At 63.7% G+C, this 56,815-nt stretch carries 52 protein-coding genes and 1 pseudogene (2 of these 53 only partly in view); 16 read left to right on the forward strand and 37 right to left on the reverse strand.

Translation table 11 applies throughout. The features are described 5' to 3' along the window. From dhaK to AC0L2D_RS06555, 14 genes are all read right to left on the reverse strand, one after another. Positions 1–941 carry the 5' portion of a dihydroxyacetone kinase subunit DhaK gene (gene dhaK, locus AC0L2D_RS06490; protein WP_024501818.1) on the reverse strand. The gene continues 46 nt to the left of window position 1, outside the view, so only the first 941 of its 987 coding nucleotides appear in the window; it begins with the start codon at positions 939–941; its stop codon lies off the left edge, out of view. A 37-nt stretch (positions 942–978) separates the two neighbouring features. Then, on the reverse strand, positions 979–1,401 hold the full coding sequence (locus AC0L2D_RS06495) for a hypothetical protein (protein ID WP_013528088.1): 423 nt from the start codon (positions 1,399–1,401) through the stop codon (positions 979–981). An 11-nt stretch (positions 1,402–1,412) separates the two neighbouring features. Continuing rightward, positions 1,413–2,999, reverse strand: coding sequence for a phosphoenolpyruvate--protein phosphotransferase (gene ptsP, locus AC0L2D_RS06500; RefSeq protein WP_473540637.1), 1,587 nt, complete (start codon positions 2,997–2,999; stop codon positions 1,413–1,415). Then, complete coding sequence (locus AC0L2D_RS06505) at positions 2,983–3,285, reverse strand: HPr family phosphocarrier protein (protein ID WP_013528086.1); 303 nt, start codon at positions 3,283–3,285, stop codon at positions 2,983–2,985. The genes ptsP and AC0L2D_RS06505 overlap by 17 nt, the downstream gene beginning before the upstream one ends. 22 nt (positions 3,286–3,307) lie before the next feature. Further along, positions 3,308–3,697, reverse strand: coding sequence for a dihydroxyacetone kinase phosphoryl donor subunit DhaM (gene dhaM, locus AC0L2D_RS06510; protein ID WP_013528085.1), 390 nt, complete (start codon positions 3,695–3,697; stop codon positions 3,308–3,310). Next, positions 3,694–4,296 (reverse strand): dihydroxyacetone kinase subunit DhaL, encoded by a 603-nt coding sequence (dhaL, locus tag AC0L2D_RS06515; protein WP_064993041.1) that lies wholly within the window; start codon positions 4,294–4,296, stop codon positions 3,694–3,696. The genes dhaM and dhaL overlap by 4 nt, the downstream gene beginning before the upstream one ends. A 72-nt stretch (positions 4,297–4,368) precedes the next feature. Further along, entirely contained in the window at positions 4,369–6,012 is a 1,644-nt protein-coding gene (locus AC0L2D_RS06520) for a dihydroxyacetone kinase subunit DhaK (RefSeq protein WP_064992964.1), read from the reverse strand. Positions 6,013–6,066: 54 nt separating this feature from the next. Then, positions 6,067–7,080 carry an ABC transporter ATP-binding protein gene (locus AC0L2D_RS06525; RefSeq protein WP_064992965.1) on the reverse strand — a complete coding sequence of 338 codons (1,014 nt, stop codon included), beginning with the start codon at positions 7,078–7,080 and terminating at the stop codon, positions 6,067–6,069. After that, positions 7,073–8,185, reverse strand: coding sequence for an ABC transporter ATP-binding protein (locus tag AC0L2D_RS06530; protein ID WP_013528081.1), 1,113 nt, complete (start codon positions 8,183–8,185; stop codon positions 7,073–7,075). The genes AC0L2D_RS06525 and AC0L2D_RS06530 overlap by 8 nt, the downstream gene beginning before the upstream one ends. Before the next feature lie 2 nt (positions 8,186–8,187). After that, positions 8,188–8,394 (reverse strand): hypothetical protein, encoded by a 207-nt coding sequence (locus AC0L2D_RS06535; protein ID WP_013528080.1) that lies wholly within the window; start codon positions 8,392–8,394, stop codon positions 8,188–8,190. After that, positions 8,391–9,341 carry a carbohydrate ABC transporter permease gene (locus tag AC0L2D_RS06540; protein ID WP_013528079.1) on the reverse strand — a complete coding sequence of 317 codons (951 nt, stop codon included), beginning with the start codon at positions 9,339–9,341 and terminating at the stop codon, positions 8,391–8,393. Before AC0L2D_RS06540 ends, AC0L2D_RS06535 begins: the two co-directional genes overlap by 4 nt. Further along, positions 9,338–10,285, reverse strand: coding sequence for a carbohydrate ABC transporter permease (locus AC0L2D_RS06545; protein WP_013528078.1), 948 nt, complete (start codon positions 10,283–10,285; stop codon positions 9,338–9,340). Before AC0L2D_RS06545 ends, AC0L2D_RS06540 begins: the two co-directional genes overlap by 4 nt. Positions 10,286–10,394: 109 nt before the next feature. Beyond that, positions 10,395–11,726, reverse strand: a complete 1,332-nt coding sequence (locus tag AC0L2D_RS06550) for an ABC transporter substrate-binding protein (protein WP_027164284.1) — start codon at positions 11,724–11,726, stop codon at positions 10,395–10,397. A gap of 276 nt (positions 11,727–12,002) precedes the next feature. After that, on the reverse strand, positions 12,003–12,692 hold the full coding sequence (locus tag AC0L2D_RS06555) for a PIG-L deacetylase family protein (RefSeq protein WP_063169898.1): 690 nt from the start codon (positions 12,690–12,692) through the stop codon (positions 12,003–12,005). A 28-nt stretch (positions 12,693–12,720) separates the two neighbouring features. Between AC0L2D_RS06555 and AC0L2D_RS06560 the strand changes: the two genes are divergently transcribed. The 5 genes from AC0L2D_RS06560 to nhaA all read left to right on the forward strand — a co-directional run bounded on the left by AC0L2D_RS06560 (position 12,721) and on the right by nhaA (position 19,399). After that, complete coding sequence (locus tag AC0L2D_RS06560; protein WP_013528075.1) at positions 12,721–13,611, forward strand: DMT family transporter; 891 nt, start codon at positions 12,721–12,723, stop codon at positions 13,609–13,611. Positions 13,612–13,658: 47 nt separating this feature from the next. Then, positions 13,659–16,121: an ATP-dependent helicase HrpB gene (hrpB, locus tag AC0L2D_RS06565; RefSeq protein ID WP_473540638.1), complete on the forward strand. Its 2,463-nt coding sequence runs from the start codon at positions 13,659–13,661 to the stop codon at positions 16,119–16,121. A 26-nt stretch (positions 16,122–16,147) separates the two neighbouring features. After that, the gene (locus AC0L2D_RS06570) at positions 16,148–17,479 is read left to right on the forward strand and encodes an ActS/PrrB/RegB family redox-sensitive histidine kinase (RefSeq protein WP_013528073.1); all 1,332 of its coding nucleotides are present in this window, start codon (positions 16,148–16,150) and stop codon (positions 17,477–17,479) included. Between the two features lie 85 nt (positions 17,480–17,564). Then, complete coding sequence (locus tag AC0L2D_RS06575) at positions 17,565–18,128, forward strand: ActR/PrrA/RegA family redox response regulator transcription factor (protein WP_013528072.1); 564 nt, start codon at positions 17,565–17,567, stop codon at positions 18,126–18,128. 62 nt (positions 18,129–18,190) lie between these two features. After that, the gene (nhaA, locus tag AC0L2D_RS06580) at positions 18,191–19,399 is read left to right on the forward strand and encodes a Na+/H+ antiporter NhaA (RefSeq protein WP_473540639.1); all 1,209 of its coding nucleotides are present in this window, start codon (positions 18,191–18,193) and stop codon (positions 19,397–19,399) included. A 14-nt stretch (positions 19,400–19,413) separates the two neighbouring features. Here the strand turns inward: nhaA and AC0L2D_RS06585 are convergent, their stop codons facing one another. From AC0L2D_RS06585 to cueR, 4 genes are all read right to left on the reverse strand, one after another. Further along, a complete protein-coding gene (locus AC0L2D_RS06585; protein ID WP_050596417.1) occupies positions 19,414–19,914 on the reverse strand; it encodes an MmcB family DNA repair protein in 501 nt (166 codons plus the stop codon). A 91-nt stretch (positions 19,915–20,005) separates the two neighbouring features. Next, complete coding sequence (locus tag AC0L2D_RS06590) at positions 20,006–20,266, reverse strand: hypothetical protein (protein ID WP_127219059.1); 261 nt, start codon at positions 20,264–20,266, stop codon at positions 20,006–20,008. Positions 20,267–21,207: 941 nt separating this feature from the next. Beyond that, the gene (locus tag AC0L2D_RS06595; protein ID WP_013528068.1) at positions 21,208–21,639 is read right to left on the reverse strand and encodes an OsmC family protein; all 432 of its coding nucleotides are present in this window, start codon (positions 21,637–21,639) and stop codon (positions 21,208–21,210) included. 58 nt (positions 21,640–21,697) lie between these two features. Next, positions 21,698–22,120 carry a Cu(I)-responsive transcriptional regulator gene (cueR, locus tag AC0L2D_RS06600; protein ID WP_024501803.1) on the reverse strand — a complete coding sequence of 141 codons (423 nt, stop codon included), beginning with the start codon at positions 22,118–22,120 and terminating at the stop codon, positions 21,698–21,700. 226 nt (positions 22,121–22,346) lie between these two features. On the opposite strand from cueR, the gene AC0L2D_RS06605 reads away from it, so the two are divergent. Next, positions 22,347–22,964, forward strand: a complete 618-nt coding sequence (locus tag AC0L2D_RS06605; RefSeq protein ID WP_013528066.1) for a L,D-transpeptidase — start codon at positions 22,347–22,349, stop codon at positions 22,962–22,964. Positions 22,965–23,075: 111 nt separating this feature from the next. Here AC0L2D_RS06605 and AC0L2D_RS06610 read toward each other — a convergent pair. The 7 genes and pseudogenes from AC0L2D_RS06610 to AC0L2D_RS06640 all read right to left on the reverse strand — a co-directional run bounded on the left by AC0L2D_RS06610 (position 23,076) and on the right by AC0L2D_RS06640 (position 31,417). Continuing rightward, positions 23,076–23,401, reverse strand: a pseudogene (locus tag AC0L2D_RS06610) (NIPSNAP family protein). 77 nt (positions 23,402–23,478) lie between these two features. Beyond that, positions 23,479–24,048, reverse strand: coding sequence for a NifU family protein (locus AC0L2D_RS06615; RefSeq protein ID WP_013528064.1), 570 nt, complete (start codon positions 24,046–24,048; stop codon positions 23,479–23,481). A 189-nt stretch (positions 24,049–24,237) separates the two neighbouring features. Next, positions 24,238–24,729, reverse strand: coding sequence for a universal stress protein (locus tag AC0L2D_RS06620; protein ID WP_013528063.1), 492 nt, complete (start codon positions 24,727–24,729; stop codon positions 24,238–24,240). Positions 24,730–24,820: 91 nt separating this feature from the next. Beyond that, positions 24,821–25,888, reverse strand: a complete 1,068-nt coding sequence (gene trpS, locus AC0L2D_RS06625; RefSeq protein WP_473540640.1) for a tryptophan--tRNA ligase — start codon at positions 25,886–25,888, stop codon at positions 24,821–24,823. A gap of 170 nt (positions 25,889–26,058) precedes the next feature. Then, complete coding sequence (gene murJ, locus AC0L2D_RS06630; protein WP_024501802.1) at positions 26,059–27,666, reverse strand: murein biosynthesis integral membrane protein MurJ; 1,608 nt, start codon at positions 27,664–27,666, stop codon at positions 26,059–26,061. 46 nt (positions 27,667–27,712) lie between these two features. Continuing rightward, complete coding sequence (locus tag AC0L2D_RS06635; RefSeq protein ID WP_473540641.1) at positions 27,713–30,514, reverse strand: [protein-PII] uridylyltransferase; 2,802 nt, start codon at positions 30,512–30,514, stop codon at positions 27,713–27,715. 78 nt (positions 30,515–30,592) lie between these two features. Continuing rightward, positions 30,593–31,417 (reverse strand): glycosyltransferase family 25 protein, encoded by an 825-nt coding sequence (locus tag AC0L2D_RS06640; protein WP_473540642.1) that lies wholly within the window; start codon positions 31,415–31,417, stop codon positions 30,593–30,595. Positions 31,418–31,606: 189 nt separating this feature from the next. Here AC0L2D_RS06640 and AC0L2D_RS06645 point away from each other — a divergent pair, with 189 nt between their 5' ends. The 3 genes from AC0L2D_RS06645 to AC0L2D_RS06655 all read left to right on the forward strand — a co-directional run bounded on the left by AC0L2D_RS06645 (position 31,607) and on the right by AC0L2D_RS06655 (position 35,478). Further along, on the forward strand, positions 31,607–34,111 hold the full coding sequence (locus tag AC0L2D_RS06645) for a heavy metal translocating P-type ATPase (protein ID WP_473540643.1): 2,505 nt from the start codon (positions 31,607–31,609) through the stop codon (positions 34,109–34,111). Between the two features lie 42 nt (positions 34,112–34,153). Next, a complete protein-coding gene (copM, locus tag AC0L2D_RS06650; protein ID WP_013528057.1) occupies positions 34,154–34,546 on the forward strand; it encodes a CopM family metallochaperone in 393 nt (130 codons plus the stop codon). Positions 34,547–34,632: 86 nt separating this feature from the next. Continuing rightward, positions 34,633–35,478 carry an aldo/keto reductase gene (locus AC0L2D_RS06655; protein ID WP_473540644.1) on the forward strand — a complete coding sequence of 282 codons (846 nt, stop codon included), beginning with the start codon at positions 34,633–34,635 and terminating at the stop codon, positions 35,476–35,478. On the opposite strand, the gene mutS is transcribed toward AC0L2D_RS06655, so the two are convergent. Further along, entirely contained in the window at positions 35,479–38,208 is a 2,730-nt protein-coding gene (gene mutS, locus AC0L2D_RS06660) for a DNA mismatch repair protein MutS (RefSeq protein ID WP_473540645.1), read from the reverse strand. Between the two features lie 213 nt (positions 38,209–38,421). Here mutS and AC0L2D_RS06665 point away from each other — a divergent pair, with 213 nt between their 5' ends. After that, complete coding sequence (locus AC0L2D_RS06665) at positions 38,422–40,701, forward strand: NADP-dependent malic enzyme (protein WP_473540646.1); 2,280 nt, start codon at positions 38,422–38,424, stop codon at positions 40,699–40,701. A 33-nt stretch (positions 40,702–40,734) separates the two neighbouring features. On the opposite strand, the gene AC0L2D_RS06670 is transcribed toward AC0L2D_RS06665, so the two are convergent. Together AC0L2D_RS06670 and AC0L2D_RS06675 are read right to left on the reverse strand one after the other, a co-directional pair. Continuing rightward, positions 40,735–41,436, reverse strand: coding sequence for an antitoxin Xre/MbcA/ParS-like domain-containing protein (locus AC0L2D_RS06670; RefSeq protein WP_013528053.1), 702 nt, complete (start codon positions 41,434–41,436; stop codon positions 40,735–40,737). A 391-nt stretch (positions 41,437–41,827) separates the two neighbouring features. Next, positions 41,828–42,820: an adenosine kinase gene (locus tag AC0L2D_RS06675; protein WP_013528052.1), complete on the reverse strand. Its 993-nt coding sequence runs from the start codon at positions 42,818–42,820 to the stop codon at positions 41,828–41,830. 230 nt (positions 42,821–43,050) lie between these two features. On the opposite strand from AC0L2D_RS06675, the gene AC0L2D_RS06680 reads away from it, so the two are divergent. Together AC0L2D_RS06680 and AC0L2D_RS06685 are read left to right on the forward strand one after the other, a co-directional pair. Next, positions 43,051–43,983, forward strand: a complete 933-nt coding sequence (locus AC0L2D_RS06680; protein WP_473540647.1) for a DMT family transporter — start codon at positions 43,051–43,053, stop codon at positions 43,981–43,983. 90 nt (positions 43,984–44,073) lie between these two features. Next, positions 44,074–44,784: a sulfate transporter family protein gene (locus AC0L2D_RS06685; RefSeq protein WP_027163754.1), complete on the forward strand. Its 711-nt coding sequence runs from the start codon at positions 44,074–44,076 to the stop codon at positions 44,782–44,784. A gap of 9 nt (positions 44,785–44,793) precedes the next feature. Here the strand turns inward: AC0L2D_RS06685 and AC0L2D_RS06690 are convergent, their stop codons facing one another. The 6 genes from AC0L2D_RS06690 to AC0L2D_RS06715 all read right to left on the reverse strand — a co-directional run bounded on the left by AC0L2D_RS06690 (position 44,794) and on the right by AC0L2D_RS06715 (position 49,397). After that, positions 44,794–45,792: a proline racemase family protein gene (locus AC0L2D_RS06690; RefSeq protein ID WP_013528049.1), complete on the reverse strand. Its 999-nt coding sequence runs from the start codon at positions 45,790–45,792 to the stop codon at positions 44,794–44,796. A gap of 13 nt (positions 45,793–45,805) precedes the next feature. Continuing rightward, a complete protein-coding gene (locus AC0L2D_RS06695) occupies positions 45,806–46,609 on the reverse strand; it encodes an isocitrate lyase/PEP mutase family protein (RefSeq protein WP_473540648.1) in 804 nt (267 codons plus the stop codon). Positions 46,610–46,689: 80 nt separating this feature from the next. Continuing rightward, on the reverse strand, positions 46,690–47,544 hold the full coding sequence (locus AC0L2D_RS06700; RefSeq protein WP_024505789.1) for a hypothetical protein: 855 nt from the start codon (positions 47,542–47,544) through the stop codon (positions 46,690–46,692). A gap of 69 nt (positions 47,545–47,613) precedes the next feature. Then, positions 47,614–48,276, reverse strand: coding sequence for an HAD family hydrolase (locus AC0L2D_RS06705; RefSeq protein WP_127369195.1), 663 nt, complete (start codon positions 48,274–48,276; stop codon positions 47,614–47,616). After that, positions 48,276–48,761, reverse strand: a complete 486-nt coding sequence (gene dut, locus AC0L2D_RS06710; protein WP_473540649.1) for a dUTP diphosphatase — start codon at positions 48,759–48,761, stop codon at positions 48,276–48,278. The genes AC0L2D_RS06705 and dut overlap by 1 nt, the downstream gene beginning before the upstream one ends. Positions 48,762–48,926: 165 nt before the next feature. After that, entirely contained in the window at positions 48,927–49,397 is a 471-nt protein-coding gene (locus tag AC0L2D_RS06715; RefSeq protein WP_013528044.1) for an Lrp/AsnC family transcriptional regulator, read from the reverse strand. Positions 49,398–49,512: 115 nt separating this feature from the next. Here AC0L2D_RS06715 and AC0L2D_RS06720 point away from each other — a divergent pair, with 115 nt between their 5' ends. Beyond that, entirely contained in the window at positions 49,513–49,761 is a 249-nt protein-coding gene (locus AC0L2D_RS06720) for a DUF6356 family protein (RefSeq protein ID WP_013528043.1), read from the forward strand. Between the two features lie 15 nt (positions 49,762–49,776). Further along, positions 49,777–50,577 (forward strand): class II glutamine amidotransferase, encoded by an 801-nt coding sequence (locus AC0L2D_RS06725; RefSeq protein WP_027163760.1) that lies wholly within the window; start codon positions 49,777–49,779, stop codon positions 50,575–50,577. Positions 50,578–51,037: 460 nt separating this feature from the next. Here AC0L2D_RS06725 and AC0L2D_RS06730 read toward each other — a convergent pair whose 3' ends face one another. After that, on the reverse strand, positions 51,038–52,111 hold the full coding sequence (locus AC0L2D_RS06730; protein WP_024505785.1) for an NAD(P)/FAD-dependent oxidoreductase: 1,074 nt from the start codon (positions 52,109–52,111) through the stop codon (positions 51,038–51,040). Between the two features lie 236 nt (positions 52,112–52,347). Here AC0L2D_RS06730 and AC0L2D_RS06735 point away from each other — a divergent pair, with 236 nt between their 5' ends. Next, positions 52,348–53,940, forward strand: coding sequence for a peptide chain release factor 3 (locus AC0L2D_RS06735; RefSeq protein ID WP_013528039.1), 1,593 nt, complete (start codon positions 52,348–52,350; stop codon positions 53,938–53,940). 75 nt (positions 53,941–54,015) lie between these two features. On the opposite strand, the gene AC0L2D_RS06740 is transcribed toward AC0L2D_RS06735, so the two are convergent. Then, the gene (locus tag AC0L2D_RS06740) at positions 54,016–54,486 is read right to left on the reverse strand and encodes a VOC family protein (RefSeq protein ID WP_024505784.1); all 471 of its coding nucleotides are present in this window, start codon (positions 54,484–54,486) and stop codon (positions 54,016–54,018) included. Positions 54,487–54,754: 268 nt separating this feature from the next. On the opposite strand from AC0L2D_RS06740, the gene ilvD reads away from it, so the two are divergent. Beyond that, positions 54,755–56,599, forward strand: coding sequence for a dihydroxy-acid dehydratase (gene ilvD, locus AC0L2D_RS06745; protein ID WP_275954130.1), 1,845 nt, complete (start codon positions 54,755–54,757; stop codon positions 56,597–56,599). A gap of 164 nt (positions 56,600–56,763) precedes the next feature. Here ilvD and AC0L2D_RS06750 read toward each other — a convergent pair whose 3' ends face one another. Next, a protein-coding gene (locus AC0L2D_RS06750) for an ABC transporter ATP-binding protein (protein WP_064995774.1) crosses the window boundary here: on the reverse strand, positions 56,764–56,815 show its end. Its footprint extends 1,703 nt past the window's final position; 52 of the gene's 1,755 nt are visible here — the last part of the coding sequence; the start codon falls outside the window, past its right edge; it ends in the stop codon at positions 56,764–56,766.

The raw sequence follows: 56,815 nt of genomic DNA on the forward strand, positions 1-56,815 counted from the left end.
AATGCGGTCGTCTCGTCGTCGAGCATGGTCAGCGTGATCGAGCAGCCGGCCATATCGAGCGAGGTGACGTAGGAGCCGACCAGCGAACGGGTCACCGTCACGCCATGCTTCTCGAAGATTAGCCGTGCGCTGTTGTACATCAGATAGAGTTCCATCAGCGGCGTGCCGCCGAAGCCGTTGACGAACAGCAGCGCCGGGCCTTTCGCTTTGTCGCCGAGATCGCCGAGGATCGCGGCGCAAATCTCCTGCGCGATCGCATCGGCGCTTTTCAGCGCATCGCGCCGGCGGCCGGGCTCGCCATGGATGCCGACGCCGAACTCCATCTCGCCGTCGCCGATATCGAAAGTCGGCTTGCCCGCTGCCGGCACGGTGCAACTGGTCAGCGCCACGCCCATCGAGCGGGTAGCAGCGTTGACGCGGTCGCCAAGCGCCTTCAGCGACGCCAGAGCCAGGCCATGTTCGGCCGCCGCGCCGACGATCTTTTCCACCACCAGCGTGCCGGCGACGCCACGCCGGCCCGTCGTATAAGAAGAATTCTCGACCGCGACATCGTCATTGGTCACGATCTGCTGGACGCCTTCCGACATTTCGGCCGCCATCTCGAAATTCATGACGTCGCCCTCATAGTTCTTGACGATGAACAGGCAGCCGGCGCCGGTGTCGACGGCCTCTGCCGCCGCCAGCATCTGGTCCGGTGTCGGCGAGGTGAATACCTGGCCGGGGCAGGCGGCGTCCAGCATGCCGTGACCGACAAAGCCGCTATGCAGCGGCTCGTGACCGGAACCGCCGCCGGAGATCAGCGCCACCTTGCCCGGCCGCAAGGTCTTTCGGCGGATGAATTTGTGCTCGTCGCCGAGCACGAGGATGTCGGCATGGGCGGCGACGAAGCCGTCGAGGCTTTCGGTCAGCACCGTGTCCACCGAATTGATAAACTTCTTCACGGCCGTCTCCTCCCGAAATAGGCCAGATAGCAAGTGATCAGCCACTCTTGCCGGTGATGCTGGTGATCTTTTGGATAAAATCGTTCACCGCCTTATCGAGCGCGGCGTTCTGCTTGTCGTCGCCGAAATCCGGCACGATCAGCGAGACATGCCGCGTCTTGCGCATGCCTGATGCGATCGACATCTTGCCTGGATGCGCCTGGTGATAGGCGGCGAGAAACTGGTCGCGCTCGGCCGGGCTGAAATGGCAGACGGAAAATATAGCCGGCAAATGTTTTGACGGAATCGGGATCGAATAGGCAGGACTGGAAATCTGCGTGACGAAGCTGCGGTGCTTGCCGAGCGCATCGGCCAGGCGCTGGCGCATACCGGACGGGCGCTGGTCGATAACCTGCGACAGGATCGTCTTGTAGGCGCGGATCGCCTCTTCGGAACCGGGTTCGGGTGTCCTGTCGACCATGCCGGCCGCGCCTAGACAGAAACGTCCGCGATGGCCGCCTTGGCCATGGCGAGTTGCGCCGGCGCGACGGAAAGATCGCGCAGGCCGGCCTCGATCAGTGACGGGATCGAGGCTGGATCGCCGGCTGCATCGCCGCACAGGCTGACCGGGATCTCTTCCCGCTGGCCAAACGCGGTCACGGCAGCGATCAGCCGCAGCACGGCCGGATGACGGACCGAATTGAGATGCGCCACGGCAGCGTTGTCGCGGGCGGCCGCCATGACATACTGGGTGAGATCATTGGAGCCGATCGAGAAGAAGGCGGCATCGGTAAAGGCTTCCGGTACGATCGCCACCGAAGGCACTTCGACCATGATGCCGAGCGGCGGCATGTTGTGTGCGACGCCGCGTGCGGCAAGTGCAGTCTGCTCTTCGGCGAACATCGCCGCTGCCTGTCGGTATTCCTCCACAATGGCGATCATAGGGAACATCACTTTCAGGCTGCCATGGACAGCGGCGCGCAGCAGCGCCCGGATCTGTACACGAAACACCTCGGGTCTTGCCAGCGACAGCCTGATCCCGCGCAGGCCGAGAAACGGATTGCTCTCCTCGACCGTAAAGCCGGGCACCGGCTTGTCGCCGCCGGCGTCAACGGTGCGGATCGTCACCGGTTTTTCACCGGCCCACGCCAGCACCTTGCGATAGGCGCGATACTGCGTCTCCTCATCCGGCAGCGTCTTGCCGAACAGGAATTCGGTGCGCATCAACCCGACTCCGTCGCAGGTCGTAATGTCGATGAGGTCGACATCGGACGGGTCGGCGATGTTGACCTGCACGCGCACCGCCGTGCCGGCCTTGGTCACCGCCGGTCGCGCCAGGAACGTCCCGGCCCGGTCGCTCCGCGCCCGGAATGATGAGGACGATTGGCGAAAAGCAGCGATTTCAGTCTTGGAGGGTGACAGCACAATGCCGCCATGTTCGGCGTCGAGCAGCGCTGTGCCGGTTAGACGAGCCAGCGAAGTGCCCAACCCGACAACCATCGGCACGCCGCGCGAACGCGCCAGCATGGCGACGTGGCTGGCGGTGCTGCCCGCCTTCAGTGCGATGCCGCCGCCGCGGCTCCAGTCGGTTTCGAGAAAACGCGTCGGCGCGATATCCCAGCCGTAGAGGATGGCGCCGGTTGGCGCCTGGACGTCGCCATCCTCGGACAGCGCCCGCAGCACCTGGTCCCTGATATCGCGTATGTCGGCGGCCCGTGCGCGGAAATAATCCTGGTCTGAAGCGTCGTAGCCGGCAATCTCGGTATCAAGTGCTTGCCGCCAGGCTTTGTCGGCTGGCAGGCCGGTGCGGATCGCGGCAAAGGCCGGGCTGCTCAGCGCATCGTCTTGCAGCATGGCGATCTGAAACTCGAGAATGTCGGCGGCATCGCCCTCGGCCATCTCGCTCAATGCGGTGAGACGGCTTGTCGCGACGGCGATTGCGGCTTCGAGCGCGGCCTTCTCGTCGTCGGCTGTTTTTTTGCCGACATAGGATACGACAGTCTGGTCGAGGTCGAACAGTGGCCCCTCGGCATAGCCGGCCGAGGCCGAAATGCCTTGCAGTCTAAGCGGTTCGGACATGGTCCGCGCCTTCGTCGAAATCGCGCCGCACCAGTTCGACCAACGCGTCGACGGCATCATTGGCGCCGTCACCGCTGGCCCTGATGTGCAGCACGGTGCCCTTCGGCGCCTTGGCCGCCATCACCTTGACGATGCTCTTGGCGTCGAACCATGGCCCGTTGGCGGCGAGCGCGATCTCCACCTCGGCGGCAAAACTCTTGGCCAGCTTGGTGAACTTCACCGAAGGACGCGCGTGCAGACCCACCTCGTGGGTGATCACAACGGTCGCTTCGGCGGATGCGGACATGTCTTTCAAAATTCCCGTTCGTTCACGACGGCGACAATTCATGTGCCGTCGCCACCACTTCCCGCAGCGAGGCGCCGCCGGAGGCCTCGGTCGCTGCCATCACCGCGCCTTCGACGATCGGCGCGTTGCAGACGATGATCTTGTGCGAGCGTGGCTCGCCGATCATCTCCACCGCCATTTCCGAGTTGGTCTCGGCGCCGCCGAGATCGACCAGAATGGCGACACCGGCTTCCGACCAGGCCTTGTCGATGGCGCCCATGATCGCCTCGACATTGGTGCCGAGCCCGCCATGGCCGTTTCCGCCGCACCATGCAAGCGGCACTTCGTCGCCCACCATCTGCCGCACCATGTCGGCCGTGCCCTCGGCAACCAGCGGCGAATGCGAGACGATGACGATGCCGACATTGCTCATGCGCTTTCCCCGAGGCTGTGCGCCACTGTGCGCACCAGCAGCGCGGTTGAGCGCGCGCCGGCGTCCATATGACCGATCGATCGGTCGCCCAGGAACGAGGCGCGGCCACGCAAGGCTTTCATAGGCAGGGTCGCGTCGGCCGCGGCGTCGGCGATATCGGCGATTTCAAGAGCTGTCTTTCCCTGCAGCAGCGCGTCATGCACCGGCTGCAGCACGTCGAGCATGGTTTTTTGTCCGATCTGCGATTTGCCGCGTGCTGCCACAGCTTCGATCGCCTTGCCGAACGCCGCCGTCAGATTGGCGCGATCGGGTTTCGCCGAAATCTCCTTGCCGAGTGCCAGGAACAGGGTGCCGAACAGCGGGCCGGAGGCGCCGCCGACCGTCATCACCAGCTTGGTGCCGATCGCCTTCAGGGCATCGGGCAGCGGTTTGGCCGAAAATGCTTCGGCTTCGGCGCGCACGGCCTCGAAGCCGCGCTTCATGTTCAGCCCGTGGTCGCCGTCGCCGATCGCCTGGTCGAGCGCCGTCAATTCCTCGGCGTTCGCGGCGATCGTATCCGCGGCGGCCGCGATCAGCCGGGCAAGGTTCAACGCCGCCATGTCACCCGCATTCCCGGTTTCCATCTTGCCGGCAGTATCGAAAGAACGGTCATTCGACAACTGGAGCATACGTCAGGCCGCTTCTTGCAATGCCGCGGCCGCCGCGAAGACTTCGGCCACCGCGTGAGCGCCGGGGTCGACCACACCTCGCAGCTTGTTGCCGACATAGGCCGACCGCCCGGCTTTTGCCTTGTCCATGGCCGCCGTGGCCTCGGCACCATGGCGGGCTGCTGTTGCCGCCTCCTCAAGGCCGTTCGCGTCGAGCGCTTTGAGCGCCGGCTCAAGCGCATCGACCATGGTTCTATCGCCAATTCTGGCGCCGCCATAAAAGGTCATCCGTTCAAGGCCGGCAAGCAGCGCCTGGGCCAGGCTCGCGCCGCCGCCCAGAGCCTGCGCCGCCGCCGTGAAGAAGATCGACAGCAGCACGCCGCTGGAGCCGCCCATCGACGCGCTCAGAATGTCGCCTATCGCGCCAAGGGTGGCTGCAGGCTCGGCAAGCGGTAGCGTGTCGAGCCGCTCGAGAACACTGCGCGCGCCGGTCGCCACCGTCGAACCGGTGTCGCCGTCGCCTGTTTTGGCGTCCAGTCCGTTCAAAGTCGCTTCGAGCGCGATCAGCCTTTCGCAGATGGTAACGAGAAGAGGCCGAGTCCGCGCATCCTGGCTGGGCTTGCGTGCCACGCTTTGTCCGGCCGCTTTCGCCATCGGCACGACGGCAGGTGAAACAACCGGCTTTGCCGGTATCCAGGCATGCGGGCCGACCGGCGCCTGCAAGGCGGTTTCGCGCGCCGCATCCAGCCGGATCAGCGACAGCGAGAAGCCGTTCATGTTGAGCGCCGTCATCAGCGGGCCCGGGCCGATCGTCAGCTTGATGGTTTTGGCCAACGGCGAGGCAAGCACCGCATTGGCGATAACGGACATTTCGAGCGGCGGCACGGAGCCGAGATTGTTGATCAGCAAGGCGTAGGTGGCCTTGGGATCAAGCCGCTTCGCAAGGCGCTCCGCCATGATCGCCACCAGCCTGTCGGCGCTCTGCACCGAAATCCGCTCGACGCCCGGCTCGCCGTGAATGCCAAGGCCGAGTTCGCCATCGTTCTCGCCAAATCTGTCTTCGTTCGGCTGGCCCGGGATCGAGCAGGACGACAGCGACATGCCGAGCGAAACGATGTCCTTGGCCGCCGCCCGTGCCGCTGCCGCGATTTCAGCCAGATCGTGGCCGGCTTCCGACAGGTGGCCTGATATCTTGTGCACGAACAAGGTGCCAGCAACGCCGCGCGGCTGGGTGATGTCAGGCAAAGCGATATCGTCGGCGACAATGACCATCTCGACACGAAACCCTTCGGCGCGCGCCTTCTCTGCCGCCAGGCCGAAATTGAGACGGTCGCCGGTGTAGTTCTTGACGATCAGCAGGCAGCCGGCCGGGCCGGTGACCGCGCGAATGGCCGCCAGCACCGCTTCGACGCTTGGCGAGGCAAAGATCTCGCCCGAAACCGCCGCCGTCAGCATGCCCCTGCCGACGAAGCCGGCATGTGAAGGCTCGTGCCCGGCCCCGCCGCCGGAGACGATACTGACTTTCGTCTTGTGCCAGTCGGCGCGCAGGACGACCTTGATCTCGGGATAGCCGTCGAGGCGCGCGAGTTCGCCGGAGCCAATGGTTCGTAGCAGGCCGTCCAGCGCCTCGGTGACGATCGTTTCCCTGCGATTGAAAAAGTGCTTCATCGATTCGTCCTGTACTGGCAAAGTCAAAACCGGTGCTGAATCACCGAAAACCGCTCACATCAATCGCTGTCCATCGGCGCCGAAATACAGCGGCGCCCGGTAGCGGATCACCACTTTGTCGCCCTGCGCCAGATCCGTGTCGGGATCGGTCAGCGTCACCAGTTTCCTGGTGCCTACCGTCACATGCAAATGGTTCTGGTCACCGAGATGCTCGACCCAGTCGACAACGCCATCAGCATGGCCATTCGCGGCCTTCGCGATCGTCAGATGCTCGGTGCGCGCGCCGATCGTCTTGGTGCCGGCCGGTGCGCCGCCGTCAGGCAGCAGCCCGGTCGGCAGAAGATTGATCGCCGGCTGGCCGAGCCTCGCCGCGACATGCAGGTTTGCCGGCTCTGAATAGATGGTGCGCGGCGAGCCGATCTGCACCAGCACGCCCTCGGTGAGGATGCCGATGCGGTCTGCCATCGTCATCGCCTCGATCTGGTCGTGGGTGACGTAGAGCATGGTGGCGCCGAGCTCGGTCTGGATGCGCTTCAGCTCGAGCCGCAGATCCGCCCGCAGCTTGGCGTCGAGCGATGACAGCGGCTCGTCCATCAGATAGATCGAAGGCTTGCGCACCAGCGCGCGGCCGATGGCGACGCGCTGCATTTCGCCGCCCGAAAGCTTGGTCGAGCGGTTGGCGAGCTTGTGATGGATGCGCACCATCTTCGCCACCTCCTCGACCCGGCGGCGGATCTGGTCTTCCGGCATTTTCCGCGCCGGCGAGCGCAGCGGAAAGGCGAGATTGTCGAACACCGACAGATGCGGATAGAGCGAATATTGCTGGAAGACGAAGGCGGTGTCGCGCTCGGCCGGCGACAGCGTCGTGGCATTGTGTCCGCCGATCTCGATCGTGCCGCTGTCCGGCCGTTCCAACCCGGCGATGAGCCGCAGCGTCGTCGTCTTGCCGGCCCCGGTTGGCCCGAGCAGCACGACGAATTCACCATCTGCTATGTGCAGGTCGAGGCCGTCGACGGCGACATGGTCGCCGAAACTCTTGGTCACGTTCTTGATGTGCACCTCAGCCATGCTGGGCCCTCCGTTCCGAGGCGACATCGTGGATCGCGGTTCTCACCGCGCGGCCCGATCCCTTCTCGAACAGCGACAGCCGCGCGCTGCTCAGCGTCAGGCCGACATGGTCGCCGGTGGCGAGCCTGATTTCGGCCGGTACGCGTGCCTTGATGATGCCATCCGCCGTCTCCACCGCGACGATCTGCGTGGTGCCGAGATATTCGGTGCCGTAGATGGCGCCGCGCAATTTTGAGGCGTCGTCGAAGCGGATGTGTTCAGGGCGGATGCCGAGCGCCATGTCGCCAGGTGCGATGTCCTCGCGCACCTCCGGCACCGCGACCTTCGCGCCTTGCACGATGATCTCCCTGGCGCCCTTGGCGAGCCCGCCGCCAAATCCCAAAAAGTTCATCGGTGGCGAGCCGATGAAGTCGGCGACGAACATGGTCGCCGGGCGGTCATAGATTTCGCGCGGGCTTCCGAACTGCTCGATGACGCCATGGTTCATCACCGCGATCTTGTCGGCCATCGACATCGCTTCCATCTGGTCGTGCGTGACATAGACCGTCGTGGCATGGATGCGGTTGTGCAGTTCGCGCAGCTCGTGGACCATCAAATCGCGGAATTCGGTGTCAAGGGTTCCCAGCGGCTCATCCATCAGGAAGCATTTTGGCCGCCGCACGATGGCGCGGCCGAGCGCGACGCGCTGGCGGTCGCCGCCGGCAAGTCCGGAGACGGATTTGTTGAGCAGATGGTCGATGCGCAGCAGCTTCGCCGTTTCCTCGACCCGCGTGCGGATTTCGGCCGAAGGCATGCCTTGCGCCAGCAGCGGGAAGCCGATGTTCTTGCGCACATTCATGTGCGGGTAGAGCGCGAACAGCTGGAAGACGAAGGCGATGTCGCGCTCGCGGGCCCGCAGCATGGTGACGTCGTCGCCGCCGAGCAGGATCTGGCCGCCGGTCGGCAGCTCAAGCCCCGCGATCATGCGCAAGGTCGTCGTCTTGCCGCAGCCGGACGGGCCGAGCATGACGAAGAACTCGCCATCCTCGACGACGAAGTTGGAATCCTGCACGGCGACGAAATCGCCGAAAGCCTTTCTCAGGTGCTGGACACGGATTTCGGCCATGATTATTCCGGGAACTTGGAGACGATGATGAACATCACGGTGCCAGCGAGCATGGTGATGAAGGAGTAGGTGTAGAGCGACAGCGCGAAGGGCTGGAACAGCATCAGGAAGCCGATGGCGATCAGCGCTGTCGCGATGTTTTCCATCAGCCCGCGCCGTGCCCAGGCCGGCCAGCGCGATTTGCGGTTTCCAGGCTTGGTCAAGCTCATTTGCGCACCGCGCCGAAGGTGATGCCGCGCAGCAATTGCTTGCGAAGCAGGATGGTGAAAACCAGGATCGGCACCAGGAAGATCGTCGTGCCGGCCGCGACCGCCGGCCAGTCCTGGCCGCCTTCGCCGATGATGGTCGGGATGAAGGGCGGCGCGGTCTGCGCCGTGCCGGAGGTCAGGAGCGCTGCGAACGCATACTCGTTCCAGGCGAAGATCAGGCAGAAGATGGCGGTCGCCGCTATGCCGGTCGTCGCCTGCGGCAGCACGGTGCGCCAGAAGGCCTGCAGCCGCGTGTAGCCGTCGATCATTGCCGCTTCTTCATATTCGCGCGGGATCTCGTCGATGAAGCCCTTCAGCAGCCAGACAGCCAGCGACACATTGACCGCCGTGTAGAGCAGGATCATGCCGAGCGCGGTGTCCGACAGGCCAAGCTCGCGGTACATCAGGTAGATCGGAATGGCGACGGCGATCGGCGGCATGAAGCGGGTCGACAGGATGAAGAACAGGAGGTCGTCGGCGAGCGGCACCTTGAAGCGCGAGAAGCCGTAGGCCGACAGCGTGCCTAGGAACACGGCGCAGAAGGTCGAACCGAAGGCGATGATCAGCGAATTGACGAAGCGCGGCAGGAAATTGGACGGACCGGCGATCACCATGTTGCGCTTGCGCGTGGTCTCGTCGCAGAAGCCCGTCGCCGGGCCCAGCGAGTTGATGTATTCCGGCGTCTGCCGGGTCCGCGTCGTGAACAAATTGCAGTAGCCCTCGAGGCTGGGCTGGAACAGGATCTTGGGCGGATACGCGATTGAATCCGGCGGCGTCTTGAAGCTGGTGGCGAAGATCCACAGCAGCGGCACGATCGAGATCAGTGCGTAAAGCACGATGATCGTGCCGGCGATCCGTTTCGAGTTGCTGCTCGGTGCGACGACCGAATGGGCTGTGGTCAGGCTCATCTCTGCTTCACCTTGTTGAGCGCCTTGACGTAGATGTTGGCCAGGCCGAACACCGCCACGAAAAGGATGATGGCGAAGGCCGAGGAATAACCGGTGCGCCAGCTTTCGAAAGCCTGCCGCTTCAGCGTTATCGAGGCGACCTCGGTCGTCGAGCCCGGCCCGCCGCCGGTCAACAGATTGACCATGTCGAACATCTTGAAGTTCTCGATGCCGCGAAACAGCACAGCCAGCATGATGAAGGGCAGCGCCATCGGCAGCGTGATCGACCAGAACTGCCGCCAGTTCGAGGCGCGGTCGACCTCGGCCGCCTCGTAGATGTATTCGGGGATGGAGCGGAGGCCCGCGAGGCAGATAAGCATCACGTAGGGCGTCCACATCCAGGTATCGACGATGATGATCGACCAGGGCGCCAGCGACACGTTGGAGAGCATCTGGATATCGGTCGGCGGGATCCTCGTGACAAAGGAGATCGCATAGGCGAACAGGCCGATCTGCGGCTCGTAGAGGAAGCGCCAGAAATTGCCGACCACCGCCGGCGACAGCATCATCGGCACCAGGATCAGCGTCGTCCAGAAAGCGTGGCCGCGGAACTTCCTGTCGATCAGCCAGGCCAGCGTGAAGCCGATCAGCGTCTGCAAAAGGATCGTCCAGAACACGAAATGCGCGGTCGTCTGCATGGCGATCCAGATATCCTTGTCGCCGAGGATGCGCTGGTAGTTGGCAAGGCCGAGATTTTTCACCACCTCGTTCGGGCGGTTGGCCCGGTAGTTGGTGAACGACAGATAGATCGCCCAGAACAGCGGGAAGATGTTGATGGCCAGCAGCAACAGGATCGTCGGCGAGATGAACAGCCAGGCGAGGCCCTTGTCGCTGATGCCCCGGACTTTGCGGGCCAACGGTTCCGGGGTCGCCCGGGCAACGTTCTCCGCGGTCCGATTGAGCATGGTGAGTCCTGCTTCGGTCACTTGGTCGTCTCTGTCATGGAATTTATCTGAACTGCATCCCGTGCCAAGGGGCGGCACGGGATGCTTGGCTTAGCTCGGGAGGAGCTGGTTACATCTTGCCATCGTCCTGGAAGACCTGGGTCCAGTCCTTGACCAGGCCGTCGAGCGCATCCTTGGCCGAACCCTGGCCGGCGACGACATAGTCGTGGAAGCGCTTCTGCGAGGCCTGCAGCAGCGGGGCGTAGCTCGGCTCGGCCCAGAAGTCCTTCACGATGGCCATCGAGTCGAGGAAGGTCTGCGCGTAGGGCTGGCTGGCCGGGAACTTCGGATCCTTGACCACCGCGTTGAGGCAGGAATAGCCGCCGAGCGACCACCATTTGGCCTGCACGTCCTTGTTGGCGAACCACTTGATGTATTTCAGCGCCGCCTCCTGCTTGTCGGAATAGGACACCACGGAGATACCCTGGCCGCCGAGCTGGGCGAACTGCTCGCCGTCCGGACCCTTCGGGTTGACGAAGTAACCGATCTTGTCGCCGCCTACATTCTCGTCCTTCTGCAGGCCCGGCCATGTGAAGGCGAAGTTCATGTGCATCGCCACCTGGCCGGATTTGAAGGCATCGACGCCTTCGCCCATGTAGCTGTTCGAGGCACCGGGCGGCGTGCAGCAATCATAGAGCGCCTTGTAGAATTCCAGCCCCTTCACCGACTTGTCGGAGTTGACGAAGCCTTCCATCTCGTAGGGCTTCTTGGGGTTTTCGTATTGGAAGCCATAGCTGTAGAGCACGTCCATGGCGCCCATGGTAATGCCTTCGGAGCCGCGCTCGGTGTAGATCGAGGCGCCATAGACGGTCTTGCCGTCGATCTCGCGCTTCTGGAAGAACTCGGCGACCTGCTTCAACTGGTCGAAAGTGGTTGGCGGGCCGAGGTCCCAACCGTACTTTTCCTTGAATTCCTTCTGCAGCTCCGGCTTGGAGAACCAGTCCTTGCGGTAGGTCCAGCCGACGACGTCGCCCATGGCCGGCAGCGCCCAGTAGTTCGGCGTGTTCTTCGGCCATTCCGAATAGCCGACGACGGTTGCCGGCACGAAATCGTCCATGCTGATCTTCTCCTTATCGAAGAAGTCGTTCAGCTTGACGTAATGGCCGTTCTCGGCAGCGCCTCCGATCCACTGGCTGTCGCCGATGATCAGGTCGCACAATTTGCCGTGCGAGTTCAGTTCGTTGAGAAAACGGTCGGCATAGTTGGTCCACGGCACGAACTCGAATTTCATGCCGATACCGGTTTCCTTGGTAAAATCCTTGGACAGTTCGACAAGCGCGTTGGCCGGGTCCCAGGCGGCCCAGCACAGGGTCAGGTCTTCAGCGTGCGCGACGTTCGCGACGGCTGTCGACGCTGTGATTGCCGAGGTCAGTCCCAACGCCAGTTTCAAGCTCGATTTCATGACTTCCTCCCATTTGCGAAACGCGCCCGGATGACGGTTTCAAAAAGCCCTCAACCCCTCTCCTCAGGGGCCCAAACATGGCTGCGCGGTTACACTGCAGATGTTTAGTAATTTGTTTAGTGATGCAATTTTTACTAAACAAGGCAAGCGAATTCGTTGCTGCGCCGCAGCATGCTTATGGCGATGGCTGAAAACGTTGGGAAAAGCGCGGGTCGCTGGCCGGCTTACCGAAGCTGTTCAGGCCGATTCTGACCGGGACGTGGGGCAACCTCGGCTTCAATCGACCCTTCTGGTGCTCACCATCACCTTGCGGATCGCCGGCGCCGGCGGCAGCAGCGCGCGGATATCGGCGAACGGGAACGACGGTTCGAAACGGAAGGCTTCGGCCGATGAGCCTTGCGCGCCGTTGCACTGGCCGGCGCGAAAGGCGTTCTGTGTCCGCGCAATGTCGACGAAGCGGTCGGGATCCTGCGATTGATGCATGCGGATCGCCTCGGCCTTGACGTCGGCATGGGCCGAAATGTCGACATAGTGCGTCGGCGAAAAACCGGTGCCGCCCATCGTGTCGGCATGCAGCACTGGGACGGCGAAAGACGCCGCGATACGAACGCCGTCCGACAGCGCGCGATGGTCTGCATGATAATCGTTGGGCGCATGCGTGATCACCAGATCCGGGCCGATTTGACCGATCAGTGCTTTCAGAGCTCCAATCAGCGCTGCATCGGCCACCAGCTCGCCGTCCGGGAAGTCGAGGAAGCGTGGCACTGCGCCTACCAGCGCGGCCGCGGCCGTTGCTTCGTCGCGACGGACACGAGCGAGAACAGCGGGATCACTTGTGCCGCCCCTGGCACCATCCGTGGCCATGGCAAAAGTGAGTTCTGCGCCTTGCGCAGCATAGGCGGCCATCGTACCGAACATGAAGATCTCGATGTCGTCCGGATGCGCACCGAGCGCCAGGATTTTCAAGCCACTCTCTCCCCGGAATTGGAACAACGTGACGAACGGAATCCTGCTCGCCCTGATCGCCTACGCAAGCTATTCGGGTAGCGATGCCGTTGTCAAAAGCCTGGGCGGTCAGCTCACGATCTTCGAGATCGGCTTTTTCATAACCTTGTTCGCGGGCTTCTTCCTGTTCTTCACGCGGCCCGCGGGCGAACGCTGGCGCGATTTCTGGCGCACCAGAAGGCCATGGGCGGTGCAGGCGCGTGCCTGGGCGGGCATCGCTTCCGGCGTGCTCAGTGTCTACGCCTTCACCACCATTCCGCTGGCCGAGTCCTATGCGTTGATATTCCTGGCGCCGCTCTGCGTCACCATTCTCTCCACGGTGATCCTCAAGGAGAAGGTCGGCCCCTGGCGCTGGCTGGCGGTGGTCGCCGGTTTCGCCGGTGTCATGCTGGTGGTGCGGCCGGGCTTTCGCGAGCTCAATCTCGGCCACCTTGCCGCCTTCGGTGTTGCCTTCCTCGCCGCCACCAGCGTCATCCTGATGCGCTCGCTGGCGCAGCAGGAAAAGCGCACCACCATGCTCGGCGTGCTGGTCGGCTACGGCCTGCTGTTCAACGGCATCGGTGCCGCCGCCACCTCGTTCACCGTTCCCGACGGCAAGCAGTTGCTGTGGTTGGTGGCGGCCGGTGCCTTCACAGCAGGTGGACAATTCCTTCAACTGCTGGCCATGAAATACGCGCCTGCCAACCGGGTCGCGCCGACGCATTATTCGCAGATCGCCTGGGCGGTGATCCTCGGCGCGTTGTTTTTCCAGGAATATCCGGACGGGCTGTCGCTGGTTGGCCTGGCGGTCGTTGGCGGCGCCGGCCTGTTGACCATGGTGCGTGAGGAAGCGCGGCTGGGGACCGTGCGCTGGAACCCGTTTTCGCGTACCCGGCTTTGAACCGACTCTGGTTGCGCCGTGGCCGTAACCGCTGATATGCGGGCGCCATGACCACAAAACCCCTGCCGGAGCTTCCTGTGTCCGTCGTGCTGCCGGCGCTGAGGGAAGCGCTTGGCGATGGCAACAGCGCCGTGCTGGTGGCGCCGCCCGGCGCTGGCAAGACCACGCTGGTGCCGCTGGCGCTGCTTGACGCGCCTTGGCTCGGCGCCGGCAAGATCATCCTGCTTGAACCGCGCCGCCTCGCCGCTCGCGCCGCCGCTCGCCGGATGGCTGAGTTGCTTGGTGAGGAACCCGGCGCCACCGTCGGCTACGCCATGCGCATGGAAAACCGCATTTCGGCAAAGACCAGGATCGTGGTCGTCACCGAAGGCGTGCTGGCGCGCATGATCCTCGACGATCCCGAACTGCCCGGTGTTTCGGCTGTCATTTTCGACGAATTCCACGAGCGTTCGCTCGACGGCGATTTCGGTCTCGCTCTGGCGCTCGACGTGCAGGGGGCGCTCAGGCCGGATCTGCGCTTGACTGTGATGTCGGCGACGCTCGACGGCGCGCGCGTCGCCAAACTCATGTCGGGCGCGCCGGTCGTCGAAAGCGAGGGTCGCGCCTTTCCCGTCGATATCCGTTATGACGAACGGCCGGCCGGCATCGCCATCGAGGACGCGATGGCCAAGGCGATCCGCGCCGCCCTTGCCGACGAGAGCGGCAGCGTCCTTGCCTTCCTGCCCGGCCAGCGCGAGATCGAGCGCACCGCCGAACGGCTGGCCGGCAAGGTCGGCACCGATACCGACATCGTCCCGCTCTACGGCATGCTGGACGGCAAGGCGCAGGACGCGGCGATCAAGCCGCCGCCGGCGGGCCGCCGCAAGGTGGTGCTGGCCACCTCGATAGCCGAAACCTCGATCACCATCGACGGCGTGCGCGTCGTCATCGATTCCGGCCTGTCGCGGCTGCCGCGCTATGAGCCGGCCAGTGGCTTGACCCGACTGGAGACCGTGCGTGTCAGCAAGGCTTCCGCCGACCAGCGCGCCGGCCGTGCCGGGCGCACGCAGCCAGGCGTCGCCATCCGGCTGTGGCGGGCCGAGCAAACGGCTGCACTTCCTGCTTTCACGCCGCCGGAAATCCTTGAGGCCGATCTGTCCGGACTGCTGCTCGATTGTGCTGCCTTCGGCGTTGCCGATCCGTCAGCGCTTGCTTTTCTCGATCCGCCGCCTGTTCCGGCCCTCAATGAGGCAAGGGGGCTACTGCGCGCGCTGGATGCCATCGACCACACGGGGCGCCTGACGGAGGCGGGTGCAGCGATGCGCAAGCTCGCTCTGCCGGTGCGGTTGGCGCATATGGTTGCCGAGGCATCCCGGAGCGGCCATGCCTTCGAGGCGGCAATGTTCGCCGTGCTCCTCACCGAACGCGGCCTCGGTGGCGACGGCGCCGATCTGGAGCGGCGGCTGATGCGTTTTCGCGGGGAAAGATCTCCGCGCGCTACCGCCGCCAAGCAACTCGCCGAAAGGCTGGCAAGGCAGGCTGGCGGGGCGAAGGGCAGCGAAGCTGCGGCGGGCGGTCCCCTGCTCGTCCACGCCTGGCCGGATCGGGTGGCGAAGGCGCGTGGCGAGCGTGGCCGTTTCGTGCTGGCCAACGGCTCCGGCGCTATGCTCGACGCCGCCGATCCGCTGGCGGGCGAGCCGTTTCTGGTCGTCGCCGACCTGCAGGGCAAGGCACAGAATGCGCGCATCACGGCGGCAGCGGCGATCGGCGAGGACGATGTCCGTGTCGCGTTGGCGGACAGGATCGAGGCGCGCCGTGAAACGAGCTTCGATCGGGACAAGCGCGCCGTGCGTGTACGTGAAACCGTGCGCCTTGGCGCCATCACGCTCGCCGAGCGCATGCTGCCGCCGCCAACGGGGGCCGACGCCGACCGCGCCGTCCTCGATGCCGTGCGCCAGCACGGGCTGTCGCTGCTGACCTGGAGCAAGGAGGCGCAAACGCTGCGCCAGCGGCTTGGCTGGCTGCATCGCGGCCTGGGCGCGCCATGGCCCGATATGGCGGATGACGCCCTCGTCGAGCGCCTCGACGACTGGCTGCTGCCTTACCTCGCCGGCGCGGCATCGTTTGCCGCCATCGATGCAGGTGTTGTCTCGGCCGGACTGGCCAGCCTCGTGCCGCATGATCTGCAGCGCAGGATCGATACGCTGGCGCCGACCCATTTCGACGCTCCGTCCGGCAGCCATGTGCCTATCCGCTATGACAGCGAATGGCCGGTGCTGGCGGTTCGCGTGCAGGAACTGTTCGGCCTCGACCGGCATCCCGCCATCGCCAATGGCACTGTGCCGCTGACGCTCGAACTCCTGTCGCCGGCGCACCGGCCGATCCAGACGACGCGCGACCTGCCCGGCTTCTGGCGCGGCTCCTGGGCCGACGTACGCGCCGACATGCGCGGCCGCTATCCCAAGCATGTCTGGCCGGAGAACCCGCTGCTCGCCGCCGCCACCGCCAGGGCCAAGCCGCGCGGGACCTAGCCTTTGGAGCTTCGCGGCTGTAATTCATGGCCATGATCAACGTTTTGCGTTCGCCCGATTTCCAGCAGAGCCAGAGACTGCGCCTCAACACGCTAATCCGGTTGCGATGGCTTGCCATTGTCGGTCAGAGCCTGGCGGTGCTCGTCGTCGCCTATGGGCTGAAGTTTCCGCTGCCGGTCAGCCTCTGCTTTGCCCTGATCGCCTGTTCGGCCTGGATGAACCTGTTTCTCGCCTTTCGCTTTCCGGCGGCGCACCGGCTCACGCCGCTTGCGGCCTTCGGCATCCTCATCTTCGACAGCCTGCAGCTTGCCGGCCTGCTCTACATGACCGGCGGCCTCACCAATCCGTTCTCGCTGCTGATGACCGTGCCTGTCGTCATTTCGGCGACATCGCTGCCCCTGCGCCTGACCGCCATCCTCGGCGGGCTGGTCATGTCGGCGGCGACCTTTCTGGTCTTTGTCCATCTGCCGCTGCCCTGGCATGAGGATGCGCCGCTGGCGATGCCTTTTCTCTATGTCGCCGGCATGTGGATGGCGGTGCTGTCCTCGATCGCCTTCACCGCCATATACGCCTTCCGGGTGGCCGCCGAAGCCCGGCTGCTGGCCAATGCGCTCGCCGCAACAGAGCTGGTGCTGCAGCGCGAGCAGCACCTTTCGGCGCTCGACGGGCTGGCCGCCGCGGCCGCGCACGAGCTCGGCACGCCGCTCGCCACCATCGCGCTTGTCGCCAAGGAGATGGAAAAGGCGCTCGGCAAGGATCCGAAATACGGGGAAGATGTGACGCTGTTGCGTTCGCAGAGCGAGCGTTGCCGCGAGATTCTCAAGCGGCTGACCAGCCTGTCCTCGGAGGGTGAGGCGCATCTTTCGCGGCTGCCATTGACATCGCTGGTCGAGGAGGTCACCGCGCCGCACCGGGACTTCGGCATCTCGATCAAGCTTCGGCCCGGCGAACGCATCGGCCCCGAGCCGGTCGGGCAGCGCAATCCGGGCGTCATCTACGGCCTCGGCAATCTGGTCGAGAACGCGGTCGATTTCGCTCGCAAAAGCGTCACCGTGCGCTGGAGCTGGGACGAGGCCACCGTCACCTTCTCGATCGTCGATGACGGCCCCGGTTTTCCGGCCGAGATCATCGACCGCATCGGCGAGCCCTATATGTCGACGCGCCAGGGCAATGAAACCGGCGGTGGTCTGGGCCTCGGCCTGTTCATCGCCAAGACCTTGCTCGAACGCTCTGGTGCCGTGCTCGATTTCCGCAATTCGAGTGGCCTGGGGGAGGGCGCCATGGTCCAGATATCGTGGCCGCGTGGTGTGTTCCTCAATCCGGAAATCACTTCGGCCAGCATGTTCGACACTGCCTGAGAGCCTTGATGGGCCTCTAAAAATTGGACAAGGAGGCTCAGGAACTATATTTGCGTAAAATTAAGGCAGCAGGAATTTTGAGACTATGACAGGCGACGAGAATATTGGCGCAATGGTTGAAGGCGAGGACACCTCGCTGCTTGTCGTCGATGACGACAAGCCGTTCCTCACGCGTCTGGCCCGCGCCATGGAAGCCAGGGGCTTCGTGGTCGAGACGGCCGAGAGCGTCGAGGAGGCGGTTGCCAAGGCGCGCGCCAATCCGCCCGCCTACGCCGTGGTCGACATGCGGCTCGGCGACGGCAACGGCCTCGACGTGGTCGCGGCCATCCGCGAAAAGCGCGAGGATTCCCGCACCATCATCCTGACCGGCTATGGCAACATCGCCACCGCGGTGACCGCGGTGAAGCTCGGTGCGGTCGATTATCTCTCCAAGCCCGCCGACGCCGATGATATCTTCGCCGCACTCACCCGCACCGCCGGCGAGCGCGCGGCGCCGCCGGAAAACCCGATGTCGGCCGACCGCGTCCGATGGGAGCATATCCAGCGCGTCTATGAGATGTGCGAGCGCAACGTCTCCGAGACAGCGCGCCGGCTCAACATGCACCGTCGCACCTTGCAGCGCATACTGGCAAAGCGCGCGCCGCGTTAAGGCCACCGTTTGCCATCTTGCCGATTGAAACCCGCCGAAACAGGCGGCATGACGGAGGCGACATGCAGGATCTGAAGCAGCGGCCGATTTCCGTCTTCCGCGAATTTCTCGATAGCGAAGCGGCCGGCGGCATCATCCTGATGGCGGCGGCGGCACTTGCGTTGATCGTCGCCAACTCGCCGCTCGCCGAAACCTATTTCTCCGTGCTCCACGCCTATCTCGGCCCGCTCAGCGTCTCGCACTGGGTCAATGACGGGCTGATGGCGGTGTTCTTCCTGCTCGTCGGGCTGGAGATCAAGCGCGAGATGCTGGACGGCCAGCTCTCCACCTGGCCTCGGCGCGTGCTGCCCGGCATCGCCGCCGCCGGCGGCATGCTGGTTCCGGCACTCGTCTATGTCGCCGTCAACCGCAACAATGCGGCCGCCCTGTCCGGCTGGGCGATCCCGACCGCCACCGACATAGCTTTTGCGCTCGGCGTGCTGTCGCTGCTCGGCAGCCGCGTGCCGGCTTCGCTGAAGGTGTTCCTCACAGCATTGGCCATCATCGACGACCTCGGTGCCGTCATCATCATCGCCATCTTCTACACCAGCGGCCTGTCGCTGGCTTATCTGGGTGCCGCCTTCGCAATCATTGCCGCGCTTGTCGTGCTCAACCGCATGCGGGTGATGACGCTTGTGCCCTATCTCGTTCTGGGCGTCGTCCTGTGGGTTCTGGTGCTGAAATCTGGCGTCCATGCAACGCTTGCCGGCGTGGCGCTGGCGCTGACCATCCCGCTTGAGCGCTCCGCCGGGATCGGTCACGATCTGGACCATTCGCCGCTGCACCGGCTCGAGCACGGCCTGCACAAGATTGTGGCTTTCGTCGTCATCCCGATCTTCGGCTTTGCCAATGCCGGCGTTTCGCTCGCCGGCCTGACCTTTGGCGCGCTGATCGAGCCGTTGACGCTGGGTGTCGCCGCCGGCCTGGTTGTCGGCAAGCTGGTCGGCGTGTTCGGCTCCTCGGCACTTGCCATCAGGCTCGGTCTTGCCGACCTGCCCGCCAATGCCGGCTGGACGCACATGATCGGCATATCGCTGCTGTGCGGCATCGGCTTCACCATGAGCCTGTTCATCGGCCTGCTCGCCTTCGCCGGCGACGTGGCGCTGCAGGACGCGGTCAAGGTCGGCATCCTCGCCGGCTCCTTCATCGCCGCCATCCTGGGCGCTGCCGTGCTGCTCATGGCGTCCGCTAGGGGTGGCGTGGAGGACGGCGAAGAGGAGAGCCGGTCATAGAGTGAAGGACGCCGCTACTCGCTCTCACCCTCCAGCGCCGGCACCGACACGCCGGCAAGCTCCGCCGCCAGCAGCCGCGAAGCGCCGGCCCGCGCGATCCGCAGCATCAGCGCCTTGCGCGTTGCCGCTGCCATGCGGTGCTCGGGCGCATCGCGCAGGATCTCGGCGCCATAGCCGTCGGAAAGGATGAAGCCGCATTCGTGCGGGAAGATCTCCGAGGGTACGCCGGGATGGGTGGCGAAGAAGAAGCGGTCGGAATGCAGCCGGTAGTCGGGCCATTTGCGGTCGACCCTGAAATCCTCGATCGAGGATTTGATCTCGATGATCCAGATATCGCCCTGCCGGGTCAGCGCGACGAGGTCGGCACGGCGGCCGGTGGCCAGCGACAGTTCGGGCAACACATGCGCGCCCATATCCATGAGCAGCCGCTGCACACCGCGCCGCACCAGCATGGCGCGTTCGGACTGGCGACCGTCGATGAGAGGGTTGATTGGGATGGGCGAGATGATCGGCATGCCAGGCACCATGCCAGATTCTGTTCACGGTTTGAACCTGTTTTATGCAGGCGATTATATATTCGATATACCCGGATATACCCAAAAGAAGTCAGGCATTGATCCTTGAAAGATTGAGCTTGTGGTGCACACCATCGTTCTCATGGGGACGGGCGGCACAAAATTGAACAGCACTGATGGTGAACAACTGTGGGCCTTTGACCTTGATGCTCTGCGCAAGGCTTTCAGAAAGTCCGTTCAGGAGCATAAAGTCACCACGACTGATTGGGCGGAGCACGCCAAGCAGTTCCTGGAAAAACAAAGAGATCGTCAGCGCAAATCGACTTGATATGCTGCGCCGGTCAATTTCCATTTGGTAACTTTAAGATAGCAGCGAAAAAGTCTTTGCGCGTCACCAACCAAAGTCAGATGCAACCGCTTTAGTTCCGCGAATGCCGAATGGCATAAGCAGGGAGACGTCACTTCCACACTTTCGTGAAGTGCGCACCCGATCTGCGGGTGATGCATGGCTTTATGTAAATTAGCTAAAGCGAATATAAGCGAAAAGTGATATTTTGGAAGCAGCCGGGGCTCCCCCAATACACCCCGCTCCGGTCAGGCCCGGTGGCGGTCCACCCAAAGGAAGGCTACCGGGCCGATCCCTGCAACCAACCGGTGACCCGCTCGTTGATCCCATGCCGGGTTGATCCCCCGGCACTCCAGGACCTGCCCGCTGCCGAGGGGCGGCGGGCCTTTTTTGCCGATTGGATTGAAGCCCGCAGCGATAGCGAAGGCCCCGGCGGGCGCCGGGACCTTCGCGTTGCTGGTCTCGTCAGAAGTGGATCCAGAAGGATCTGCGGAAACATCTGCGGCGCCAATAGCCATTGCGCCAATAGCGACGGCAGACCCGCCTCCACCCGCGTCGGCGACGGCGGCGGTGCCATCTGCGGTGCCGCACCAACTCGACGCCATCCTGGACACCGGGACCATCCGGGTCGAGAATATCGTCGGACGGTTTGTCGAGCTCGTCGAGAATGCCGGGCCCCGTATTCGGGATGCCGGCCAAGGCGGTGGCAGGACGCGCGATTGCGACGACGGTCGCAGCCCCTGCCAGCCCAAGCATTCCAGTCAGAAACAATCGCCGATCCATGCCAACCTCCATCGTTGATCATTGCGACAAGGGAAGACATAGAGCGGCTGATTGACGCGCCCAGATGCCGAAGAAAATTGGGTCAATCGCTCTGCCGTGCCGGCGGCGGGCCTTTTTTGGCGATCTCTGACAATCCACGCGGCCAATGCGCCTGTTCCCGGGGATCATTCCTCCGACAAGCCGGCCGTCGTTGCGGCCGTTTCAATGCTCACCGACACGCCCTGGCGCAGGGAGTTGCTGACCGTGGAAATCGCCGCGGCCCTTGTAATGATCTCGGCCGGGTCGGAGCCGTCCAGCGTCGTACATGAAACCGCCATGGTTGACGAGGTCGCGAGCAAAGGCTTGCCTTCGAGGTTCAGCGTCACGGTCACGGCGATCTTGTCGAGCGTTACGCCCATTTCCTCGGCGACGTAGCGAAGATCGTTGCAGAAGCAGCCGCCGATCGCCAGGGCAAGCAACTGGCCGCCATTGAAGCCCAGGCCCATGCCGCCGGCCTTGCCTTCGGGCCGGTCGACGATGATCGTGTGGCCGCCGGCCCAGCCCATGGCGGCTCGCGTGTCCTCCACATTGCGCAGTTCGACGGTCATCGAGACCATTGCGGATGTCCTCCCGGCAGGAGTCGACCAGGCTTCGGGCGTCGTCGACGTACGGTCATTATGCAGGCGCAGAGGCGCCCTTGTCGCTGGGCAATGCCGCGCCCGCCATGTCATCAAGGATCGGACAATCCGGCCTTTCGTCGCCGTGACAGGCATGAATCAGTTTCTGCAGCGTCGAGCGCATTGACTGCAACTCGCGCACTTTCTCCTCGATCGCCGTGACATGGGCGGCGGCGATTTCGCGCACGTTTTGGCTGGCGCGGCTGCGATCCTGGTAAAGCGCCATCAGCTGGCGGCAATCGTCGATGGAAAAGCCGAGATTGCGCGCGCGGCGCAGGAAGGCCAGCCGATGGATGTCGTCTCCGGAATAATCGCGGTAGCCGTTGGCGGCGCGTGCCGGGGCGATCAGGCCGATCTCTTCATAGTAACGGATGGTCTTGGCCGGCAGGCCGGAGCGGTGGGCGGCGTCACCGACATTCATGACGGTTCTCCTCGATTTCTAGGAACCCATGGAGCAGGCCCCTTGAATTTGCTTCACAATCCTGTGAGTCCTGTTGCCAAAATGCCATAGTGATACGCTTACCGGTACGTCAAGGCAGGCATATAGGCATCGCGCGCTTGGCAAGCAAAGCAAATGCCAGCATGAATGATGATGAGAGAGCGGCCGACTCGTGCCGCCGAGTTTGGGCGGGGCACCGGATCACCTGATGCGCATGAAGTCGTTTGCAATCATCGCCGCACTGGCGCTCTCCACTGCTATCGCCGGTTGCAGCACCATCGGCTCGCAGATCTTCTCCAACGACTACGGCGCGGTCACCGACGCCGGTTATCAGCTGCCGCGCATCCCGATCGAGAAAGTGCCGATGAAGTACCATCGGCAGGAAGTGAACTACGATAGCCCGGAAAAGCCGGGCACGATCATCGTCGATACGCAGAACAAGTTCCTTTATTTCATCGAGGGCGACGGAAGGGCCATTCGCTACGGCATCGGCGTCGGCCGCGAGGGCTTCGAGTGGCATGGCACCGCCCACATTGCGCTCAAGCGCGAATGGCCGACCTGGACGCCGCCGAGGCAGATGATCCAGCGCCAGCCGGAATTGGAAAAGTTTGCCGGCGGCATGGAGCCGGGCCTGAAGAACCCGCTCGGCGCGCGCGCCATGTACCTGTTCAACAAGGGCGGTGATTCAGGCTATCGCCTGCATGGCAGCCCCGAATGGAATTCGATCGGCAAGGCGATGTCGTCTGGCTGCATCCGGCTGATGAATCAGGATATCATCGACCTCTATGACCGCGCCTCGGTCGGCGCCAAGGTCATCGTTCTCTAGAGGCAGTTTTCGTACGCGGACCGTCTAGGCAACAACGGACGTCCCAAGCAGAAAACCGGGCAATTCGGCCCGGTTTTTTGTTGTTTGCGCGATGCGACGCCTGCTCGGCGGTCAGGACACCGCCGAGAACGCGGTGGGACCAAAATTTGGTTGATGATTGTCTCGGTGATCTGGCCATCACGCTCGGAATCTTCCCGCGCTTGCGTCCAGGCAGGGTCCTTCACGAACGCCGTCCAACGCTCTTCGCGTTCGGCCAGCGATTCCCATGCCAGCATGTAGGTCAGTTCGTTGTTCGAAGCTCCGATCAGCGTGGTAAAGAAACCCGCTTGGCGGATACCGTGCTTTTCCCATAATTTGAGCGTGATCTTGTCGAAGCGATCAAGAAGCGCCGGCAAGCGTCCCGGCAAAGCCCGGTAAACCCGAAGTTCGTAGATCATTTTGGAGTTCCTTCTGACCGATGCGCCGGAAGAAATCGGACCAGACGGTCAGCAGGGTAGAATTGTCAAAACGGGCGTCAGGAGACCTGCTCGACCTGCTGCACTTCCGGCACGAAATGGCGCAGAAGGTTCTGGATGCCGTGCTTCAGCGTCGCCGTCGATGACGGGCAGCCGGCGCAGGCACCCTTCATGTGCAGGAACACCGTGCCATTCTCGAAGCCGCGGAAAGTGATGTCGCCGCCATCCTGGGCGACCGCCGGGCGCACCCGCGTGTCGAGCAGCTCCTTGATGGTGATGACCAGCTCCTCGTCGGCCTTGTCGTAGAACTCACCGGTCTGGCTGGTCTCGGCGGCCGGGCCGGCCTTGGCCATGACGGGCGCGCCGGACATGAAATGCTCCATGATGGCGCCGAGGATCGCCGGCTTCAAATGCTGCCAGTCGGGGCCATCCTTGGTCACGGTGATGAAGTCATAGCCGAAGAAAACGCCGGTGACGCCAGGAATTTCGAACAGCCGGCCGGCCAGCGGCGAGGCGACGGCGGCGCTGTCGGCATCGCGGAAATCGGCGGTGCCTTCCACAAGCACTTCCTTGCCGGGCAGGAATTTCAGCGTCGCCGGGTTTGGCGTCGATTCGGTCTGGATGAACACTGGCCGTCTCCGTGCCCGTTTGGGCATCTAGTTTGGAACAATTCTAAATAGGCTCAATTGGCTGGACATTCAAGCGAAACGCATCGCCGGAATGGCTGGCTGGCGGAATGTTTTTGCGCGCCCCTGGGACGCGCCCGAAGGTGTGTTGAGATTCAGGTCAGGCCGGCATCACCTGAAAATCAGCACACCTCAGGCCAGGCTGTCTATTTCCTCGTCCGAAAGGTTCTGCGGCACGACAGTCACCGGGATCGGGAAGGCGGCACCCTTGCCGGCCACGGCGCCGACCAGCGGTCCCGGGCCTTCCTTGCCCGCACCGGCGGCCAGCACCAGGATGGCGATGTCCTGGTCTTCCTCGATCAATTTGTGAATCTCTTCCGTCGGCTTGCCTTCGCGGACCACCATCTCGGGCTCGATGCCGAGCTTCTGGCGCACCTTGTTGGCATAGCTGTCGAGTGCGGCGCGCGCCGTGGCGTTGGCTTCCTCGCGCATGATCTTCTCGACACCCAGCCAATGCTGGAAATCGTCCGGCACGATGACATAGAGCAGCACCAGCGTGCCGCTGGTGCTCTGCGCCCGTTTCGAGGCATAGGCGACGGCACGCTCGCATTCCGGCGTGTCGTCGATGATCGTCAGGAATTTCCTGCGATGGCCGGCTTCGCGGCTGAGGCGTTTGGAGACCATGTCTATCTACTCGTGTCTTGCGGCGCAATCTGCCACTGCGGCGGACCGGCGGCAAGCCGCCGGCCTTGTGCCAGTGCACCCGATGTCGCGATCAGCCCTGCAGCAGGCCGATAATGTCGCGCACCGTCTTCATCGTCGCTTCGGCCAGCACGCCGGCGCGCTCGCCGCCGTCCTTGAGCACCGCGTCGACATAGGCGCGGTCATCCGAAATGCGGCGCATCTCGCTGGCGATCGGCGCCAGTTTTTCCACAGCAAGATCGGCCAAGGCCGGCTTGAACACGGAAAACTGCCGGCCGGCGAATTGCTTGAGCACATCCGCCTTCGACATCTCGGCGAGACCCGCATAGATGCCGACCAGGTTTTCTGCCTCGGGCCGGCCGGCCAGGCCATCCAGCTCGCTCGGCAACGCTTCCGGATCGGTCTTGGCCTTGCGGATCTTCTTCGAGATGTCATCGGCGTCGTCGGTCAGGTTGATGCGCGACAGATCAGACGGGTCCGATTTGGACATCTTCTTGGAGCCGTCGCGCAGCGACATGATGCGCGCCGCCGGCCCGCCGATGACCGGCTCGGTCAGCGGGAAATAGCCGTTCACGGTCTCTTCGCCGATCTGCATCTCGACGCCGACGCCGAGCGCTGCGATACGGTCGGAGAAGTCGTTGTTGAATTTCTGCGCAATGTCGCGGGTGAGCTCCAGATGTTGTTTCTGGTCCTCACCGACAGGGACGTGGGTGGCACGGTAGAGCAGGATGTCGGCAGCCATCAGCGAGGGATAGGCGAGCAGGCCGAGCGAGGCATTCTCGCGGTCCTTGCCGGCTTTGTCCTTGAACTGCGTCATGCGGTTCATCCAGCCGATGCGCGCCACGCAATTGAAGATCCAGGCAAGCTCGGCGTGCTGCATGACCCGTGACTGGTTGAAGACGATGTGCTTCTTCGGATCGATGCCGGAGGCCAGGAACGCAGCGGTGATCGACCGCGTCTGGTCGGCCAGGTCTTCATAGACGAGTTGGGCTGTCAGCGAATGCAGGTCGACGACGCAATAGATGCAATCGGAGGTGTCCTGCAGGGCAACGAATTTCTTGATGGCGCCGAGATAATTGCCGAGGTGCAGATTGCCGGTCGGCTGGACACCGGAAAAGACGAGTGGCTTGAAGGCGGTCATGATTGTCCTCATGGCTTGTGGAGGGCCGTATAAGCGTGATTCCGAAAAGTTGCAGACTTTTCGGAGCCAATCACGCGGCTGGAAACCGCGCGCGGCGAAAGTCTTGCGACGGCGCGCTTATGGACGAAGACGGCGCTGCGATCAAGACGGCGCTGCGAGCGTGTCGGGCGCTACTCGTCCAGTTCGGTCTTTGCGATCGGTGGCGCCGACTTGCCAGATCCCCGCTTGACGTTGCGACGGATCATGCCGAAATCGGCGCCGCCGGTGGCAAACGCCGTGATGAAGTACAGCAGCGCCCCACCCGCGACCAGCGACAGCAGCGTCGTCGCCTTGACCACCAGCGGCGAGCCGGGCCCGAGCCTGACGGCGAACCAATGCTCGGCAAAATAGAGCGCTGCCCCCATCACGATAGCCGACAGCACCAGACGTGGAATGCGCTTCATCAGCGGCACGTCGCGGCCCCAGTGGCCGCGACGGATCAGGACGCCGAGCAGCATCACCGCGTTGACCCAGCCGGCGACGGCCGAGGCCACCGCGATGCCGGGCGCGCCCATCCGTGGAAACAGCGTCAGCGCCGTGGTGACGTTCACCGCCACCGAGATGGCGGCAAAGATCATCGGAGTACGCGTGTCCTCTCGGGCGAAATAGCCCGGCGTGAATGCCTTGATCAGCACGAAGGCCGGGAGGCCGAGGCCGAAGATCGCCAGGATCGCCGCCACCGTCGGCGTCGAGCCGTTGGCAGCGAACGCGCCGCGCTCATAGACCAGCCGTACGATCGGCTCCGACATCACCCAGAGTGCGGCGGCTGCCGGCAGCGTCAGGAACAGTGTGAACTCGACCGAGCGGTTTTGCAGATTGGCCGCCTCGATCAGATTGCCCGACTTCAGCGCGCGCGACAGTTCGGGCAACAGCACGATGGCGACCGCGACACCGACCACGCCGAGCGGCAACTGGTAGATGCGGTCGGCATAGGCGAGCGAGGACACCGCGCTGTTCTGCGCCGAGGCGATCGCCGTGCCGATCAATTGGTTGATCTGGGTGATGCCGCCGGTGATGGCCGCCGGCAGCGCCAGGATCAGCAGCCGCTTGACCGCAGGCGTCATTTTGGGACGGCGAAAGCCGATCGAGATGCCGGCATGGCGCACTGCCACCCAGACGATCGCCAGCTGCACCAGTCCGGCGGCAAGCACGCCCCAGGACAGCCCGTAGCCGACTGTGAGGGCATCCGAGCCCTTGTACCAGGCATAGGCGAGCACGCCGATCAGGATGATGTTGAGGAACACCGGCGCTACGGCGGCGGCGAAATAGCGGCGCAGCGAATTCAGCATCCCCGCCATCATCGCGCCCAGCGACATGCAGATCAGATAAGGGAACATGATCGTCGCCAGCGTCACCGTGGTGTCGAACTTCCCCGGCGTGCCGGCAAAACCCGGCGCCACCAGATAGCGCACGATCAGCGGCATCGACAGTTCCATGATGATGGTCAGCGCCAGCAGCGCCGTGAACAGCACGCCGAACACTTCCTCGGAAAAGCGCTTGGCGCCTTCGGTGCCGTGGGTCTCGATCTCCTTGGCGAACAGCGGCACGAAGGCGGCGTTGAAGGCACCCTCGGCAAACAGCCGGCGAAAGGTGTTGGGAAACTGGAAGGCGGCGTTGAAGGCATCGGCGACCGGTCCGGTGCCGAGTGCGGCGGCCATCAGCATCTCGCGGCCGAAACCGAGCGCGCGGCTCATCAGCGTGCCGGAAGCGACCGTTGCGAATTTCTTGACGAGGCTCATGCTTTTGGGAACTGCCTGCGGAATTGGGACAAAGTGATGGTCGTTGTCACTCGGCCGCCGCCCTGGACTTGCCGCCGCGTTCGGGCACGATGCCTTCGAGCGTTGCCATCAGCCGATTGCGGATGGTGGCGATGCGGGCCGGGCTATCTATCTTCTGGCCAGTGAGATCGGTGACATAGAAAGTGTCGATGACCTTTTCGCCGAAGGTGGTGATGTGGGCCGATGCGATGTCAAGCGACAGGTCGGAAAGCGTTCCGGTGATCTCCGACAGCAGCCCAGGCCGGTCGAGGCCCTCGACCTCGATGACCGAAAAACGATTCGACAGCGTGTTGCGGATTTCGGCACGCGGCGGGATCTTGAACACCTTGGAGCCGCGCCGCGGCTTGGTGCGCTTCTCGATCATTTCCGGCAGCCAGCTCTTGCCCGACAGCACGTCCTCGATCAGCCGGCCGACACGCTCGGCACGCCGGCGCTCGTCCTCGTCGCGGTCGAATTCTCTGCTGATCAGGATCGTGTCGAGCGCACGGCCGTCCGACGTCGTGAAGATCTGCGCGTCGACAATGTTGCCGCCGGCCCCGGCGCACGCCCCGGCGATGACCGAGAGCAGGCGGGGGTGGTCCTGCGCCAGCACGGTGATTTCGGTCACCGCCTCGAACTGGTGGGTCTTGACCATGGTGGCAAGCTTGTTGCCTGACGCGTCAGCTTCACGAATGAATTCGGCATGGCGCAGCTGGTCTGCGAGATCGACGGTCAAAAGGTAATTCTCGTAGTGCTGGCCGACATAGCGCTTGCGGGCCTTGTCCGGCCAGTCGGCAAGCGCCTCGGCCAGACGCTCGCGCGCCGCCGCCGTGCGTTGCGCGCGCGACACTTCCGAAAACCCGCCGGTCAACAGCAATTCGGTCTCGTAGTAGAGCGTGCGCAGCAACTGGCCCTTCCAGCCGTTCCAGACACCCGGTCCGACGCCCCTGATGTCGCAGACGGTGAGGATCAAAAGCAGCTTCAGCCGCTCGACCGACTGCACGATCGCGGCGAAATCCTCGATGGTCTTGCGGTCGTTGAGGTCGCGGGTCTGGGCTGTCATCGACATCACGAGATGGTTCTCGACCAGCCAGGCAACGGTCTCGGTATCGGCAGGCGACAGCCCCATATGCGGACAGATGCGGCGTGCGATCCTGGCCCCCGCCTCGGAATGGTCCTCCGGCCTGCCCTTGGCGATGTCGTGCAGCAGTACGGCGACATAGAGCGCCTCGCGGCTCTTCTTCAGCCCCGGCATCAGCGTGTGCGACAGGGGATGGACCTTTTCGCCGTCGCCGCGTTCGATCTCGGCCAGCACGCCGATGCAGCGGATCAGATGCTCGTCCACCGTGTAGTGGTGGTACATCGAGAACTGCATCATGGCGACGATCTTGCCGAAATCCGGGATCAGCCTGCCGAGCAGCCCGGCCTCGTTCATGCGGCGCAGATTGAGTTCGGCATTGCGATCCGAGGTCAATATGTCGAGGAACAGCCGGTTGGCCTCCTCGTCGCGCCGCAGCGACTTGTTGACCAGGCCGAGCGAACGGGTCAGCAGCTTCAGCGCATCGGGGTGGAATTCCAGACCGTGCTTGTCGGCGAACCAGAACAGCCTGAGCAGATTGACCGGATCGCGCTCGAACACCTGGTCGTCGGCGATGTTGATGCGGTGGTTGTCGACAATGAAGTCCGACGTGCCGGCCAGCTTGCGCTTGCGCCGCGAGAAAGTCAGGAAGATGCGGTTGAAGCCCGGCACGTGCTTGGCCTGCTCCTCCTCGAGCGCGGCACAGAAGATGCGGGTCAGGTCGCCGACGTCCTTGGCAACGAGGAAGTAGTGCTTCATGAAGCGCTCGACCGCCGACAGGCCGGGGTGCGTGGTGTAGCCGAGCCGTTCGGCGATCTCGCGCTGGATGTCGAAATGCAGCCGCTCCTCGGCCTTGCCGGTGAGGAAATGCATGTGACAGCGTACCGCCCACAGGAAATCCTCGGCCTTCTGGAACTCGCGGTACTCGCCCTCGGTGAAGACGCCTTTATCGACCAGTTCCTCGCCGGTGCGCACCCGGTAGAAATATTTGCCGATCCAGAACAGCGTCTGCAGATCGCGCAGGCCACCCTTGCCGTCCTTGACGTTGGGCTCGACCAGATAGCGGCTTTCGCCGGCCTTGGCATGGCGGTCATCGCGTTCGGCAAGCTTGGCCTGGACATATTCGGGGCCGGTCGTGCGCACCACCTCATGGTCGAAGCGCAGCATCAGTTCATCATAGAGCTTTTCCTCGCCCCACAGGAAACGTGCTTCGAGGATCGAGGTGCGGATGGTGACATCGGTGCGCGACAGGCGCAGGCATTCGTCGATATTGCGCGTGGCGTGGCCGACCTTCAGCCCCAGGTCCCACAGCATGTAGAGCATGTATTCGACTGTCTGTTCGCCCCACGGCGTCTGCTTGTAAGGCAGCAGGAACAACAGGTCGATGTCGGACCCCGGCGCCAGCGTTCCACGGCCGTAGCCGCCGACAGCGACGACGGCCATGCGCTCCGCGGAGGACGGGTTCTTGACCCGGTAGACATGGGTGACGGCGAAATCGTAAAGCGCCCGGATGATCTCGTCCATGAGATGCGACAGCCGCGCCGCGCAGGCGCTGCCGCCGCCATCGTCCCTCAGCATGCGTTCGGCAATGGCGCGCCCGTCCGCCAGTCGTCCCTTGAGCAGCTGGAGCACACCATTGCGCGCAGCCTGCCCTGAGCCGTCGCCCGCCGTGGCCGCGGTCAGCGCGGTCATCTCGAGGCGCAAGGCTTCGCCGTCGATCAATTCGTCGAGCTTCAGGGAGATTCTTGCCATATATCCAGTCGGCCTTGCCGTTTCGGCGGCGTCTATAGCGCGTTTTGGCGGCGCTGGGTATGGGGCGTTGAAGCCGGTTCAAGACCCGGCTGAGTTTTGGCTCGGATAAGTAAATGGAATGACCATTCTCCGCTTCAGTCGACCGAAATCGACAATGCGCTTGCCTATTCGCCGAGCCTCGGCTTTGACCCTCGCTATGGCTGTCTTTCTGCGTTTCCCGGTCCCGGCAGATGCGGCGCACTGGATATCCCGCTTTTCTCTGAGCAGGCTTGGCAAATGGAGCGCCCTGTCACCAAGGAACTGATCTTGCGCGCAGAGCGCAGGAACAAGCTGGTAGATCGTCTCGCCTCGCAAAACCGAAAACTCGGGGTTGAAGACAAGGTCGTCGACAGCGATGCCGATCTCCTCGGTGGCCTTGATCAGGTCGAGCGCGGTTTGCCTGGAGATGATGTAGCCGGCGGTTCCTATATGTCCGGCGTCGAGTTTGGATGTGGAAAAGCCGTGACCGATGGCAATGCGCTTGCGTCGGATCACGGTCTTACAGAAGTAGCTTTCGAGCTTGACGACTTCGGCATCGGCTGGGATCCAGTCGCTGTCGCGAAGCAATGCGCCGGCTTTTGCGGCAAAGACGATGTCGTCCTCGAAAATCGCCCCGTAGCGGGCGTCGCCTTGCGCGATGACAGCCCAGCAGGCCCGGTGACTGAGCAGGCAGGCGATCTCGCCGTCAGTCAATGGCAGCCTGTTCCGATATCCGACATTTTGCGGCAGCTGGTCCAGCTCCGGCCGGTCGCGTGCGTCTATGGCCTGAACGCGTTCGAATGCAACGCCGATGCGGGCAAACTCCGCCGTCACACGGGCAAGGCGATCGGGAGACCGATCGAGATTGATGACCAGACGCTTCATTGCCGAAGAAAATCCCCACCCCCGCGACGCTCGCGCTTTCTAGCAGGCCTGGTGTTGCCGCGTGAGACTTTTTCTGGGGTGGATGGACGCGCCGTGGACCGGAGAAGAAAAGTCGAAACAGCCCTTGACCTTCCAGTTACTGGAAGCCCTATCTCCACGTCACACACCGATCCATCAAGGCATTTTCGAATGACGCATTCAGATCACGATCATCACGCGCACGGTAGCTGCTGCTCGACAAAAGGCGCCGTGCCCACCACGAAGAGCGTCGTCCGCGACCCGGTCTGCGGCATGACTGTCGATCCGGCGGCTGGCAAGCCGACGGCCGAGCATGATGGCCATCTCTATCATTTCTGCAGCCAGGGCTGCCGCACGAAATTCGTCGCCGAACCGGAAAAATTCCTGACCGCCACCGATCCGGTCTGCGGCATGAGCGTCGACCGCGCGACAGCCAGTCATTTTGCCCGCCACGAAGGCCAGGGCTTCTATTTCTGCTCGGCCGCTTGCCAGGCGAAATTCGAGGCGGAGCCGCAAAAATATCTGGGCGGCAGGCCAGCACCGCAGCCGATGCCCAAGGGCACGCAATACACCTGCCCGATGCACCCGGAGATCGTCCGTGACAAGCCCGGATCCTGCCCGAAATGCGGCATGGCGCTGGAGCCGATGGGCGTACCAACGGGTGACGAGGGTCCCAATCCGGAACTGGTCGATTTCACCAGGCGATTCTGGGTCAGTGCCGCTCTATCCGTCCCTTTGCTGGTCGTCGCCATGGCGCCGATGCTTGGCCTGACTTTTCAGGCTTTTTTCGACGAGCGGACGAAGGTCTGGCTTGAGCTGGCATTGGCCAGCCCCGTCGTGTTGTGGGCGGCACTGCCTTTCTTCCACCGCGGCTGGGATTCGCTCGTCAACCGCAGCCCCAACATGTGGACGCTGATCTCGCTCGGCGTCGGCGCTGCCTATCTCTACAGCGTCGTCGCCACGCTGTTTCCGGATATCTTTCCGCATCAGTTCCGCGGCCATGGCGGTGCGGTGCCGGTTTATTTCGAGGCTGCCGCCGTCATCGTCGCGCTGGTCTTCCTTGGCCAGGTGCTGGAGCTGCGCGCGCGTGAAAAGACCGGTTCGGCGATCCGCGCCTTGCTCGATCTCGCACCGAAGACAGCGCGGCTGATCGCCGCCGATGGTTCCGAAAACGACGTGCCCCTCGCCGCCGTCAAGGCCGGCGATCGCCTGCGCATACGCCCCGGTGACGCCGTGCCGGTCGATGGCACGGTGCTGGAAGGACGGTCCTCGCTCGACGAATCGATGATCACGGGCGAGCCGTTGCCGGTCGAGAAGGTCGAGGGCGATGCGCTGACCGGCGGCACGCTCAACAAGAATGGTGCGCTGATCATGCGCGCTGAGAAGGTCGGCGCCGAGACGACGCTGGCGCGCATCGTCGAGCTCGTCGCCAAGGCGCAGCGCTCGCGCGCCCCGATCCAAGGGTTGGCTGATCGCGTTTCTTTCTACTTTGTCCCGGCCGTCGTCCTTGTCGCGATTGTCGCCTTCATCGCCTGGGCCGTGTTTGGACCCGAGCCCAGCCTGATCTTTGCCATCGTCTCGGCGGTGTCGGTGCTGATCATCGCTTGTCCCTGTGCGCTCGGCCTCGCGACGCCAATGTCGATCATGACCGCCACCGGGCGCGGGGCGCATGCCGGCGTGCTGATCAAGGAAGCCGCAGCACTCGAACGCTTCGCTTCCGTCGACACGCTGATCGTCGACAAGACGGGGACGCTGACCGAAGGCCGGCCGAAGCTGACCGATGTCGTCACGGCAAACGGCTTTTCCGAAGACGAATTGCTGGCGCTTGCCGCGGGCCTGGAGAAAGGCTCGGAGCATCCGCTGGCTGAAGCCATCGTCGACGGCGCCGCTACGCGCGGCGTGACCGTTGCAGAGGCCAGCGGCTTCGAGGCGGTCACCGGGAAGGGTGTGTCCGGTTCGGTCTCGGGAAAGACGGTCGCGCTCGGGAACGCCGCGATGATGGCCGACCTTGGCGTCGACATCGCATCCATCTCGGCCAAGGCCGAGGCGTTGCAACTCGAAGGCAAGACGGCGATGTTCGTCGCTGTCGACAAAAAACTGGCCGGCATCGTCGCCGTCGCCGACCCTATCAAGATAACGACGGCCGAGGCGATCAAGGCGCTGCATGAAAGCGGCTTGCGGATCGTCATGGCGACCGGCGACAATGAACGCACGGCCAACGCGATCGCCAGAAGCCTCGGCATCGACGAGGTCCGCGCCGACCTGCTGCCGGAACAGAAGGCAGCCCTTGTCGAGGAACTGCGCGCAAAAGGCACCGGCGTTGCCATGGCCGGCGACGGCGTCAACGATGCACCGGCCCTTGCCGCCGCCGATGTCGGCATCGCCATGGGCACCGGCGCCGATGTCGCCGTCGAAAGCGCCGGCATCACCTTGGTCAAAGGCGACCTCAACGGCATCGTGCGGGCGCGCACGCTGGCTCAGGCGACGATCCGCAACATCCGTCAGAACCTGTTCTTTGCCTTCCTCTACAACGTGCTTGGCGTGCCGGTCGCCGCCGGCGTGCTCTATCCGCTCACTGGCACGCTTCTGTCGCCGATGCTGGCAGCGGCGGCGATGAGCCTGTCCTCGGTGTCGGTGATCGCAAACGCATTGCGGCTGAGAACATTGAAACTCTGATCCAAGCCCCCAAATACGAAACCCATCCACAGGAGACCATGTATGACCTTCGCCAAAAAACTCGTGCTGCTGCTGATGGCGGCCGGAATGCTGGTTGCCGTCTTCCTCGAAAGCGTTCCGGCGCAGAGCGAAGAGATGAAACACGACATGGGCGCTATGGCGACGGACGCGACCAGTCCTTCGACGGAAGGCTACAAGGCGGCGATGGACAAGATGCATGCCGACATGATGGCGTCCGACTATACCGGCAATGCCGACGTCGATTTCGTCAGAGGCATGATCCCGCACCATCAGGGCGCGATCGACATGGCCAAGGTTGAACTTGCCAATGGCAAGGACCCGGAAATCCGCAAGCTGGCCGAAGGCGTCATCGCCGCGCAGGAAGCAGAGATCAAGCAGATGCAGGCCTGGCTCGCCGCCCATCCGGTGAAGTAAGTCTTCGGCCATCGCCAGCGCGGCGAGAACGCCTCTGGATTTATCGCCCAGCCTGTGATGCGATCCGGCCCCAACTGGAGCCCGCCATGCCACCGACCATCAGAACCACCAAACTGCCCTTCGGCGAAGCCGTTCAGGTGCTTGGCCAGGGCACATGGAAGATGGGCGAAGATTCCCGTCGCCGCGCCGATGAGGTGAATGCCCTCAAGCTCGGCCTCGACCTCGGCATCACGTTGATCGACACCGCCGAAATGTATGCCAGCGGCGGTGCCGAGGAGGTGGTGGCCGAAGCCATTGCCGGGCGCCGCGACGAGACCTTCCTGGTCTCGAAAGTGCTACCGTCGAACGCCTCGCGCGCGGGCGTGCAGCGGGCCTGCGAAAACAGCCTGAAACGCCTGCGCACCGACCGCATCGATCTCTATCTCTTGCATTGGCCCGGCAGCGTGCCATTGACGGAAACCGTCGCGGCCTTCGAGGCCCTGAAAAAGGCCGGCAAGATCCGCCACTGGGGCGTCAGCAATTTCGACACCGACGAGATGGAAGAGCTGATCGGCCTGCCCGATGGCGGCAATGTCCAGACCAACCAGGTGCTCTACAATTTGGTCCGGCGTGGCCTCGAATTCGATCTGGCGCCCTGGAGCCGGCAGCGCGGCATCCCCTTGATGGCCTATTCTCCGGTCGAGCAGGGTGCGTTGGCGCGCAATGCCAGGCTCGAAGCCATCGCCGTCCGCCACAATGCGACCCCAGCGCAAATCGCCCTGGCCTGGGTGATGCATCAGGAGGGCGTCATCGCCATCCCGAAGGCCAGCAGCGAGGAGCATGTCCGCCAGAATGTCGCTGCGCTCGACATCAAGCTTGCGCCGCAGGACATCGCCGATCTCGACCGCGCCTTCCCGCCACCAGCGCGCAAGCGCGGGTTGGAGATGATCTGACTATGTCCCCGCCAACCCCTTCAGCCGGTAGAGCGCTTCCAGCGCCTCGCGTGGCGTCATTTCGTCCGGGTTGATGTCGCCGAGTGCCGCGCCCAGCGCGTCGCTCTTGATCGGCTTCGGCGCTTCTCGCTTCACCGCCACCGAAAACAATGGAAGATCGTCGACCAGCCGGTTGGTCTTGCCCGAAACTTCGCCCTCTTCCAGTTGGTGCAGCACTTCCTTGGCCCGGTCGACCACCGCTTCCGGCAGGCCGGCCAGCCGCGCCACCTGCACGCCGTAGGAGCGGTCGGCGGCACCCTTGCCGACCTCGTGCAGGAAGACGACGTCGTTTTCCCATTCCTTGACCCGCATGGTGACGTTGGAGAGACGCGCCAGCTTGCCGGCCAGCGAGGTCATTTCGTGGAAATGGGTGGCGAAGATTGCCCGGCAGCGGTTCTTCTCATGCAGATATTCAACCGCGGCCCAGGCGATCGACAGGCCATCGAAAGTGGCGGTGCCGCGGCCGATCTCGTCGAGGATCACCAGTGCGCGCTCGCCGGCCTGGTTGAGGATCGCTGCCGTCTCGACCATCTCGACCATGAAGGTCGAGCGGCCGCGCGCCAGATCGTCCGAGGCGCCGACACGCGAGAACAGCCGGTCGACGACGCCGATATGGGCCGATGTCGCCGGCACGAACGAGCCGGTCTGGGCCAGGATGGCGATCAGCGCGTTTTGCCGCAGGAATGTCGATTTACCGCCCATGTTCGGGCCGGTCAAAAGCCAGATCGCGCCGTTCCGGGCAGCTCCCTCCGGCGACAGGTCGCAATCATTGGCGACGAACGGGCCTTCGCCGGAGCGGCGCAAGGCCTGTTCGACCACCGGATGCCGCCCGCCCGTAATCTCGAAGGCAAGGCTCGAATCCACCACCGGCCGGCACCAGGCTTCGCTTTCCGACAGAAGCGCGAGCGCCGCGGAGACATCGAGCACGGCCAGCGCATCGGCGCCGGCACGGATCTTCTCCGCTTCGCCGACCGCTTCCGTCGTCAGCGCCTCGAAGGCGGCCAGTTCGATGTTGAGCGCCCGGTCGGCGGCATTGGCGATCTTGGTCTCGAGCTCGGCAAGCTCGGTCGTGGTAAAGCGCATGGCGTTGGCCATGGTCTGGCGGTGGATGAAGCGCGCCTTGGCGCCATCGCTGCCGGTCATCACAGCATGGTGGTTGGCGGTCACCTCGATATAGTAGCCGAGCACATTGTTGTGCCGGATTTTCAGCGAGCGGATGCCGGTCTCGTCGATCAGCGAGCGTTCCAGCCCGGCGATCACCTTTCGCGATTCGTCGCGCAGCGCCCGCATCTCGTCGAGATCGGCATGGTAGCCGCCACGAACGAAGCCGCCGTCGCGCTTGAGCAGCGGCAGTTCGTCGCCAAGTGCCTGCATCAGATGCTGCGAAAGCGCTTGGGGCAGTGCATGGATGGCGGCCAATGCCGCCGCAAGTTCCGGGGGCAGGGCGGTGGCGGCAAAGATTTCGGCGATCGCGCCTGCAGCCTCGAAGCCGGCGCGCAGCGCGCCGAGGTCGCGCGGCCCACCCCGGTTGAGCGCCAGCCTGGACAGCGCGCGGGGCATGTCGGCAACGCTCTTCAGGCTCGACCGCACCGCCTGGCAAAGTCGCGTTTCGGAACGGAAGAACGACACTGAGTCCAGCCTGGCGCCGATCGCCGCCGGGTCGGTCAGCGGCGCCATCAGCCGGTCGGCGAGCAGCCTTGCGCCGCCGCCGGTCACCGTGCGGTCGATCGCCTTGAACAGCGAGCCTTCGCGGCTGCCCGACAGCGTGCGCAGCAGTTCCAGATTGCCGCGTGTCGCCGGATCGATGAACAGGGTCGAACCCTGCTCCTCGCGTTCGGGCCGCGACAGCGGCGGGCGCTCCGCTTTCTGCGTCTTCTCGACATAGGCAATGGCGCCCGAGATCGCCGACAGTTCGGCGCGCGAAAAGGCGCCAAAACTGTCCGGCGTCGCCACATCGAAGAAGCGGGCGATGCGCCCTGTCGCCGACGCCGAATCGAACAGTGACGGTGGTTGCGGGCTGGCGACGCGGCCGAGCACGTCGAACACCGGCTTCAGCTCCGGATCGTGGAACACTGGCTCGGCAACGATCAACTCACGCGGATCGACACGGAAGATGTCAGCCAAAAGCCGGTCGGCGGTGGTGTCGGTGACGCGGAAGGCGCCGGTCGAGATGTCGATCCAGGCCAGCGCAAAGGAGTGGTCCGCTCCGCCTTTCACCCGCCCCAGCGCCATCAGGAAGCTCGATTCCGACGGCGCCAGCAATTTGTCCTCGGTGATGGTGCCTGGTGTCACCAGCCGCACCACATCGCGGCGCACCACCGATTTGCCGCCGCGTTTCTTCGCCTCGGCCGGATCCTCGATCTGTTCGCAGACGGCAACGCGGAAACCCTGGCCGATCAGCTTCTGCAGATAGTCGTCAGCAGCATGCACCGGCACACCGCACATCGGAATGTCGAGCCCTTGATACTTGCCGCGCTTGGTCAAGACGATGCCCAGCGCCCGGCTTGCCTTCTCGGCATCGTCGAAGAACAGTTCGTAGAAATCGCCCATGCGATAGAACAGCAGCGAATCCGGGTTTGCCGCCTTGATCTCGATAAATTGCTCGATCATCGGCGTGGCGCCGGCGTGGGCGGTCGGCACCGGCGTCATCGCCTCGGGGGCGTCTGGCTCGTTCGGGCTGTGCATGTTCATGCGCCGCACGCTAGCAGATGTGATCGCGCGGTTTAATGCCGGGGCTTCGAAAAACAGGGGACGACCGGGACGGCAGGATGCCCGCAATCGCGCGTACCAACCGCGATTCCGCACGCTGGCGGTTTACACGCGGCGGCGCGTGGTCTTAATTCGGTCCGACACAAAGCACCCGCTTCAACGAGGTGCTGCACCGGTGAGGAAATCAAGAACATCATGGCCAGGAAAACCGAGAACAGCGGTCCGTCCGTCAGTGCGCAGGAAGCGCTCGAATTCCACGCCATGGGTCGGCCGGGCAAGCTGGAGGTCGTCGCCACCAAGCCCATGGCAACGCAGCGCGACCTCAGCCTCGCCTATTCGCCTGGTGTCGCGGTTCCGGTTCTGGCCATCGCCGAAGACCCCTCGCGCGCCTTCGACTACACGACGCGCGGCAATATGGTCGCCGTCATCTCCAATGGCACCGCCATTCTCGGTCTCGGCAATCTCGGTGCTCTCGCCTCCAAGCCGGTGATGGAGGGCAAGGCGGTGCTGTTCAAGCGCTTCGCCGATGTCGATTCCATCGACCTCGAGGTCGACACCGAGGACGCCGACGAGTTCATCAACTGCGTGCGTTTCCTCGGGCCCTCCTTCGGCGGCATCAATCTCGAGGACATCAAGGCGCCGGAATGCTTCATCATCGAGCAGCGGCTGCGCGAATTGATGGACATTCCGGTCTTCCATGACGACCAGCACGGCACTGCGATCATCTCCGCCGCCGGCCTGATCAACGCGCTGGAGATCACCGGTCGCGACATGAAGACCACGAAAATGGTCTGCAACGGCGCCGGCGCCGCCGGCATCGCCTGCATCGAGCTGATGAAGGCGATGGGCTTTTCGCCCGAAAACATCATCCTGTGCGACACCAAGGGCGTGGTTTTCCAGGGCCGCACCGAAGGCATGAACCAGTGGAAATCGGCGCATGCGGTCAAGACCGAGGCGCGCAGCCCCGCCGAGGCGCTCGACGGCGCCGACGTCTTCCTCGGCCTCTCCGCCAAGGGCGCGCTGACCACCGCCATGGTGCAGTCGATGGCCAAGAACCCGATCATCTTCGCCATGGCCAATCCCGACCCGGAAATCACGCCGGAGGAGGTCGCCGAAATCCGCACAGACGCCATCATGGCCACAGGGCGTTCCGATTACCCCAATCAGGTCAACAACGTGCTCGGCTTCCCCTATATCTTCCGCGGCGCGCTGGATGTCAGGGCAACCACCATCAATGACGACATGAAGATCGCCGCCGCCCAGGCGCTGGCGGCACTGGCGCGCCAGGACGTGCCCGACGACGTCGCCGCCGCCTATCAGGGTAATCGGCCGAAATTCGGCCCCAACTACATCATCCCGGTGCCGTTCGACCCGCGCCTGATCTCGGCCATTCCGATTGCGGTCGCCAAGGCGGCGATGGATTCAGGCGTCGCCCGCAAGCCGATCCTTGACCTCGACCGTTACGCGCAGGAACTGTCGGCCCGCCGCGACCCGATCGCCTCGACCCTGCAGCGCATCTACGACCGCGTGCGCCGCCAGCCCAAGCGCATCGTCTTCGCCGAGGGCGAGGAGGAACAGGTCATGCGCGCCGCCGTCTCCTATGTGAACCAGAAGCTCGGCACCGCCATCCTGCTCGGCCGCGACGACGTCATCAAGGAAAACGCCAGGCACGCCGGCATCGATCTCAACAAACAAGGCATCGAGATCATCAATGCAAGGCTGTCGCGCCGCAACGGCATCTACACCGACTACCTCTACGAGCGCATGCAGCGCAAAGGCTTCCTGTTTCGCGACTGCCAGCGGCTGATCAACAACGATCGCAACCACTTTGCCGCCTGCATGGTGGCGCTGGGCGACGCCGACGGCATCGTCACCGGCGTCACCCGCAACTATTCGACAGCGCTCGACGACATCCGCCGCGTCATCGATGCCAAGCCCGGCCACCGCGTCATCGGCGTCTCGATCGTGCTGGCGCGGGGCAAGACCGTGCTGGTCGCCGACACCGCCGTGCACGATATGCCGAACGCCGAGCAGATCGCCGACATCGCCGAGGAGGCCGCAGGCTTTGCCCGCCGCATGGGTTATGAGCCGAGGCTTGCCATGCTCGCCTATTCCACCTTCGGCCATCCGCAGGGCGAGCGTTCCGAGCGCGTCCAGGAAGCCGTGCGCATCCTCGACAAGCGCCGCGTCGATTTCGAATATGACGGCGAAATGGCCGCCGACGTCGCCCTCAACGCCCGCGCCATGGCGCAATACCCGTTCATCCGCCTGACCGGCCCGGCCAATGTGCTGATCATGCCGGCGTTCCACTCGGCCTCGATTTCGACCAAGATGCTGCAGGAACTCGGCGGCTCGACGGTGATCGGGCCGCTGCTGGTCGGCCTGAACAAGCCGGTTCAGATCGTGTCGCTGAATGCCAAGGACAGCGATATCGTCAACATGGCGGCGATCGCGGCGTACACGGCGGGGACTTGAGGGGCTGGCCTCAGCGGTGAGTCCGCGCCGCCTTCAGCCCGGCGCGAATACGCGCGCGGCCTCGACGACCTCGTCCACCTGATCCTGCCGCAGCAAGTCGATCGGGACGCGGCCGTCGAGCTGCGCCGAGGGCCGCGTCAGCCACAGCCATGCGAGCCTCGGATTGGTGATCAGGGATAGCACGTCGCGAATGCCTGCAACCGGCCGGCCGTCGACGAACTGCGCCAGCGGGAAGACATGTTTGCGGCCGCCCTTGCGCAAGGCGATGACCTCACCCCGCCGCTGCCAGCGGTGCAGGGTCGAGCGGGCGATGCGCAGATGCTCTTCCAGATAGGTCGAGCCGGCGACGCGGCCGGCCCAGTCCTCGATCAGCATCGATTCGAGATCGTCGGACTTTGGCAGCGAAGGAGGCTCGACATCGGCCAACGGGGTCGTCGGCGGATTTGTCACGCCGGCAATACCGGCTTCGCTGCGGCGCGCGGCTTCCGCCGCCAGCGCGCGCACGAATTTCGAGGCCAGGCCGGGCAGGTCGGCATGGATGGCGTCGATGGCGCGCTGGTGCTTCGGTGACAGCAAGGTGACGGCGGACGCTATGCTGCCGGCGATCTTGCCGACCGAGACCATGGTGGGCTTGTTGATGGCCTCGTCATAGTGGGCAAGTGCACGTTCGACGTCTTCCGCGACCATCTCCGCGAAGTCGTCCTGCTTGAGGCCCTGGATTTGAAATCTGTTCATGCATCTGTCTTCTGGCCGCGCGCTCCCCCTCAGCTGCGGCCGATTGTTGAACTTCTAGTGCGGAAAACGGAAATCGCGGCGGCAACCGGTCCGGCCGCCCGACAGCATGCTGTCCAGCATTTCTTGACACCCCAACTGACTGAGGGCGCACCGAAATGTCAGTCGCGGGCGCCCAGATTGCGTGTAGGTGTCATGTGTGACAGCCGCGCGACGGCATTTCCTTCTCCCCTTGTGGGAGAAGGTGGATTGGCGCGTAGCGCCAAGACGGTTGAGGGGTGTTCCAGCTTGGCGCCAAGCTACCCCTCACCCGGATTGCCATCCGATTTGTAAAGGACAAATCGGGGCAATCCGACCTCTCCCACAAGGGGAGAGGTTAAAAGCGCCGGGACCCCTACAGCAATCCCGCCTGCTCAGCCTCGCGGCGCAGATTCTGCCGGGGCCTGGGGCCGATCTGCTGGATCACCAATCCGGCCGCCAGTGAGCCAAGGTCGCCGCAGGTCTGCAGGTCGCGGCCTTGCGTGTAGCCATGCAGGAAGCCGGCGGCATAGAGATCGCCGGCGCCCGTCGTGTCGACCAGTTCCTTGATGGCGGTCGCCTTGATCACCACCGTCTCGTCGCCGCGCACGATCACGGAGCCTTTTTCCGAGCGGGTCACGGCGGCGATCCGGCAATCCTTGCGGATCTGCGCCAGTGCCTCGTCGAACGAGGATGTCTGGTAGAGCGATTTGATCTCGTGGCTGTTGGCAAAGACGATGTCGACCGTGCCCGAACGCATCAGCTCGAGGAATTCGTCGCGGTAGCGGTCGACGCAGAACGAATCCGACAGCGTCATCGACACTTCGCGGCCTGCTGCGTGCGCCAGCTTCGCCGTCTGGCGGATCGCTTCCTTGGCGCGCGGCGGGTCCCACAGATAGCCTTCGAAATAGGTGACCTTGGCGCCAGAAGCCTTATCGGCCTCGACATCCTCCGGCCCAAGCTCGACGCAGGCGCCGAGATAGGTGTTCATCGAACGCTCGCCGTCAGGGGTGACGAAGATCATCGACCGCGCCGTCGGCGGCTCGCCCTTGAGCGGCGTGGTGTCGAAGGCGACGCCCTGTGCATGGATGTCGTGCGCGTAGATTTCGCCCAGCGCATCGTTGGAGACCTTGCCGAAGAAGGCGGCGCGGCCGCCGAAGCTGGCGACGCCGGCCGCCGTGTTGCCGGCGCTGCCGCCGGACGCCTCGATCGCCGGGCCCATGCGGCTGTAGAGCAGTTCGGCGCGTTGTGTGTCGATGAGGTTCATCGCGCCCTTGATGATGCCGTTGGTCTCGAGGAATTCCTCGTCGCACTGGGCGATGATGTCGACAATGGCATTGCCGATGCAAAGCACGTCATAATCCGGCATCAAAATCTCCGCCAAAAACCCGAGCCGGCTTCTTGCCACGCCGGCCCGGCGCGGGTCTAGCGATTTGAAACCGGTTTGCCTAGGGCGTGACACGCAACTTTGGCGGAACAGGCAAAGGCGCATCAGCCGCGAGGCGCTATGACAATTCGACCGTGGCCGAAGCATTTCATCGCCGCACCGCCTATAAGCCTGGATCAGACGATCCCGCTTCGAAGGCGAGCCAGCCCCCAATGTCTACAAAAAGCATGTCGACGAAGAACGAGCCTGCAAAAAACGATCTGACCACCGACCTGGTACTGCTCGTCGTGCTGGCAGTGCTCTGGGGCGCCTCCTACACCTTCATCAAGATCGGCGTCGAAACCATCCCGCCGGTCACCTTCATTGCCGCCCGCACCCTGATCGCTGGCGGCATCCTGTTGGCCATCATCCGCTGGCGCGGGCTCGCCTTGCCGGGCGATGCTGCAAGCTGGCGCCGCTTCGCCTTCCAAGCCTGCCTCAACAGCGTTATTCCGTTCACCCTGATCGCCGCGGCCGAACGCTCGGTCGATGCCGGCCTCGCCACCATCCTCAACGCGACCTCGCCGATCTTCACCTTCCTCTTGACCGCGCTCATCACCCGCCACGAGCCGGTCACCTTGCGCAAACTGATCGGTGTGGGCGCCGGCATTGCCGGCATCTGCCTCATTATCGGCACGCAGGCGCTGAGTGGCCTCGGTCATGAATTGTGGGCGCAATTGGCAATCGTCGCCGCGACGGTCTGCTATGCCGGGGCCGCCATTTTCGGCCGCGGTTTCAAGGGCCTCGACCCAGTGCTACCGGCCGCCGGTTCCATGCTGTGCGGCGCCGTCATCCTCGTGCCGCTCAGTCTGGTGTTCGACCAGCCGTGGACGCTGGCGCCATCGACCGCGTCGATCCTGGCCCTGCTCGGCCTGTCGGTCTTTTCCACCGCGCTGGCCTTCGTTATCTATTTCCGCCTCATCCACACGCTGGGTTCGGTCGGCACCACCTCGCAGGCCTATCTGCGCGTGCCGATCGGCGTCGGCATCGGCGCTCTCTTCCTCGGCGAAAGTCTTGGTTCGACGGCATGGCTGGGCATGGGTTTTGTCGTGGCCGGGGTCGCTGCCATGACCATCCCGGTTCGAAAGCCGGCGTTTGCGCGGTAAACGCCAGCCCGCTTGTGCTCATGGCCTGCGCTGCCTATCTCGGAAGCATCCGCCTTCTAGGCGGCGTCCGCTAACCGGGGGTGTGACAAGGTGATTTTCGACGCTGCCCGCGCTGCGGCCCTCGAGCTGATTTCGCCTCCCTTTCGGGCCGTGTTCGTCAAGACGCTGGGCTTGACCGTGCTGGCACTGGTGGCTCTGTGGTTCGGCCTGACCAGCCTCGTCGAGTGGCTGGCGCTGCCGTGGCTGCAGACGCTGTTGCCCGGCATGCCGTCCTGGGCCGGGTGGCTCGGCGGCATCATCGCGGCAATAGCGCTTGCCTTCGGCATGGCGTTGCTCATCGCGCCGGTGACGGCTGTTGTCGCTGGCCTGTTCCTCGACGATATCGCCGAAGTGGTCGAGCGCACCGACTATCCCGGCGATCCGACCGGCCGCGCCATGCCGGCGCTGCGCTCGCTGGTGCTGTCGGCGCGATTCCTCGGTGTCGTCATTCTCGGCAACATCGTCGCGCTGCTGCTTCTCTTGGTGCCGGGCGTCAACATAGCCGCCTTCTTCATCGTCAATGGCTATCTGCTCGGGCGCGAGTTCTTCGAATTCGCAGCCATGCGCTTTCGCGGGGAAGACGAGGCCAGGGCCTTGCGCAGGCACTATGCCGGCACGGTGTTTCTCGCCGGGCTGCTCATCGCGGCTTTCCTCGCCGTGCCGTTGCTTAACCTGCTGACGCCGCTGTTCGCCGCCGCCATGATGGTGCATCTGCACAAGGCGATCTCGGTGCGGGAAGTGGCTCGCCCCTCACGCGGCTAGGCATTTTCTTCAGCGCAACAGAAATCCGCGTCCGAGCTCGTCATCGGCCTCGACGATGAATTCGGCCCGCCCGGAATAATAGGCGCGGCCGCCGACGCGGGCGATGATCGCCTCATGCCGTCCAGCCTTCGCCGTCCGCGCCACGGCTCCGGAAAAACGCGAGCCTGCGATGCTCTCGAATGTGCGCGTCTGTCCGATCGCGATCTCGCCCTTGGCATGCATGGCTGCCAGCCTTGCGGTGACGCCGGAACCGGTTGGCGAGCGGTCGACCTCGGCTTCGGCGAAGACGCAGATGTTTTTGGTCACCTCGCCGGAAAATGTGTCGCGGCCATCGGTCAGGATGGTACCGTATAGGAAGGCAAGGTCGCCGTGGTCGGGATGCGACAGCGGAAATTCAGCCTTGAGCCTGTCCGTCAGCCCCGTTGCCGCATCGACGAAATCGCGCATCCGGCTTCTGCCGAATTCGAGCCCGAATTGGTGACAATCGGCCAGCGCGTAGAAGGCGCCGCCATAGGCGACGTCGAAGCCAATCGTGCCATGGCCCGCCAATTCGATCGCCTGTCCACCGGCGAACAGGAAGGCCGGCACGCTTTCGAACGAAACCGCACCGGCCTTGCCGTCCCTGACCTCGACCGAGGCGACGACCAGCCCGCACGGCGCCTCGATATTGACTGTCGTGACTGGTTCCTGTTTCGCCACCAGCCCTTCATCGATGGCGTAGCGGCCGAGCGCGACGATGGCGTGGCCGCACATCGTCGAATAACCCTCATTGTGCATGAACAGCACGGCGAGGTCGGCGCCGGGCAGGTCCGGCTCGACCAGCAAGGCGCCATACATGTCGTAATGGCCGCGTGGCTCGAACATCAGGATTTTCCTGAGATGATCGAGATGGTCGCGCACATAGGCGCGCTTTTCCAGGATCGTGCCCTTGGGGATACCGGGATAGCCGCCGGTGACGATCCTTAGCGGCTCGCCGCCAGTATGCATGTCGATCACGGTCAGCGTCATGCGACGGGCCCCATTAATCCGAAGATTTGCCGAAGAGGGCCTGCAATTTGCTGAACGGCATGGCGGCGCGGGTGAAGCCCAAGGTGCCGTCTTGCTGGATTTCGCGTGCCGCCGTTTCCAGCATGCCGTAGGCGAAATTGGTCAGCCACGGCCCGAGCGAGATACGCTTGACGCCGGCCATGGCGAGATCGGCGATGGTAAAACCCGGTACCGCCATGACATTGACCGGCTTGCTGACGGCAGAGCAGAGCGTGCGGATCATCTCGACGTTGCCGATGCCTGGCGCATAGAGTACGTCGGCGCCGGCCTTCTCGAACGCCTGCAGCCGCTTGATCGTGTCGTCGAGGTCGGACTTGCCCCAGAGGAAATTCTCGGCCCGCGCAGTGAAGACGAAATCGCGTTTCAGGGCCCGCGCCGCTTCCACGGCCGCCGCAACGCGTTCGACGGCGTGCGCAAAATCATAGATCGGCTTGTCCGGATCGCCGGTGTGGTCTTCGATCGAGCAGCCGGCAAGGCCGGCAGCTTCCGCCGCGAAGATGGTTTCGGCGGCCTGCTCGGCGCTGTCGCCCTTGCCTTTCTCGAGGTCGGCCGAGACCGGCAGGCTGGTCGCCGCGGTCACTTCGCGGCAATGGTGGATCATCTGGTCGAAGGTCACCGCGCCGTCCGGCAGGCCGCGCGAAAAGGCAAAGCCGGCGCTGGTCGTCGCCAGCGCCGTGAAGCCGAACGAGCCGAGCAGCTTGGTCGTGCCGATATCCCAGGGATTGGGCACGACGAAGGTCGAGGCATGCAGGTCGCGAAAGATCTTGCCCTTGTCCATGGTAGTTCCCCCATCATATGCGGTGTGGCCGAACGGATTTTATCCTGCTCCATCTGGCCGGGCAAACGAATGCGATTGGTTCAGAAGCGTTTGGCGTTCTCTCCTGCCAATTTGTCCAGCGCGTCGGAATCCTTGGCGTAGTGCGACGTTGTCTTGTCCCAATGATAGGTGACGGAGATGTCGTGAGATTCAGGTTTGGGCGGCTGGTCATCGCAGCTTTCGTCGTTCACGACGGTGGCATCGGTCACCGTTACCTTGATCGCCGCATGGCGTCGGCCCTCTGCGATGGCTTTAAAGGCAACGTCCTGCGTCCGGCTATAGGCACACACGTGCTCGTCGAACAAATAGATGATGTCGATCAGCTTCAACTTGTCCCTGGCGACCATAATCAGCGGGACGATCATATAGTTCTGGTTGGAATTGGAATGCGAACTCTCGATCATGAGGATATCATCATTGGCGCCGATGCCGAGCTTGCCGGGTTCGCGGAAATAGGTGCTGCGGTCGAGGGCGACATTGGCGGCGTCGAGCAGCCTTGGTTTGCCCGTAATGTCGTAGAGCGCTAGCACCGCATAGCCTTCTGCGCTGTCTGAGGAATCGCCGAGATCGAACAGCATGGTCAGGCGGTCCTTGCCTCCCGCCTTGATGGCAAGCACGGAGGCATTGGAAAAGCCTGAGGTTTCGGGCGGCGAGCCGCCGCTGTCGGGTCCCTCGATATGGCGCATCGCGATCGGCAGCCCGCCCCTGTAAAAGCCATTCTTGTCGGCGGCGAGGTCTGGAATGATCATCCTGGCGAGGTCGAGATAGGTGATGTCTTTTTGGCCGGGCAGTGGGCTGCCGAGCTCCGGAAGGCTGGCGTCTTGCGCGCCGGCTGCGGTCCACAGCAATGGCAGCAGCATCACGGCGAGGATGAAGCGAAGCAGGTTCGTCGGCATGGTCGCCTCAGGCTGTCGGGCGCGCGGAACGTAGCACAGCCTCCCAACCCGTCCAGTCCGTCAGCCAGCTCAGTGGATCGGCACCAGCCCGGCCAGTTCGCGCATGTCGTCGAACAGGATGCCGCCGGCCTGGATAAGGCCGTCGCGGTCGGAATAGGGATCGGCGTGATAGGAAAACACCCGCATGCCGGCCGCGATGCCGGCCTGCGTGCCAGCGACGCTGTCCTCGATGACGATGCAGTCGGCAGGTGCAAAGCCCACGGTTTTCGCAGCATGCAGGAACAGGTCCGGAAACGGCTTGCCGCGCGCGACCATCGTCGAGGAAAACATCGCGTGTTCGAACAGCGGCAACAGCCCGGTCTGGCCAAGTGTGATGTGCATCTTCGACACCCGGGCCGAGGTGGCGACGCAATAGGCGATCCCGGCTGACCGCACGGCCTCGACGAATTCGCGGACATAAGGGATTGCTTCGACGCCGTGGGCGAACAGGTCTGGCAGGCCGGCGTTCCAGCGATCGACAAAATCGGCGCCAAGCCTGACGCTGGTCTTTTCTTCGATCTCTTTCTGCACCGACGCCATGCTGCGGCCGGAGAAATTCTTGCGGCAATATTCGAAGCTTGTCGGATAGCCGGCAGCGGTCAGCCATTCGGCAAGGCGCCGATTGGCCAGGTTCTCCGTATCGACCAGGATCCCGTCGCAGTCGAAGATGACAAGTTTAGGCAGTTCAGGCATCAGGCGGTGCCGGTCGATCCGAACCCGCCCGCGCCGCGCGCCGTGCCGCCGGCCAGGTTGCGCTCTTCCACGGCGGCTTGCGTCACCGCGGCAAAAACGATCTGGGCGATGCGCATGCCGCGCGTCACGGCAAAGTCCTCATCGCCGAGATTGATCAGCAGCACCTTGACCTCGCCGCGATAGTCGCTGTCGATGGTGCCGGGCGTGTTGAGGACGGTCAGCCCATGCTTGAAGGCAAGGCCCGAGCGCGGCCGCACCTGGCCTTCCATGCCTTCGGGAATTTCCAGGATCAGCCCGGTCGGCACCAGAGCGCGTTTTCCGGGCAGGATCAGCAGCGGCCGGTCGTCCGGCACCGCGGCGCGCAGATCCATGCCGGCAGCACCGGTGCTTTCATAAGCGGGAAGCGGTAGTCCTTCGGCATGCGGCAACCTGACGAAGCCGACAGTCGGACCGATGACGGAGGAGTTTTGGAGGGCTGCGCGCATAAAATCGATCCTATCGGCGCGAACGGCGATTCGGTCAACTCGCCCGCAAGCCTATCAACGGCTTTCTTTCAGGCATCAGTATGGCCTGAGGTGTGTTGAGATTCAGGTCAGGCCGAGTCGAAACCCGTCGTTTGCAGGCCGGCATCACCTGAATATCGACATATCTTAGCGCACTTCCATCGGAACCACCGTCGTCTCCTTGATCTCTTCCATCACGAAAGAGGCGGAAACATCAGACAGCGCCACCTTGGCGATCAGCCGCTGGTAGAGCCGGTCATAGGCCTTCACGTCGGCGACGCGGGCGCGCAGAACGTAGTCGAGGTCGCCGGACATGCGGTAGACGCCGATGATCTCGGGAAAGCCGGTCACTGCCGCCCGGAATCTCTGCAGCCACTCCGGATCGTGGTTGGACGTGCGGATCAGGATGAAGACGGAAAGGCCAAGCCCGAGCTTTTCGGCATCGACCAGCGCCACCCTGCCGGTGATGACACCGGCCTCCTCCAGCCGCTTCACCCGGCGCCAGCAGGCATTGCGCGACAGCGCCACCCGTTCCGACAACTGGTCGACGGACAGCGTGCCGTCGCGTTGCAACTCGGCGAGCAATTTCCGGTCGATTTCGTCAATTTCCAGCGCCATGTGGGATATCTGTCCCATGGATCACCGAAATACAAGGACATTTTGAGACCGATGAACCGGCGAAGCATGTCAGGATACTCATATCAGGAACTTCAAGCGCTGAAGGGGAACCAGCATGTCGGTCGCAAGGATTTTCACCTCTCATCCGGCCAAGGTCGGCGAAACCTATTTCAGCCACATGGGCTTTGCCGCCTGGTTTTCGTCGCGCCTGTTGATGGCGGCGGGCGCCGCGCTCGTTCATGCTTTCTTGCCATTTCTGTTTGAAACTACCGCCAGCCGAATCGTTCGCGAGCTTTACGAGCGGACGCACAACAGAGGCACGCACGCGACCAAGGAGCCTGCGGCTCTTATGGATCGCGCCTAGAGGGCGACAGAAACGATGTGCCGGTGGGCGGCCTATCTGGGTGAAGCGGTCTTTCTCGAAGACATCCTCACGGCGCCCTGTCACTCGCTGATCGCCCAGAGCCATTGTGCTCAGGAAGCGAAATCGCCGACCAATGGCGACGGCTTCGGCCTAGCCTGGTATGGCGACCGCCCGGAGCCGGGTCTCTATCGCGATATCCTGCCGGCCTGGTCCGATCCCAATCTGAAAAGCCTGTGCCGACAGATCAAATCCGGCCTGTTCCTCGCCCATGTGCGGGCGTCGACCGGCGGCGCCACCAGCCGCATGAACTGCCATCCATTCATCTCCGGCAGCTGGTCGTTCATGCACAACGGCCAGATCGGCGGCTTCGAGAAAATCCGCCGCGCGCTGGAGAACTCGCTGTCCGACGCCGTCTTCGACCAGCGCGAAGGCACCACCGATTCCGAACTGTTCTTCCTGCTGATGATCGATGAGGGATTGACCGGCGATCCGCAAGGCGCCGTCTCCCGCGCCACCAGCCGCGTGCTCGAAGCCTCGCGCCGCGCCGGCCTCGAACCGGCGCTGAAGCTCACCGCCGCCTTCTCGGATGGCCAGGCGCTGCACGCGGTGCGCTACGCCACCGACGCTCACGCGCCGACGCTCTACACGTCTGTCCTGCGCAAGGGCGGCGGCCGCTGCATCGTGTCCGAACCGTTCGACCGCGAGGGCGGCGACTGGCAGGCGATCCCGCCGGCGAGTTTTGTCACGATCAGCGGCGATGACATCAGAATTCGCCCGTTTGCTCCGGCGGCGGCGAAGTTCGCGCTGGTGGGGTAGCTGCAAACTGCGGCAACGTCGCGGGACAGCGCCCCTCTGGCCTGCCGGACATCTCCCCCCACAAAGTGGGGAGATTGGCTATTTGCGTGGCCTTCGCCAATCGCCAAGGTTGCTGGAACGAGCCAAACCTGCCGATCTCCCCACTCGTGGGAGAGATGGCCGGCAGGCCAGAGGGGGGCGCCGTAGAGTGCCGACATCAAAGACTATCGGCACAATTTCAATCAAACGCGGCCAACCCTCGAATGCTCCACTCCACTTGAAGTATGCCGTGGATGCTGCCGGCCTATGGCGCTGTCTTCAACCACAGCGGCCATCCAGCCATTTCCATCCCCTGAGGACAGGACAGCACCGGCCTGCCGATCGGCCCGCAACTGGTCGGCAAACGCTGGTCGGAGTCACGACTGCTCGGCAGCGCCAAGGCAATCGAACCACTCACCGGCGGCTTTCGCCGTCCGCCTGCCTATTGAGCGAAGCGCGACAATCCATAAGGGGCAAGTAAGGGGTCGCGCTCGCCGTCGAGAATTTCCCTTGTGGCGAACAGGCCGACGGCCGGCGCCAGCGTGATGCCGGAATGCATGACGGCGACATAGACACCGTCCATGCCCTCAGCGCGGCCGACGATTGGAAAGCCATCGATCGGCGTCGGCCGGTAGCCGACCGTGTGGAAATCGAGTTCCAACCCGTCGCTGTCGCGCAGCATGGCTTTCATGGCCGCAAACAGCGCGTGGGCGGTGGCTTCGGCATCCATGCCCGGGTCGGCGCCGCCAAAATCCGAGCCGGCGATGATGCGACCTTCCGCTGTCTGGCGCATGTGCAGCCGCTCGGCCAGCACCAGCCCGTTGAGCCGCTTTTCGGTGGGCCGCGAATGGACGATCAGGCCGGGCGGCGTTTCGATCGGCAGGTTGATCCCGGCGGTCGCGGCGATCTCCGGCGAGCCGACGCCAGCCGCGATCACCACCTCGTCTGATGCAATCAATCCATGCGATGTGTCGACACCGGTGATCCTGCCGCCGGTCTGGACCAGGGCCGTCACCGTGCTGGAGATGATCTTCGCGCCATGTCGCTCCGCGTCCGCCAACAGCGCGCGCGTGGCAGTCACCGGTTCGGCGACGCCTTCCTCAGCCACATACAGGGCAAAATCCGGAAGCTCGGTGAGATTGGGCTCGATGCGCGCAGCACCGGCGCGGTCGACTTGGCTGATACCATAGCCCCAGGCGGAATGTTCCGTGGCGTAGGCTTCCATGTCGGCCACCGGCAAATCCCAGCACAGGCCGCCGCACCAGCTCAGCGGTAGGCCGGGAAGGTCCCGCGCCAGCCGCGTCCACTCTGCCATCGCGCGGGTGCGCAGCCGGAAATACGGCTCCGGATTGCCCCAGCTGGCATTGATCCAGGCGAACGAGTTCGGCGTCGCCACCCCTCCGGCAGCACTGTCGGCAATCACCGTCACTTGCGCACCCGCTCTGCTCAGATGCCACGCGATGGAGGCGCCGATGATGCCGGCGCCGATGACGATCACTTGTTTCGCCGCAGTCATGCTTGCTCCTCTGCCTCGTCATCCCGAGGGATGTTCATCCAGTGCCACCCCGGCAGCCGCTTGCCAACATCGCGCAGCGCAAAATATGCGGCAATGCACTGGCCGGAGCCACAGCACGGCTGAGCTGTATGCTCGGATGGTGAGGCGGCGATCAGCAGAGTCCGAGCCGCCGGACCGGTCGACAGGCCGGCACTGCGCTGCTAGAAGCCCGGCCTGTCACACGGAAATCCCAGAGAATGCCCGAAGCAATAGAAGAAGAAGTGGCGCGCCGCCGCACCTTCGCGATCATCGCGCACCCGGACGCCGGCAAGACCACGCTCACCGAAAAGCTGCTGCTGTTCGGCGGCGCCATCCAGCTTGCCGGCGAGGTCAAGGCCAAGAAGGACAAGATCCAGACGCGGTCGGACTGGATGAAGATCGAGCGTGAGCGCGGCATTTCGGTCGTCACTTCGGTGATGACCTTCGAGTATGAGGACAATGTCTTCAACCTGCTCGACACGCCCGGCCACGAGGATTTCGCAGACGACACCTATCGCACGCTATCGGCGGTCGACTCGGCCGTCATGGTCATCGATGCCGCCAAGGGCATCGAGCCGCGCACGCTGAAGCTTTTCGAAGTCTGCCGGCTACGCGACATCCCGATCATCACCTTCGTCAACAAGATGGATCGCGAAAGCCGCGATCCGTTCGAGATCCTCGATGAGATCGAGCAGAAGCTGGCGCTGGATACGGCGCCGATCACCTGGCCGATCGGCCGGGGCAAGAATTTTTCCGGCACCTACCATCTGGCGCTGAACGCCGTGCGCAGGGGCGACGACGAGAAGGAGCGCACGCCGGTCAACGGTCCCGATTCCAACCGCGTCGCCGGCCTTTTGCCGGAGAACGAGCGCGAGGCCTTCATCGAGGAGCTGGAGCTGGCGCGGGAAGCGTGCAGACCCCTTGATATAGAAGCCTTCCGCGAGGGTCACCTGACGCCGGTCTATTTCGGCTCGGCGCTGCGCAATTATGGCGTGCGCGACCTGATCGAGGCGCTCGGCGCTTTTGGACCGCCGCCGCGTGCTCAAGAGGCCGACACCCGCAAGGTCGAGGCGACCGAAGAGAAGATGACGTCCTTCGTCTTCAAGATCCAGGCCAACATGGATCCCAACCACCGCGACCGCATAGCCTTCGTCCGCGTCTGTTCGGGCAAGCTCGAGCGCGGCATGAAGGCCAAGCTGGTACGCACGGGAAAACCGATGTCGCTGTCGGCGCCGCAGTTCTTCTTTGCCCGCACACGCGTCACCGCCGACGAGGCCTTTGCCGGCGACGTCGTCGGCATTCCCAACCACGGCACGCTGCGTATTGGCGATACGCTGACCGAGGGCGAGGAAATCCTGTTCCGCGGCGTTCCGAATTTCGCCCCGGAAATCCTGCGCCGTGTCCGCCTCGGCGACGCGATGAAGGCCAAAAAGCTAAAGGAAGCGCTGCACCAGATGGCAGAGGAGGGCGTCGTGCAGCTGTTTTCGCCCGAGGACGGCTCACCGGCCATCGTCGGTGTCGTCGGCGCGCTGCAACTCGACGTCCTGAAGGAACGGCTGAACTTCGAATACACCCTGCCGGTCGAATTCGAGATGTCGCGCTTTTCCGTGTGCCGCTGGATCTCGGCCGACGACAAGGCCGAGGTCCTGCGTTTCATCGAGGCGCATCGCGGCGACATCGCCCGCGACCTCGACAACGATCCGGTGTTCCTCGCCCAGCACGCCTTCTCGCTGAACTACGAAGCGGAGCGCTGGAAGGCGATCAAGTTTGCCACGATCAAGGACTATCAGGTCCGCGACAGAGCGGCGTAAGTCGCGCTTTTTCCTTCTCCCCGTTCACGGGGAGAAGGTGCCCGAAGGGCGGATGAGGGGCGGCGCGACCCTCGACTATCCTCTGGCAGCTTCCTCGATCTTGGCGATGTCGATCTTGCTCATCTGCATCATCGCCGACATCACGCGGCCGGCCTTGGCCCGGTCCGGATCCAGGAGCAGGCGCGGCAGCTGCTCCGGCACAACCTGCCAGGAGACGCCGAATTTATCCTTCAGCCAGCTGCATTGCGATGGTTGGCCGCCACCTTCGATGAGCTTGTCCCAGAAGTAATCCACCTCTTCCTGCGTCTTGCAGTCGATCGACTGCGACATCGCTTCGCTGTGCTTGAACTGCGGTCCACCATTGAGCGCCTGGAACTGCACGCCGTCGAGTTCGAACGTGGTCACCAACACCTTGCCTGCATCGGCGTGGCCTTCGGGCCAACGCATCACGCTCAGCACCTTGGAATTCTTGAAGATGGAGACGTAGAAGTTCATGGCCTCTTCGGCCTGGCCGTCGAACCACAGGCAGGTGGTGATCTTTTGCATGTCGTGCTCCTCGGATTGCTCTTTTGCTGTTACAGGGAAAACGGCCGACTCCGAGAATGGTGCCGTTGCCTCGCCGTTTGCCCAAGGACGGCCGCGCGCGGTGCAATCCGACACCAGGATGCATTTTTTTGTAAGATCCGATTCTTGGAGGAATCTGGCGCATTGCAAAATTGTGGCCAGACCATACTTGGGCGTCTATAACGCCTGCGGTCCGAATTCAGCTCTGCCGCGCCATTTCTGGGCTGCGGCCAGCCACCAAGGAAAAAACATGCCTGCCTATCGTTCCCGCACCACCACCCATGGCCGCAACATGGCCGGCGCTCGCGGCCTCTGGCGCGCCACCGGCATGAAGGACTCGGATTTCGGCAAGCCGATCATTGCGGTGGTCAACTCCTTCACTCAGTTCGTGCCGGGCCATGTCCATCTGAAGGATCTCGGCCAATTGGTCGCGCGCGAGATCGAAAAGGCCGGCGGCGTTGCCAAGGAATTCAACACCATCGCCGTCGATGACGGCATCGCCATGGGCCATGACGGCATGCTCTATTCGCTCCCGTCGCGCGAGCTGATCGCCGATTCCGTCGAATACATGGTCAACGCGCATTGCGCCGACGCCATGGTCTGCATCTCCAATTGCGACAAGATCACGCCCGGCATGCTGATGGCCTCGTTGCGCCTCAACATCCCGACCGTCTTCGTCTCCGGCGGTCCAATGGAAGCCGGCAAGGTGGTGCTCGCCGGCAAGACGCAGGCGCTCGACCTGGTCGATGCCATGGTCGCGGCCGCCGACGACAAGATCTCCGATGAGGACGTCAAGGTCATCGAGCGCTCGGCCTGCCCGACCTGCGGCTCCTGCTCGGGCATGTTCACCGCCAATTCGATGAATTGTTTGACCGAGGCGCTTGGCCTGTCGCTGCCCGGCAACGGCTCGACATTGGCGACGCATGCCGACCGCAAGCGTCTGTTCGTCGAGGCCGGCCACCTGATCGTCGATCTCGCCCAGCGCTATTACGAACAGGACGACGAAACCGCACTGCCGCGCAACATCGCCTCGAAGGGCGCTTTCGAGAACGCCATGACGCTCGACATCGCCATGGGCGGTTCGACCAACACCGTGCTGCACATCCTGGCTGCGGCGCATGAGGGCGAGATCGATTTCGATCAGGACGACATCGACGCGCTGTCGCGCAAGGTGCCGGTGCTGTGCAAGGTTGCGCCCGCCAAGTCCGACGTCCACATGGAAGACGTCCACCGCGCCGGCGGCATCATGGCGATCCTCGGCCAGCTCGACAATGCCGGCCTGCTCAACCGCGACCTGCCGACGGTGCATACGTCAACCCTGGGCGAGGCGCTCGACCATTGGGACATTTCCCGCACGACCAGCCAGAGCGTGCGCGATTTCTTCCTCGCCGCCCCTGGCGGCGTGCCGACACAGGTCGCCTTCAGCCAGGAGCGCCGCTGGGACGAGCTCGATCTCGACCGCGAGAAAGGCGTTATCCGCTCGACCGAACATCCCTTTTCCAAGGATGGCGGCCTTGCCGTGCTGAAGGGCAATCTGGCGCTCGACGGCTGCATCGTGAAGACGGCGGGCGTCGATGAATCGATCCTGAAATTCACCGGCCCGGCCCGCGTGTTCGAAAGCCAGGATTCCAGCGTCAAGGCGATCCTGTCGAACGAGATCAAGGCCGGCGATGTCGTCGTCATCCGCTATGAAGGACCGCGCGGCGGCCCCGGCATGCAGGAGATGCTCTATCCGACCAGCTATCTGAAGTCGAAGGGCCTCGGCAAGGCCTGCGCTCTGGTCACTGACGGCCGCTTCTCCGGCGGCACCTCGGGTCTGTCGATCGGCCATGCGTCGCCGGAAGCTGCCGAAGGTGGTTTGATCGGACTGGTGCAGGAGGGCGATACGATCGAGATCGACATCCCGAACCGCAGCATCCGCCTGGCTGTCGATGAGGCGGAACTCGCTGCGCGACGGGCGGCGATGGAAGCCAAGGGCGCCATGGCCTGGAAGCCGGAGGAAAAGCGCAAGCGCAAGGTGACGACCGCCTTGCGCGCCTATGCCGCCATGGCCACCAGCGCGGCCAAGGGCGCGGTGAGGTTTGTGCCGGAGTGAGGTTTCTTCCTTCTCCCCCTGTGCGAGAAGGTGTCGCCGCAGGCGACGGATGAGGGGTGTTCCAGAGAACACCGACGTCTCACTCCGCTGGAACACCCCTCATCCGTCTCGGCGCCGCGCGCCGATCCACCTTCCCCCACAAGTGGGGGAAGGGAAGAGAAGTGCTACGGCATCAACTGATACTCATAGAGCTTCTGGTAAAGCCCGCCCTGCTTG

It is taken from the genome of Mesorhizobium sp. WSM4833 (genome assembly GCF_055811095.1).

Coding starts and splice junctions, on each gene's coding strand:
- AC0L2D_RS06570 (WP_013528073.1), top strand. CDS start 16,148: ATGGCCATGATCAACGTTTTGCGTTCGCCCGATTTCCAGCAGAGCCAG.
- AC0L2D_RS06695 (WP_473540648.1), bottom strand. CDS start 46,609: ATGGACAAGGGCAAGATCTTTCGCGACCTGCATGCCTCGACCTTCGTC.
- dhaL (WP_064993041.1), bottom strand. CDS start 4,296: ATGGCGGCGTTGAACCTTGCCCGGCTGATCGCGGCCGCCGCGGATACG.
- AC0L2D_RS06715 (WP_013528044.1), bottom strand. CDS start 49,397: ATGGCGCTGGAAATTGACGAAATCGACCGGAAATTGCTCGCCGAGTTG.
- AC0L2D_RS06730 (WP_024505785.1), bottom strand. CDS start 52,111: ATGACTGCGGCGAAACAAGTGATCGTCATCGGCGCCGGCATCATCGGC.
- nhaA (WP_473540639.1), top strand. CDS start 18,191: ATGCAGGATCTGAAGCAGCGGCCGATTTCCGTCTTCCGCGAATTTCTC.
- AC0L2D_RS06535 (WP_013528080.1), bottom strand. CDS start 8,394: ATGAGCTTGACCAAGCCTGGAAACCGCAAATCGCGCTGGCCGGCCTGG.
- AC0L2D_RS06495 (WP_013528088.1), bottom strand. CDS start 1,401: ATGGTCGACAGGACACCCGAACCCGGTTCCGAAGAGGCGATCCGCGCC.
- AC0L2D_RS06665 (WP_473540646.1), top strand. CDS start 38,422: ATGGCCAGGAAAACCGAGAACAGCGGTCCGTCCGTCAGTGCGCAGGAA.
- mutS (WP_473540645.1), bottom strand. CDS start 38,208: ATGAACATGCACAGCCCGAACGAGCCAGACGCCCCCGAGGCGATGACG.
- AC0L2D_RS06680 (WP_473540647.1), top strand. CDS start 43,051: ATGTCTACAAAAAGCATGTCGACGAAGAACGAGCCTGCAAAAAACGAT.
- AC0L2D_RS06635 (WP_473540641.1), bottom strand. CDS start 30,514: ATGGCAAGAATCTCCCTGAAGCTCGACGAATTGATCGACGGCGAAGCC.
- cueR (WP_024501803.1), bottom strand. CDS start 22,120: ATGAATGTCGGTGACGCCGCCCACCGCTCCGGCCTGCCGGCCAAGACC.
- dut (WP_473540649.1), bottom strand. CDS start 48,761: ATGCGCGCAGCCCTCCAAAACTCCTCCGTCATCGGTCCGACTGTCGGC.
- dhaM (WP_013528085.1), bottom strand. CDS start 3,697: ATGAGCAATGTCGGCATCGTCATCGTCTCGCATTCGCCGCTGGTTGCC.
- AC0L2D_RS06620 (WP_013528063.1), bottom strand. CDS start 24,729: ATGGTCTCCAAACGCCTCAGCCGCGAAGCCGGCCATCGCAGGAAATTC.
- AC0L2D_RS06645 (WP_473540643.1), top strand. CDS start 31,607: ATGACGCATTCAGATCACGATCATCACGCGCACGGTAGCTGCTGCTCG.
- AC0L2D_RS06605 (WP_013528066.1), top strand. CDS start 22,347: ATGCGCATGAAGTCGTTTGCAATCATCGCCGCACTGGCGCTCTCCACT.
- AC0L2D_RS06525 (WP_064992965.1), bottom strand. CDS start 7,080: ATGGCTGAGGTGCACATCAAGAACGTGACCAAGAGTTTCGGCGACCAT.
- AC0L2D_RS06550 (WP_027164284.1), bottom strand. CDS start 11,726: ATGAAATCGAGCTTGAAACTGGCGTTGGGACTGACCTCGGCAATCACA.
- hrpB (WP_473540638.1), top strand. CDS start 13,659: ATGACCACAAAACCCCTGCCGGAGCTTCCTGTGTCCGTCGTGCTGCCG.
- AC0L2D_RS06595 (WP_013528068.1), bottom strand. CDS start 21,639: ATGGTCTCGATGACCGTCGAACTGCGCAATGTGGAGGACACGCGAGCC.
- AC0L2D_RS06575 (WP_013528072.1), top strand. CDS start 17,565: ATGACAGGCGACGAGAATATTGGCGCAATGGTTGAAGGCGAGGACACC.
- ilvD (WP_275954130.1), top strand. CDS start 54,755: ATGCCTGCCTATCGTTCCCGCACCACCACCCATGGCCGCAACATGGCC.
- AC0L2D_RS06675 (WP_013528052.1), bottom strand. CDS start 42,820: ATGCCGGATTATGACGTGCTTTGCATCGGCAATGCCATTGTCGACATC.
- AC0L2D_RS06505 (WP_013528086.1), bottom strand. CDS start 3,285: ATGTCCGCATCCGCCGAAGCGACCGTTGTGATCACCCACGAGGTGGGT.
- AC0L2D_RS06725 (WP_027163760.1), top strand. CDS start 49,777: ATGTGCCGGTGGGCGGCCTATCTGGGTGAAGCGGTCTTTCTCGAAGAC.
- AC0L2D_RS06585 (WP_050596417.1), bottom strand. CDS start 19,914: ATGCCGATCATCTCGCCCATCCCAATCAACCCTCTCATCGACGGTCGC.
- AC0L2D_RS06640 (WP_473540642.1), bottom strand. CDS start 31,417: ATGAAGCGTCTGGTCATCAATCTCGATCGGTCTCCCGATCGCCTTGCC.
- AC0L2D_RS06530 (WP_013528081.1), bottom strand. CDS start 8,185: ATGGCCGAAATCCGTGTCCAGCACCTGAGAAAGGCTTTCGGCGATTTC.
- trpS (WP_473540640.1), bottom strand. CDS start 25,888: ATGACCGCCTTCAAGCCACTCGTCTTTTCCGGTGTCCAGCCGACCGGC.
- AC0L2D_RS06520 (WP_064992964.1), bottom strand. CDS start 6,012: ATGAAGCACTTTTTCAATCGCAGGGAAACGATCGTCACCGAGGCGCTG.
- murJ (WP_024501802.1), bottom strand. CDS start 27,666: ATGAGCCTCGTCAAGAAATTCGCAACGGTCGCTTCCGGCACGCTGATG.
- AC0L2D_RS06720 (WP_013528043.1), top strand. CDS start 49,513: ATGTCGGTCGCAAGGATTTTCACCTCTCATCCGGCCAAGGTCGGCGAA.
- AC0L2D_RS06540 (WP_013528079.1), bottom strand. CDS start 9,341: ATGAGCCTGACCACAGCCCATTCGGTCGTCGCACCGAGCAGCAACTCG.
- AC0L2D_RS06590 (WP_127219059.1), bottom strand. CDS start 20,266: ATGGAAATTGACCGGCGCAGCATATCAAGTCGATTTGCGCTGACGATC.
- AC0L2D_RS06740 (WP_024505784.1), bottom strand. CDS start 54,486: ATGCAAAAGATCACCACCTGCCTGTGGTTCGACGGCCAGGCCGAAGAG.
- AC0L2D_RS06705 (WP_127369195.1), bottom strand. CDS start 48,276: ATGCCTGAACTGCCTAAACTTGTCATCTTCGACTGCGACGGGATCCTG.
- ptsP (WP_473540637.1), bottom strand. CDS start 2,999: ATGTCCGAACCGCTTAGACTGCAAGGCATTTCGGCCTCGGCCGGCTAT.
- AC0L2D_RS06670 (WP_013528053.1), bottom strand. CDS start 41,436: ATGAACAGATTTCAAATCCAGGGCCTCAAGCAGGACGACTTCGCGGAG.
- AC0L2D_RS06655 (WP_473540644.1), top strand. CDS start 34,633: ATGCCACCGACCATCAGAACCACCAAACTGCCCTTCGGCGAAGCCGTT.
- AC0L2D_RS06735 (WP_013528039.1), top strand. CDS start 52,348: ATGCCCGAAGCAATAGAAGAAGAAGTGGCGCGCCGCCGCACCTTCGCG.
- AC0L2D_RS06700 (WP_024505789.1), bottom strand. CDS start 47,544: ATGCCGACGAACCTGCTTCGCTTCATCCTCGCCGTGATGCTGCTGCCA.
- AC0L2D_RS06690 (WP_013528049.1), bottom strand. CDS start 45,792: ATGACGCTGACCGTGATCGACATGCATACTGGCGGCGAGCCGCTAAGG.
- AC0L2D_RS06545 (WP_013528078.1), bottom strand. CDS start 10,285: ATGCTCAATCGGACCGCGGAGAACGTTGCCCGGGCGACCCCGGAACCG.
- copM (WP_013528057.1), top strand. CDS start 34,154: ATGACCTTCGCCAAAAAACTCGTGCTGCTGCTGATGGCGGCCGGAATG.